This is a genomic window from Micrococcus sp. Alg238-R198, assembly GCF_900537135.1.
Taxonomy (GTDB): domain Bacteria; phylum Actinomycetota; class Actinomycetes; order Actinomycetales; family Micrococcaceae; genus Micrococcus; species Micrococcus luteus.
In genome coordinates this window covers 56,531-101,102 of record NZ_UNRH01000009.1, presented here as the reverse complement: position 1 = coordinate 101,102, position 44,572 = coordinate 56,531, and the positions used below count along the sequence as shown (strand labels likewise).

General features: G+C 71.1%; 45 protein-coding genes, 1 tRNA gene and 3 pseudogenes (1 of these 49 only partly in view). 23 read left to right on the top strand and 26 right to left on the bottom strand.

Annotated elements, in window-relative coordinates; translation table 11 throughout:
* On the top strand, nucleotides 1-491 hold a 491-nt coding region (locus tag G6R13_RS09535; protein ID WP_205521355.1), incomplete at its 5' end, for a transposase.
* 170 nt (nucleotides 492-661) lie between these two features.
* Here G6R13_RS09535 and G6R13_RS09530 read toward each other — a convergent pair.
* Both G6R13_RS09530 and G6R13_RS09525 read right to left on the bottom strand, forming a co-directional pair.
* Entirely contained in the window at nucleotides 662-1,882 is a 1,221-nt protein-coding gene (locus tag G6R13_RS09530; protein WP_205521354.1) for a hypothetical protein, read from the bottom strand.
* Between the two features lie 71 nt (nucleotides 1,883-1,953).
* Nucleotides 1,954-2,121 (bottom strand): type I restriction-modification system subunit M N-terminal domain-containing protein, encoded by a 168-nt coding sequence (locus G6R13_RS09525; protein ID WP_204327552.1) that lies wholly within the window; start codon nucleotides 2,119-2,121, stop codon nucleotides 1,954-1,956.
* A 259-nt stretch (nucleotides 2,122-2,380) separates the two neighbouring features.
* On the opposite strand from G6R13_RS09525, the gene G6R13_RS09520 reads away from it, so the two are divergent.
* Nucleotides 2,381-2,608 carry a helix-turn-helix domain-containing protein gene (locus G6R13_RS09520; RefSeq protein WP_233569917.1) on the top strand — a complete coding sequence of 76 codons (228 nt, stop codon included), beginning with the start codon at nucleotides 2,381-2,383 and terminating at the stop codon, nucleotides 2,606-2,608.
* A 90-nt stretch (nucleotides 2,609-2,698) separates the two neighbouring features.
* On the opposite strand, the gene G6R13_RS09515 is transcribed toward G6R13_RS09520, so the two are convergent.
* Nucleotides 2,699-3,556 (bottom strand): transporter substrate-binding domain-containing protein, encoded by an 858-nt coding sequence (locus G6R13_RS09515; protein ID WP_163721516.1) that lies wholly within the window; start codon nucleotides 3,554-3,556, stop codon nucleotides 2,699-2,701.
* Between the two features lie 159 nt (nucleotides 3,557-3,715).
* Here G6R13_RS09515 and G6R13_RS09510 point away from each other — a divergent pair, with 159 nt between their 5' ends.
* The gene (locus G6R13_RS09510) at nucleotides 3,716-4,543 is read left to right on the top strand and encodes a hypothetical protein (protein WP_163721514.1); all 828 of its coding nucleotides are present in this window, start codon (nucleotides 3,716-3,718) and stop codon (nucleotides 4,541-4,543) included.
* 8 nt (nucleotides 4,544-4,551) lie between these two features.
* Here G6R13_RS09510 and G6R13_RS09505 read toward each other — a convergent pair whose 3' ends face one another.
* Complete coding sequence (locus tag G6R13_RS09505; RefSeq protein ID WP_163721511.1) at nucleotides 4,552-4,827, bottom strand: DUF1540 domain-containing protein; 276 nt, start codon at nucleotides 4,825-4,827, stop codon at nucleotides 4,552-4,554.
* 327 nt (nucleotides 4,828-5,154) lie between these two features.
* Here G6R13_RS09505 and G6R13_RS09500 point away from each other — a divergent pair, with 327 nt between their 5' ends.
* Nucleotides 5,155-5,916: an OBAP family protein gene (locus G6R13_RS09500; RefSeq protein ID WP_163721510.1), complete on the top strand. Its 762-nt coding sequence runs from the start codon at nucleotides 5,155-5,157 to the stop codon at nucleotides 5,914-5,916.
* A 170-nt stretch (nucleotides 5,917-6,086) separates the two neighbouring features.
* Here G6R13_RS09500 and G6R13_RS09495 read toward each other — a convergent pair whose 3' ends face one another.
* The 5 genes from G6R13_RS09495 to G6R13_RS09475 all read right to left on the bottom strand — a co-directional run bounded on the left by G6R13_RS09495 (nucleotide 6,087) and on the right by G6R13_RS09475 (nucleotide 11,832).
* Nucleotides 6,087-7,268 (bottom strand): FAD/NAD(P)-binding oxidoreductase, encoded by a 1,182-nt coding sequence (locus G6R13_RS09495; protein ID WP_115260561.1) that lies wholly within the window; start codon nucleotides 7,266-7,268, stop codon nucleotides 6,087-6,089.
* 112 nt (nucleotides 7,269-7,380) lie between these two features.
* Nucleotides 7,381-8,334 (bottom strand): WcbI family polysaccharide biosynthesis putative acetyltransferase, encoded by a 954-nt coding sequence (locus tag G6R13_RS09490; RefSeq protein WP_163721508.1) that lies wholly within the window; start codon nucleotides 8,332-8,334, stop codon nucleotides 7,381-7,383.
* Between the two features lie 17 nt (nucleotides 8,335-8,351).
* Nucleotides 8,352-9,278 (bottom strand): hypothetical protein, encoded by a 927-nt coding sequence (locus tag G6R13_RS09485; RefSeq protein ID WP_163721506.1) that lies wholly within the window; start codon nucleotides 9,276-9,278, stop codon nucleotides 8,352-8,354.
* Nucleotides 9,279-9,343: 65 nt separating this feature from the next.
* Nucleotides 9,344-10,723 carry a glycosyltransferase gene (locus G6R13_RS09480; RefSeq protein ID WP_240335732.1) on the bottom strand — a complete coding sequence of 460 codons (1,380 nt, stop codon included), beginning with the start codon at nucleotides 10,721-10,723 and terminating at the stop codon, nucleotides 9,344-9,346.
* Nucleotides 10,720-11,832 carry a glycosyltransferase family 4 protein gene (locus G6R13_RS09475; protein ID WP_141843001.1) on the bottom strand — a complete coding sequence of 371 codons (1,113 nt, stop codon included), beginning with the start codon at nucleotides 11,830-11,832 and terminating at the stop codon, nucleotides 10,720-10,722. Before G6R13_RS09475 ends, G6R13_RS09480 begins: the two co-directional genes overlap by 4 nt.
* Before the next feature lie 166 nt (nucleotides 11,833-11,998).
* Here G6R13_RS09475 and G6R13_RS09470 point away from each other — a divergent pair, with 166 nt between their 5' ends.
* Nucleotides 11,999-14,005, top strand: coding sequence for a glycosyltransferase (locus G6R13_RS09470; protein WP_141843003.1), 2,007 nt, complete (start codon nucleotides 11,999-12,001; stop codon nucleotides 14,003-14,005).
* 28 nt (nucleotides 14,006-14,033) lie between these two features.
* On the opposite strand, the gene G6R13_RS09465 is transcribed toward G6R13_RS09470, so the two are convergent.
* The 4 genes from G6R13_RS09465 to G6R13_RS09450 form a co-directional block, all read right to left on the bottom strand.
* The gene (locus G6R13_RS09465; protein WP_036383224.1) at nucleotides 14,034-15,125 is read right to left on the bottom strand and encodes a glycosyl transferase; all 1,092 of its coding nucleotides are present in this window, start codon (nucleotides 15,123-15,125) and stop codon (nucleotides 14,034-14,036) included.
* Complete coding sequence (locus G6R13_RS09460; protein WP_036383226.1) at nucleotides 15,125-16,252, bottom strand: glycosyltransferase; 1,128 nt, start codon at nucleotides 16,250-16,252, stop codon at nucleotides 15,125-15,127. Before G6R13_RS09460 ends, G6R13_RS09465 begins: the two co-directional genes overlap by 1 nt.
* Before the next feature lie 244 nt (nucleotides 16,253-16,496).
* A tRNA-Ala gene (locus G6R13_RS09455) sits at nucleotides 16,497-16,569 on the bottom strand.
* Nucleotides 16,570-16,603: 34 nt separating this feature from the next.
* Nucleotides 16,604-17,014: a VanZ family protein gene (locus G6R13_RS09450; protein WP_163721502.1), complete on the bottom strand. Its 411-nt coding sequence runs from the start codon at nucleotides 17,012-17,014 to the stop codon at nucleotides 16,604-16,606.
* A 404-nt stretch (nucleotides 17,015-17,418) separates the two neighbouring features.
* On the opposite strand from G6R13_RS09450, the gene G6R13_RS12495 reads away from it, so the two are divergent.
* The 4 genes from G6R13_RS12495 to G6R13_RS09440 are packed head-to-tail and all read left to right on the top strand — an operon-like array spanning nucleotide 17,419 to nucleotide 19,190.
* Nucleotides 17,419-17,568, top strand: coding sequence for a hypothetical protein (locus tag G6R13_RS12495; RefSeq protein ID WP_346341361.1), 150 nt, complete (start codon nucleotides 17,419-17,421; stop codon nucleotides 17,566-17,568).
* Nucleotides 17,568-18,797 carry a sodium:proline symporter gene (locus tag G6R13_RS09445; RefSeq protein WP_346341360.1) on the top strand — a complete coding sequence of 410 codons (1,230 nt, stop codon included), beginning with the start codon at nucleotides 17,568-17,570 and terminating at the stop codon, nucleotides 18,795-18,797. The genes G6R13_RS12495 and G6R13_RS09445 overlap by 1 nt, the downstream gene beginning before the upstream one ends.
* Before the next feature lie 33 nt (nucleotides 18,798-18,830).
* Nucleotides 18,831-18,959, top strand: a complete 129-nt coding sequence (locus G6R13_RS12345) for a putative transporter small subunit (protein WP_036383231.1) — start codon at nucleotides 18,831-18,833, stop codon at nucleotides 18,957-18,959.
* Nucleotides 18,960-18,980: 21 nt separating this feature from the next.
* Nucleotides 18,981-19,190 (top strand): DUF2871 family protein, encoded by a 210-nt coding sequence (locus G6R13_RS09440; RefSeq protein ID WP_052007045.1) that lies wholly within the window; start codon nucleotides 18,981-18,983, stop codon nucleotides 19,188-19,190.
* A gap of 32 nt (nucleotides 19,191-19,222) precedes the next feature.
* Here G6R13_RS09440 and G6R13_RS09435 read toward each other — a convergent pair whose 3' ends face one another.
* Genes G6R13_RS09435 through G6R13_RS09425 form a run of 3 tightly spaced genes read right to left on the bottom strand, consistent with a single transcriptional unit; the run spans nucleotide 19,223 to nucleotide 22,415 of the window.
* Nucleotides 19,223-19,918 carry an LUD domain-containing protein gene (locus tag G6R13_RS09435; protein ID WP_036383235.1) on the bottom strand — a complete coding sequence of 232 codons (696 nt, stop codon included), beginning with the start codon at nucleotides 19,916-19,918 and terminating at the stop codon, nucleotides 19,223-19,225.
* A complete protein-coding gene (locus tag G6R13_RS09430) occupies nucleotides 19,915-21,555 on the bottom strand; it encodes a LutB/LldF family L-lactate oxidation iron-sulfur protein (RefSeq protein WP_036383237.1) in 1,641 nt (546 codons plus the stop codon). Before G6R13_RS09430 ends, G6R13_RS09435 begins: the two co-directional genes overlap by 4 nt.
* Nucleotides 21,552-22,415 carry a (Fe-S)-binding protein gene (locus G6R13_RS09425; RefSeq protein ID WP_163721500.1) on the bottom strand — a complete coding sequence of 288 codons (864 nt, stop codon included), beginning with the start codon at nucleotides 22,413-22,415 and terminating at the stop codon, nucleotides 21,552-21,554. The genes G6R13_RS09430 and G6R13_RS09425 overlap by 4 nt, the downstream gene beginning before the upstream one ends.
* Before the next feature lie 201 nt (nucleotides 22,416-22,616).
* Between G6R13_RS09425 and G6R13_RS09420 the strand changes: the two genes are divergently transcribed.
* Together G6R13_RS09420 and G6R13_RS09415 are read left to right on the top strand one after the other, a co-directional pair.
* Nucleotides 22,617-24,278 (top strand): L-lactate permease, encoded by a 1,662-nt coding sequence (locus tag G6R13_RS09420; RefSeq protein ID WP_036383244.1) that lies wholly within the window; start codon nucleotides 22,617-22,619, stop codon nucleotides 24,276-24,278.
* A gap of 79 nt (nucleotides 24,279-24,357) precedes the next feature.
* Complete coding sequence (locus tag G6R13_RS09415; RefSeq protein WP_163721498.1) at nucleotides 24,358-25,086, top strand: FCD domain-containing protein; 729 nt, start codon at nucleotides 24,358-24,360, stop codon at nucleotides 25,084-25,086.
* Between the two features lie 58 nt (nucleotides 25,087-25,144).
* On the opposite strand, the gene G6R13_RS09410 is transcribed toward G6R13_RS09415, so the two are convergent.
* Nucleotides 25,145-25,642, bottom strand: coding sequence for a DUF456 domain-containing protein (locus tag G6R13_RS09410; protein WP_036339666.1), 498 nt, complete (start codon nucleotides 25,640-25,642; stop codon nucleotides 25,145-25,147).
* A gap of 105 nt (nucleotides 25,643-25,747) precedes the next feature.
* Between G6R13_RS09410 and ald the strand changes: the two genes are divergently transcribed.
* On the top strand, nucleotides 25,748-26,890 hold the full coding sequence (gene ald / locus G6R13_RS09405) for an alanine dehydrogenase (protein ID WP_163721496.1): 1,143 nt from the start codon (nucleotides 25,748-25,750) through the stop codon (nucleotides 26,888-26,890).
* A gap of 36 nt (nucleotides 26,891-26,926) precedes the next feature.
* Here ald and pdxT read toward each other — a convergent pair whose 3' ends face one another.
* The 4 genes from pdxT to G6R13_RS09385 all read right to left on the bottom strand — a co-directional run bounded on the left by pdxT (nucleotide 26,927) and on the right by G6R13_RS09385 (nucleotide 29,998).
* Nucleotides 26,927-27,559: a pyridoxal 5'-phosphate synthase glutaminase subunit PdxT gene (pdxT, locus tag G6R13_RS09400; RefSeq protein WP_205521353.1), complete on the bottom strand. Its 633-nt coding sequence runs from the start codon at nucleotides 27,557-27,559 to the stop codon at nucleotides 26,927-26,929.
* Nucleotides 27,556-28,500, bottom strand: coding sequence for a pyridoxal 5'-phosphate synthase lyase subunit PdxS (pdxS, locus tag G6R13_RS09395; RefSeq protein ID WP_036313496.1), 945 nt, complete (start codon nucleotides 28,498-28,500; stop codon nucleotides 27,556-27,558). The genes pdxT and pdxS overlap by 4 nt, the downstream gene beginning before the upstream one ends.
* Before the next feature lie 115 nt (nucleotides 28,501-28,615).
* Nucleotides 28,616-29,101, bottom strand: a complete 486-nt coding sequence (locus G6R13_RS09390; protein WP_041102620.1) for a VTT domain-containing protein — start codon at nucleotides 29,099-29,101, stop codon at nucleotides 28,616-28,618.
* A 51-nt stretch (nucleotides 29,102-29,152) separates the two neighbouring features.
* On the bottom strand, nucleotides 29,153-29,998 hold the full coding sequence (locus G6R13_RS09385) for a CoA ester lyase (protein ID WP_163721494.1): 846 nt from the start codon (nucleotides 29,996-29,998) through the stop codon (nucleotides 29,153-29,155).
* A 127-nt stretch (nucleotides 29,999-30,125) separates the two neighbouring features.
* Between G6R13_RS09385 and G6R13_RS09380 the strand changes: the two genes are divergently transcribed.
* From G6R13_RS09380 to G6R13_RS09370, 3 genes are all read left to right on the top strand, one after another.
* Nucleotides 30,126-31,133 (top strand): IS481 family transposase, encoded by a 1,008-nt coding sequence (locus tag G6R13_RS09380; protein ID WP_163721492.1) that lies wholly within the window; start codon nucleotides 30,126-30,128, stop codon nucleotides 31,131-31,133.
* Nucleotides 31,134-31,994: 861 nt separating this feature from the next.
* Nucleotides 31,995-33,416, top strand: a complete 1,422-nt coding sequence (locus tag G6R13_RS09375) for a hemolysin family protein (RefSeq protein ID WP_036337238.1) — start codon at nucleotides 31,995-31,997, stop codon at nucleotides 33,414-33,416.
* Nucleotides 33,416-34,432, top strand: a complete 1,017-nt coding sequence (locus tag G6R13_RS09370) for a CNNM domain-containing protein (RefSeq protein ID WP_036337237.1) — start codon at nucleotides 33,416-33,418, stop codon at nucleotides 34,430-34,432. Before G6R13_RS09375 ends, G6R13_RS09370 begins: the two co-directional genes overlap by 1 nt.
* A 453-nt stretch (nucleotides 34,433-34,885) precedes the next feature.
* Here the strand turns inward: G6R13_RS09370 and G6R13_RS09365 are convergent, their stop codons facing one another.
* A complete protein-coding gene (locus tag G6R13_RS09365; RefSeq protein WP_036382791.1) occupies nucleotides 34,886-35,275 on the bottom strand; it encodes a heavy metal-responsive transcriptional regulator in 390 nt (129 codons plus the stop codon).
* Nucleotides 35,276-35,331: 56 nt separating this feature from the next.
* Between G6R13_RS09365 and merA the strand changes: the two genes are divergently transcribed.
* The gene (merA, locus tag G6R13_RS09360; RefSeq protein ID WP_049146770.1) at nucleotides 35,332-36,795 is read left to right on the top strand and encodes a mercury(II) reductase; all 1,464 of its coding nucleotides are present in this window, start codon (nucleotides 35,332-35,334) and stop codon (nucleotides 36,793-36,795) included.
* 271 nt (nucleotides 36,796-37,066) lie between these two features.
* Here merA and G6R13_RS12235 read toward each other — a convergent pair whose 3' ends face one another.
* The 3 genes from G6R13_RS12235 to G6R13_RS09350 all read right to left on the bottom strand — a co-directional run bounded on the left by G6R13_RS12235 (nucleotide 37,067) and on the right by G6R13_RS09350 (nucleotide 38,557).
* Nucleotides 37,067-37,207 carry a hypothetical protein gene (locus tag G6R13_RS12235; protein WP_165381393.1) on the bottom strand — a complete coding sequence of 47 codons (141 nt, stop codon included), beginning with the start codon at nucleotides 37,205-37,207 and terminating at the stop codon, nucleotides 37,067-37,069.
* A 64-nt stretch (nucleotides 37,208-37,271) separates the two neighbouring features.
* Nucleotides 37,272-38,183, bottom strand: coding sequence for a cation diffusion facilitator family transporter (locus tag G6R13_RS09355; protein WP_134416934.1), 912 nt, complete (start codon nucleotides 38,181-38,183; stop codon nucleotides 37,272-37,274).
* The gene (locus G6R13_RS09350) at nucleotides 38,183-38,557 is read right to left on the bottom strand and encodes a metalloregulator ArsR/SmtB family transcription factor (RefSeq protein ID WP_044659923.1); all 375 of its coding nucleotides are present in this window, start codon (nucleotides 38,555-38,557) and stop codon (nucleotides 38,183-38,185) included. The genes G6R13_RS09355 and G6R13_RS09350 overlap by 1 nt, the downstream gene beginning before the upstream one ends.
* A gap of 78 nt (nucleotides 38,558-38,635) precedes the next feature.
* Between G6R13_RS09350 and G6R13_RS09345 the strand changes: the two are divergent.
* A pseudogene (locus G6R13_RS09345) lies at nucleotides 38,636-38,770 on the top strand (ArsR family transcriptional regulator); the annotation flags it as partial.
* 44 nt (nucleotides 38,771-38,814) lie between these two features.
* Nucleotides 38,815-39,709, top strand: a protein-coding gene (locus G6R13_RS09340) for an IS5 family transposase (RefSeq protein ID WP_163721490.1) whose coding sequence is annotated in 2 segments (ribosomal slippage) — nucleotides 38,815-39,171 and nucleotides 39,173-39,709 — 894 coding nt in all. Because the reading frame shifts where the segments join, the coding sequence is not laid out codon by codon here.
* Here G6R13_RS09340 and G6R13_RS09335 read toward each other — a convergent pair.
* Nucleotides 39,707-40,657: pseudogene (locus G6R13_RS09335) on the bottom strand (MFS transporter); the annotation flags it as partial. The gene G6R13_RS09340 and the pseudogene G6R13_RS09335 sit on opposite strands and share 3 nt — an antisense overlap.
* A gap of 204 nt (nucleotides 40,658-40,861) precedes the next feature.
* On the opposite strand from G6R13_RS09335, the gene G6R13_RS09330 reads away from it, so the two are divergent.
* From G6R13_RS09330 to G6R13_RS09315, 5 genes and pseudogenes are all read left to right on the top strand, one after another.
* Nucleotides 40,862-41,428, top strand: coding sequence for a recombinase family protein (locus G6R13_RS09330; protein ID WP_060973479.1), 567 nt, complete (start codon nucleotides 40,862-40,864; stop codon nucleotides 41,426-41,428).
* Between the two features lie 212 nt (nucleotides 41,429-41,640).
* On the top strand, nucleotides 41,641-43,410 hold the full coding sequence (locus G6R13_RS09325; RefSeq protein ID WP_060973737.1) for an ATP-binding protein: 1,770 nt from the start codon (nucleotides 41,641-41,643) through the stop codon (nucleotides 43,408-43,410).
* Nucleotides 43,403-44,053: a UvrD-helicase domain-containing protein gene (locus tag G6R13_RS09320; protein WP_081097721.1), complete on the top strand. Its 651-nt coding sequence runs from the start codon at nucleotides 43,403-43,405 to the stop codon at nucleotides 44,051-44,053. The genes G6R13_RS09325 and G6R13_RS09320 overlap by 8 nt, the downstream gene beginning before the upstream one ends.
* Before the next feature lie 84 nt (nucleotides 44,054-44,137).
* A pseudogene (locus tag G6R13_RS12340) lies at nucleotides 44,138-44,438 on the top strand (transposase); the annotation flags it as partial.
* A gap of 116 nt (nucleotides 44,439-44,554) precedes the next feature.
* A protein-coding gene (locus G6R13_RS09315) for an IS256-like element ISMlu1 family transposase (protein WP_163721488.1) crosses the window boundary here: on the top strand, nucleotides 44,555-44,572 show its 5' end (the start). Its footprint extends 1,236 nt past the window's final position; 18 of the gene's 1,254 nt are visible here — the first part of the coding sequence; its start codon is at nucleotides 44,555-44,557; its stop codon lies beyond the right edge, outside the window.

Below are 44,572 nucleotides of genomic sequence, written 5' to 3'. Positions count from 1 at the left end.
GCCGCACCCATTACGCGGCGAACCTGATGGGCATCACCCCGAAGAACATGTGGCCGGCCGTGAAAGCCATGCTGCACTCGGTCTATGACCAGCCCGATGCGGCCAGCGTGCACGCGCAGTTCGACCGGCTCCTGGACTACGTGAGCGAGAAGCTGCCCACCGTGGCTGAGCACCTCGACGCCGCCCGGGCGGACATCCTGGCCTTCACCACGTTCCCGAAGGACGTCTGGACGCAGGTCTGGTCGAACAACCCGGCCGAGCGGCTCAACCGGGAGATCCGCCGTCGCACCGACGCGGTGGGCATCTTCCCCAACCGGGCGGCCATCGTCAGGCTAGTGGGTGCGGTGCTGGCCGAGCAGACCGATGAATGGGCCGAGGGTCGACGCTACCTCGGTCTCGAAGTCCTGGCCCGCTGCAGGCTCACCACCGTGACCAACACCGGAGACGAGGTGGACCCCGACACCGAACTCACCCTCGGCCTCAGCGCCTGACCCCCATGAAGGATCAGACCGCTACACCATCACGAGGGGCTTGACCGGTGCGCACGCGCGCGGTCTTCGGCGTTGGCGACGGCGAGCATCGGCTCCACCGGATCGCCTGAGGCGAGGGGCCGTCGTCGGGCCCGCCCGGTCGGGGCACTCCCGCGGCCCCCGTCTACCGATCAGTACTCGAGCTGCGCCATCCGGGACATCAAGGCGTTCTCGAGGTTGTGGGAGATCCCATGGATGTCGAGACCGTCCATGTCGATGAGATCGGCGGCGTCGAGGTGGATCACGCTCGTGTCCCGTGACGATCCGCCGGTGCTGGAGTAGCGCGTCACACAGATCTCCGCGCGAATCCTTTCGAGAATGGAGGCGCCGTCGTCATCCTCAGCCTCGCTGTCGATGGCCTGGAGTAGCTCGCCCCTCGTCAGACAGTCGCTCAGGTCCACCGCGATGCCGAACCACGCGCATGCGGTGACCTCCTGCTGACGCCACCAGTCATCGGGACGCTCCCCCTTGGGGTGGACTCTCATGACGCCTCCGCAGAAGTCGGGCGCGACGTCGTCCAGCTCCATGGCGTAGGGGAACCGGTGGAGGTTGAAGTACACCTCGGGGGCGTCCTGCCGGTCGGAAGCACTCAGGCACCACTGCGCGAGCTTGTCCTTCGCCAACTCTCGGAGCCACGAGAGGGGTGCGGAATAGGCGAGCGCTTCCTTCGGAACCCGGCGGCTCATGAGCAGCTCCTCCTGTGAGGGGGAGCAGGCAGGGACGAGCTCGTACGGGAGGTAGGTGACGGGGTGCTCGACACTCACCTCCACACCGTGCCGAGCCCGGGCCCCGAGCATGTTCAGCAGGAAGACCCCGACATGACGCCACGCTGCCGGCGGCAGGTCGAGATCCCGCAGCCGCACCAGCTCGTGGACATCACCGCCGGTCAAACCGTGGCTGCGCTTGCTGAAGTGGCTGACGGAGGCCTCCACGTACACCTTCGAGGCGAACTCATGCGACCCTCGCTCGAGCTGGGCGACGATCTCCCGTCGAGCCTCGTCGATGTCCTCCTCCTCGAAGACGGCGTAGGTCTCGGCGAGGGCGACGGCCCACACTTCCGACGGGTCGCCCTCGTCCTCGTCCCCCACGACGTAGTCGGCAATGCAGAAGGTCAGACCCGACGTCAGCTGGTGCGGCGTCCAGTCGAAGTCCTCGCTCGTCAGCACGAGGCGCGGGACGGCCGGCCGGCCCACTCGGTCATGCTGGGGCGTCATCAGGTCCTCGACCCACCTGGCCAGACGCGCCCGGGCGACGGCCCGAGCATCGTCCAGAGAGGCACGATCCATGGTGAACTCCGACTGCGCGGAAAACAGCTGACGTTGTTGCTGGAGATTCCACATGATTCTCCACACCCTTCTGATCTTCGGCCCATTTCACGCCGAGGGTGAGCATAGCCTGGCCCCGCCACGGGCGCCGAGAAGGGTCAGATGCGCAGAAGATTCCGACCCCGGTGCGGGGCCATGACCGCCTCCATGCGGCGCAGGATGGTGAGCGGAAGGACGAGCGTGCCGTACTGATTCGGCTTGAACACGCCCCGGAGCTGATCCGCGATCCCCCACACGAAGTTCGAGAGGTTCTGGGGAGAGGGCATGGTGGCGGAGCCTTTCGGAGCACGGCGGTGTGGCAGTCGGCCTCATTCTGGCACTGAAAAGTCGCACGCCTGATTCCTGAGAGCCGGGTTCCGAAGAATTCATCGGATGAGGAGGCCGGCACCTTTTCGACCGACCTCCGGAGGCTCGAATCCGAAGTCTTCTTCGGTTTCCCATGTCGACTCGTCACCGCAGCAGTCGAACGTCACCGATTCCGAAGAATCCTTCGGATTTCAGCTGCTCATCTGCCACGCTGGGGCCGTGGCCACCACACGCGCAGTCTCCTCCGCCGCGGCGCTGATGAAGATCAGCGACCGCGTCCGCGCCATGCGTAAAGAGCTCCTGCTGATCCAGCAGCAGCTCGCAGACCTGGCAGGAGTCTCGGATGCGACCGTCCGCCAGATCGAGCGCGGCACCGGCAAGAGCACCCTGAAGTCAGTGCTCTCCGTCATGGAGGTGCTCGGCCTCGAGCTCGAGGTCACCGGCTGACGACTCCCGCACTCGAGGACCTGAAGCGCGTCACCGCCACGGACGTCTACAAGGGCGGCGACCCAGCGGGGACGGGATCGCCCTTGCGGCTCAGTCCTCCAGGCTCAGCTCGACGTCCCCGACCCACGGCTCCGCGAATCCTTCGTACGTCCCGTCCTTGAGCGCGATGGCCAGCCACTGGTCCACGTAGTGCTTGAACACCTCGTCGCCCTGCGGGAGCATGTACCCCTTCTGGAAGTAGTCGAAGGGCTCGTCCGGGTTCGCGGCGCACAGCTCGGGGTACTCGTGGTCGATGTAGAGCACCTCGGAGCGGTCCGTGGTCATCACGTCCGCCTCGCCGGCCGCGAGAGCGTCGAACACCGTGAGGTTGTCGTGCGTCAGCAGCTCGCCCTGCGGGTAGTGCTCCCGGGCGAACTTCTCGTTGGTGCCGCCCTCGGGGAAGATCGACCGCACCCCCGGCTGGTTGATCTCCTCCACGGTGTCGTACTTCTCGACGTTCTCGCAGCGGGTGATCGGCGTCTTGCCGTCCTCCTGCGTCGGCACGGTGAAGTACACCTGCTCGGCGCGCTCCGGGTTCAGGGAGATGCCCCCGACGGCGACGTCGCACGCCCCCGACGTGTAGTCGTCCATGAGCGTCTTCCAGCTGGTCTTCACGAACTCCGGCTCCACGCCCATGGTCTCGGCGAGATCGCGGGCCATGTCCACGTCGATGCCCTTCCAGTCGCCGCTCTCGGTCTGCTCGGTGAAGGGCGGATAGTCACCGGTGGAGCAGACGCGCAACGTGCCGGCCTCCTTGATACGTGTGAGTGCGGAGTCGACGACGGTGGCGGTGGCAGGTTCCGATGAGCCGCCCGCATCCTGCGCCGTGCCGCAGGAGGTGAGGGTGAGCGCCAGGGCGACGCCGAAGGCCGCCGTCGTGAGTCGGTGGCGGGCAGGGCGGAAGGTCATGATCGGCTGACTCCCTCGACGACGGCATGTGAGGCCCATCACCGTAGTCCAGCCCCATGCGCCCCCACCACCCCGCGCGCGATAAATACACAACACTCGCCTTGCGTATCTCACTGAGGTGTGCCTTACTGGTTCTCGGACCCCGCCGGAAGGACCCCCATGGCCCACGCCTCCACGCACCCCGCCCATCCGCTGCCGCCCGTGGCGCCCCGTCGTCTGCTGCTGGCCCAGCGGCTGCTCCGCGGCGAGGGCTCCGTCGAGGTCACGGCCTTCCGCGCCGGCGAGACGCTCACGACGGCCGTCCACGGCGTGAGCGCGGACGGCCGCCTCGTGGTCGCCCACGTCCCCAACCTCCTCGGTTCGCTCGGCGCGTTTCACACGCCCGCGCCGCTGGACGTGCGCGTGGACGTCCTGCGCGACGCCCTGGACCTCACGGCCCCCACCCGCCTGGCGTCCGTGCATCTGCTCGGCACCCTGCGCTGGTGCCGGGACTCGGCCGAGGTAGCGGAGCTGGGGCTGCGAGGTCGCGCCGCGGACCTCGTGGCCGACGTCGGCCCGCGGGTGCGCGTGGGCGTCGTCGAGACCCAGCGGATCCTGTTGCACGACGTCGACGGCGTCGCCGTGTTCTGCCGCCACACCCTGCCGCTCACGTCGCGCGGACTGGTCGACCAGGCCGAGCTCGCAGACCTGGCGGACGACGTGCTGGGCACCGCCCCCGAGGTGCTCGCGGACCTGGCCGACGCCGTCGCCCTGGGCCTGCTGCCGGGCGAGAGCACCCCGTTGCAGGTCGACACCGAACCCCTGTCCGAGTCCCCCGCCCACGCCCTCGACGCGGACGAAGCCGGGGTGACCCTGCTGCGCGTCCGCGACGGCGAGACCACCGCGGTGCACGTGGCCCTGCCCGGTGCGGGTCGACTCGACCACAGCCCGCGGCACGCCTGGCGGCGACTGCTGGACGCGATCCCGGCGCGAGTCGCCCACCCCTGAGGGCGGCGTCAGTCGATCGTGTAGGTGGCGCAGGTGGCCACGTCCGTGACCTCGATGCCCTCGGCGGTGCAGGCGAGGTCGGCGTTGTACGTGCACTCGAGGCGGTGGCACGCACCGACGGTCGAGGTGCCCTCGGTCACCGGGCGGCGGACGTCCAGCTGGACGAAGGTGCCGCAGCCGGGCGTGCGGTCGGAGCCGGCGACGGTGATGGCCAGAGCGTTGCAGGACGTCTCGGCGTTGAAGGCGCAGGCACTGGCGGCGCAGGTGCGGACGGCGGTGGTCATGGAGTGATCCTCCCGGTTCGGGCCCGCCCCGGACTGGGACGGTGCTGCTGGAATCGAGATTACTCCGGCCTACGAATAACACAAGAGGGGTGAGCCTTAGTCGATAGACGATTAGCGCAAATGAATTTTGCGCATTGTCGCGTGCCGTATGGACCGACGTCGTGCCCGCCGGCCGCCCGGAATCTTCTGCATCTCTGGCCCTTCTGGCGACCACGCGCCCACTCAGAAGGGTCAGATGCGCAGACGATCCGCCGTCCCCGCCTCCTGAGCAGCCCCGGCAGCTCCACCACCCTGGCCGAGTCCGCCCCGCGCTCCTAGCGTGGGGCCATGAGCACCCATCGCCTGTCCTCCACCGCCCTCGCGTTCGCCACCGGACTGGGCACCGCGGCCGCTGTCACCGCAGCCCGCAAGATCGCCCTCATGGCCGCCGTCGGGAAGGGCCACCCGCTCAAGCACCGCCTCCTGGACGCGGCATCCGGCCTGGTCCAGCCGAAGTACCCCATGGGCGCGATGAGCACCTATCTCAACGGACTGCACTTCTACGCCGACGACCTCGGCCGACAGGTCGAAGCCAGCCACTTCTGCATCCACCTGCGCCACGACCTGCACCAGTGCGTGATCTTCGACCGCAACGCGCCGGACGCACGGCTGATCGGCATCGAGTACATCATCAGCGAGGAGCGGTTCCGCAGCCTCCCCGACGAGGAGCGACGCCTGTGGCACAGCCACCACTACGAGGTGAGCTCCGGCGCCCTCACGGCCCCCGGGGTGCCCGAGCTGGCCGAGCACAGTTACTTCGAAGACCTCATCCACACCTACGGGAAGACGTTCCACACCTGGCAGTACGACCGGGACGACTTCCCGTACGGCATCCCCCAGCTGATGATGGGCCTCACCGGCGACGGCCAGGTGGACGAGGCCCTCCTGCGTGCCCGGGACGAGCGCGTGGGCGTGGACACCGCGGCCAAGCGGCGCAACCGCGCGGACATCCCGGTCCCGGACGTGGTGCCGGGGGCGAACAGCTGGGAGCGCGGGCGGGTCGTGCAGACCACGCTCGAGGAGCGCCCGGTGCGGGGCCGCGACGACTGAGGCCGGCGTCGTCGGCAGGGCGCCGTTTCCCGAACGACAGCGGTGCGACACGCCGCCGTTTCCCGAACGAAAACGCTCGGCGGGCCGGCGCCGTCATCCGGATCGGGCGGGGGCGCCCCGCGAGGGACAGTACGTCCGCCGCACGGGTCGCGGCAGCGAGAACGCTGGGCTCAGACCTTGCCCTTGAGCAGTCGGTGCCAGTAGATCCGGGGCTGGCCGAACCGGTCGAAGGCCGCCGTGCTCTTCCGCGGCTTCGTCAGGTCCACGCCGGGGATCGACCGGTCCTCGGAGCCGTCGCGGACGTGCTCGTCCAGGACCAGCTCGTCCCGGCTGACCATCACGGGGATCACTGTGTAGCCGTCGTACTTCTGGAGCGGCTTCCCCGCGTCCGCGGCCTGGATGTTCTGGGTCAGGATCTTGACCTGCCGGCGCAGGGCTCCGCCGGAGGGCCGTGTGCCCAGGGCGGCGGCGTCGCCCAGCGCCCACACGTGCGGGTGCACGGGATGCCGCAGGGTCGCGGGATCCGCGGCCGCCAGGCCGGCCTCGCCGTCGTCCGCCAGGCCTGCCTCGGCGATGAACTCCGGGGCCCGCACCACGGGCGTGATGTACGCGGCCGCGACGTCGGTGATCCGCTCACCGGTGTTGAGCACCACCTCGCGGGCCTCGTGGTCCACGGCGTTCACCTCCGCGCCGGCGTGCACGTGGACACCGTACCTCGCCACGGCCTCGGCCAGAGCGGGGTCGATGGTCTGCCGGTCCAGGATCCGGCCGTACGGGGTCACCAGGTGGACATCTACGTCCGGCAGGATCCCCTTGCGCTCCCACGCCGCGCAGGCCAGGAACAGCGCCTTGAGCACGGTGCCGCCGCACGAGGAGGGCTCAGCCGGCACATTCGCCACCACACGGTCCCCCGCGGCCACACGCGACAGCAGGGCCCGGGCGGCGTCCACGTGCTCGGGCACGTGCGCACTCGCCGCCCATCCGGCGGCGTAGGCCTCACGCAGCCCGTCGATCGCACCCCACCACGGGGTCAGCCCCGGGCAGAGCACGAGGTGGCGGAAGCCCACGGTCAGCCCGGTGGTCGTCACCGCGGTCCGTTCCTCGGCGTCCACGGCCACGACGTGGTCCGGGATCCATTCGACCCCGTCCGGGATGACGGCCCGCATCGGCCTTTCGAACCGGGCCATGTCCGCCTGCCCGCCCGCCGCGTAGTTCAGCATCGGCCGGTAGCGGTGCAGCTGGTGGCCGTCGGCGATGGCGACCCGACCCTGCCGCTTCCGCCGCAGTGCGGCGGCCAAGGACACGCCGGCGTTGCCGCCACCGACGATCAGGATGTCGTACTGCTCGGTCACGTGGTCCTCCGTGGGGTGACGGGGTCAAAGGAACGGTACGACCGCCCCCGCAGACGTGCTCCGCGGCAGACGGGACGTGCCGCCCATCCTCCACTGGGGGCCGGAGCTGGCGCTAGCCCGTAAGGCCCAGCAGCCGCAGCTGGTCGGCGTACTTGCGCATCCCGACCTCCACGGCCTGCGGGTTCTGTGCGTACCAGTCCAGGTGGGTCTGTCGCAGCTGCTCGGCCGGGACGGTCTGTCCGGCCACGGTCCAGTCCTCGGTCGGCTCGGCGTCGAGGTCGAGGGCCTCGACCACGGCCGCCTCGAGGGGCGCGCGCACCCCGCCGAGGAGCACGCGGGAGGCGGGCACGGGCTGGACGGCGACGTCGCCCGGCAGGTGCTCGGCCGCGCGCTCGGCCACGCGGGTCAGCAGCGTGTTGGTCGGGTGGTTCACGGTGTAGAAGCCGACGCCCCGCTCCGCCGCCACGAGGTCCGCCATGGACAGCGTCCCCTTCGCCTCCTCCCGCGCCCGCAGCGCCTGCACGGACGCGGCCGCGGCCTCGCGGATCGCCACCGGCGCCACCTCCCGACGACGGCCCGTCGCCGCCTCAGCCAGCACGCGCAGATCGTGGTACGGCACGACGGGCGGGTCCTCCCCCGGCCGCTCGGCCGCCCCGGGCGCGAACTTCCAGTTGCGGAGGGTGACCTGCCAGGGGAAGCGCGAGACGTCGTACACCACGGGGATCCGCACCACGGCGGCGTCCTCGGGCAGCCGGGCCACGAGCTGGTCCGTGCCGATGGGCATGCCCCGGTAGTCGTGCGGGATCGGCTGGGTGACGAGCGCCTTCACGCGGGGCAGCAGCCGCTCCAGGTGCTCGACCTCGTCCGGCTGGACCTCGAAGGCGGGCGGCACGCGGACGCTCACCAGGTCCGCCCCGTGCAGCGGTGTGCCGGGCTCCCCGCCGAGGAGCCGCCGATACGACTCGCCCTGGCAGTTGCCCCACACCAGCAGCAGGTCGCCCTCGGGCAGGTCCTCGAGCCCGTAGAAGTGCCCGTAGTGCCGACGTCGTCCCTCGTCTTCGTGCACGCCTGCGTCCTCTCTCCTCAGCCGTCCTCGCGACGGATCCAGTCGACGCCCGTCTTCCCGAACCACCAGGCCAGGAACGCGCAGAGCGCCGCGATGCCCATGCCCACGGTGGCGTCCGAGCCGCGCCCGTCCCCCAGGTACTCCATGATCACCGAGATGCTCGCCACGAAGAACAGTGCGGCACCCAGCGCGATCCCCACCATGGCCGTGCCCGCGAGCTTCCACCCCACGCCGCCCTTGCGCGCGGCCGGTGCCGCGGACGCCGGGACGGGTGCCGGCGCCGGCGGCGCCCACCGGTGCGCGCCCGCCGGCGACACGGACGGCTCCGTGCCGTGGCGCCGGCGCAGGGACTCCGGGATGATCGGCTCGTCCGGGGTGGGCGGGGCTGCCTCGCTCCACAGCCGGCGCACGGTGCCCCACCCGCTCTGACGCGCGAGCGCCAGCACCACCTCGGCGGTCCGCACGGCCTCGGACCCGGCGCCGGCCGGGTGTCCGCCGTCGGGGATGCCGAGGGCCTGGGCCGCGGTCGCGATCCGGGGCGGGGCGACGTCCGGGCGGAGACGGCCCACCAGGGCCAGCGCGTCGCGCCACTCGTGCTCCTGCGGCGTCCCGCCGGTCGCACGGGTGGCCGCCTCGTAGGCGCCCCGGTCCCGGTCCGCCCCGGACGCCACGAACGGCAGGTGCTCCCCCAGCAGGTCGAGCTGGGCGGCCACCTCGGGCCACTCCGGCGCGTCGGCGACGGCGGCCTCGTCCACCCCGTGCAGCTGAGTGTGCAGGCGGGAGAACGACGTCGGCCCGGTCGGCGGGCGCACGGGCCACCGTTCGGCGGCGACGATCTCGCCGCCGCGCACGAGGGCCATGTCCACGGCGCACACGGACGCCGGGTCGGCCCCCGCGGTGTGGATCTCCACGGCCACGAAGTCCAGCTCGTCCAGCTCGTTCATCGGTCCTCCCGTGTTCCGTCCTGTCCGCGATTGTGCCAGCCCCGCCCCGCAGGGCACCGGCCCACTCAGCCCCAGCCGCCCCACCACGCCTCGAGGTCCGGCACGGCGGCCACGGGCGCCCAGTCCAGTCGAGAGGCGGGCACCCGCCACACCCGCACCGTCCCGCCCCGCCGGCGCCGCCACCGCGCCCGCGCGCACGTCAGCACGGCGAGCACGTCGCGCTCGGCCCGCTCGCCCGGCTCGCCCAGCACCTCCACGCGCTCGACGCCGGCCCGTTCCAGGCGCAGCAGCCACGCCGCGACGGCGTCCGCGTCAGGCCGGGCTCCGGCCGCGGCGGGCCGCAGCGGCACGCGCACGTCCACGGACCAGTCGGGCACCGACCGCACGGCGTCGAGGTCGCCGCGCGCCGGCGTCGGCGGCAGGTCCTCGGCCGCCGCCGCGCCGCCGTCGGGCTCGCCCAGCAGCCGCACGCGGGGGTCGCCGAGCGCCCGCGCCGCCGCCTCGTCGAGGCCGCCCACGACGCCGACCCGCGCCCCCGGTGCCGCGCGCAGCACGGCGTCCACCGCCACCACGGCCGCCGCCGCGCCGTCTGTGCCCTCCGGCACACGCACGCGCGCCTCGACCCGCAGCGGGCCGGCCAGGGAGAGGCCGTGACCGCGGGCCGTCGTCGCGGGGATGCGGGAGGCCAGCACGAGCGCCTCGCGGGCCTTCACCCGGTCGGCCTCGGCGGCGTCGCCGCGTCCGCCGAAGTCGGCGCCGGCCTGCCACGCCACCGCGTCCGGCGCGTGGCGCAGGGCCGCCCCCACGCGCCACAGCCGGTGCGCCAGCTCCCAGTCCTCCCCGCCGTAGCCCACGAAGGCGGGGTCGAAGCCGCCGGCGTCCTCGTAGACCTCGCGCGCCACCGTGAGCACGGCCGAGATGACGTACCGGTAGCCGGTGGAGTCGGCGCGGCGCAGGTCGTCCGTGGCGCGGTACCCCTCGCGCAGCCAGGCCGGCTCGGCCAGGCGGGCGTCCGCGGGCACCTCGTCCCCGGGTCGCCAGCCCTCCGCCCAGGCCCGCTCCAGCCAGGCCTCGGCCAGGTGCCGCCGCCGGCCCACCACCGCGGCGTCCCGGGGCGCCTCGGCCACCGCCGCCACGGCCGCGGCGAGGTACCCCGGCTCGGGGAGCATGTCCCCGTCGAGGAAGGCGAGCACGTCGCCGTCGGCCGCCTCCGCCCCGAGCGCCCGGGCCGCCGAGGCGCGGAACCCGCGGTCCTGCTGGCGCACGGTCACCACGTCGAACGGCAGGCCCGGGTCCACCCGGGGCGGGACGGGCGAGCCGTCGTCGGCCACCACGAGCTGCAGCCCGCCGGTCGGGCCGCGCTGGGCCGCGAGCGCGGCCATGAGCCGGTCGAGGTCCGCCTGGGCCCGGTAGTAGGGCACCACCACGGAGACGGCGGCGCTCACGTCCACCTGTGCACGCGGCGGAGCACGTCGAAGAGCATCCGCGCGCAGTCCTCGGCCCCGGGCGAGAGGTCCACGGCGGGGTCGAGCCACGTGCGCTCGGGGTCCTCGACCGCCTCGGCGATCGCCTCGGCCATCGCGAAGGCCGGCGACCCGTTCGGGTGCACGAGCCGCAGGGTGCCCGGGCGCAGGCGCTCCATCTCCTCCGTGTAGCGGCCGGCGGAGGCGATGGGCCGCCGCCCCACCGAGGTCCACGCCGCCAGGGACCCGGACGCGGACACGTTGCGGTGCGCCGCGAACGGGATGCCCGCCGAGAGCAGGGCCGCGTCCGCGAACTCGTCCGGCACGAACCCGGTGACGCGGAACTCCAGGCCGCGCGCCTCGGCGTCGCGGGTCAGCTCCGCCACGAGGCCGTCATGCCCGATGCTGACGGGTCCGAGCGCCGTCAGCCGGCGCGGCGCCCCGGAGTCCGGGCCCCACTGGCGGTGCAGCTCGGTGAGGGCCTCCAGGGCGAGGGCGTGCCCCTTGCCCGGGTAGACGAAGCCGAAGAGCACGAGGTCCTGGTCGAGGCCGGCCATGTTCTCCGGCACCACCGGTTCGGCATGGGCGGCCGCGGCCCGGCGGTCCTCCACGGGCAGCGGGACCACGTCCGCGGCCACGTCCACGAGGTCCGCCAGCAGCGCCCGTTCGTGCTGGGAGGAGACCACGACGCCGGCCACCGCCTGGGCGAGCCGCGCGTACGCCTCGCCGCGGCGGCGGTAGCGGCCGTCGCCCTCGGCGGGCTGCGGGATGTCGTGCAGGGTGAGCGTGGTGCCCGCGGGCAGGACGTCGACGAGCAGGTCCGCGGCGGCGGTCGCGGTGGGGCCGAACAGTGCGTCCGTGACGTCCAGGTGCACGGCGGCGCCCAGCGCCCGCGCCTCCTCCAGCAGGGGCACGAGGCCCCGGAACGCCGCGACGTCCTCCGCCCTGAACAGCTCCACCTCGGCGCCCACCCTCCGGAGGGCGGCGGCGATCTGCCGGCCATGGCGCACCACGCCGTGCTCCGGCGCGCCCACGGTCACGTACAGCACACGCCCCTGCGGCTGCGAGTCCACGTCCACGATCCCCTTCACCTGCGGCGGCGCTCCTCGACGCGGCGGCGCGCCGGAACGGACAGGATGCCGCTGCTCCGATTCTCCGATCCTGCCCTGACAGACTAGATTCCGCGACCCCCGACCCGGGACGGGGACACGCCGCCCGCGCGGCATCGCATCCCCCAAGGTCAGGAGGCCCTCCCCCGTGAGCATCACCGTCCAGCACGTGCCCGCGCAGCACCCGTACACCCGCGCGATCCGCCCCCTCGACCCGGGCGCCGCGCCGGACGTGGAGTTCCTGCCGGACCCGCCGGTGCCGGGCGCGCCCGCGCACCAGTGGTGGCCGCCCCGGGCCCTGCACGCGGAGTGGCTGGCCGAGCACCGCCCGGACGTGCTGCACGTGCACTTCGGCTTCGAGCACTTCAGCCCCGCCCAGCTGGCCGCCGCCCTGGACGCGCAGCACGCGCACGGGGGCGCCGTCGTCGTGACCGTGCACGACCTCGAGAACCCGCACCTGACGGACCAGGGCCCCCACCGGGACCGCCTGGCCGTGCTGCTGGGCCGCGCGGACGCCGTGCTCACGCTCACCCCCGGCGCCGCGGCGACCCTCGCCCGCGACTACGGCGTGCGCGCCCTCGTGGTCCCCCACCCGCACATCGTCCCGCTCGAGGACCTCGTGGCGCAGGGCGACGACGACGCCCCCGGCGCGGAGCCCGGCCTGCTGCCCCCCGACGCGTCCGACGACGGCGACGGCGCGGCCGCCCCCGCCCGCCTGCTGGTGCACGCCAAGGACCTGCGGGCCCAGGTGGCCCCGGTGGCGCTGCTGCCGGTGCTCGCCGCGGCCGTCGCGACGCTGGCCGACCGCGGCCTCGACGCGCGGGTGACCGTGGAGGTCCAGGACACCGTGCAGGACGAGGACGCCCTGGCCGCGCTGCGCGCGGGCTGCGCCCACCACGGCTTCGAGCTGTGGCAGCACGACCGGTTCGACGACCCCGCCCTGCACGCGCTGCTGCGCGACGTGGACGTGTCCGTGCTGCCGTACCGCATCGGCACCCACTCGGGCTGGGTCGAGATGTGCCGGGACCTGGGGGTGCCGGTCGCCGTCGCGGACATCGGGCACATCGCGGACCAGTCCGGCGCCTGGTTGACCCCCGACTCGCTCGCCGCGTTCGACCCGGAGGATCCCGACTCCCTCGCCGACGCGCTCGAGACGCTGGTGCGCGCCCGCGCGCGCACGGCCCCCGCCGATCCCGCCGCCCGGGCCCGGCAGCGCCGTCGCGTGGCGGCCGCCCACGTGGCGGTCTACCGCGAGGCCCTCGCCCGGGCGCGCGGGGCGCTGCCGGGCGTGTCCGTGCTGGTCATCACGGGGCACCGGGACGAGCACCTGGCCCGCGCGATCGCCGGGCTGGAGCGCTCTCACCGCCGCCCGGACCAGGTCGTTGTGGTGTTCATGGGCCAGCCGGACGGGCGCGTCCCGGCCACGGACCTGCCCGTCACCGTGGGGCACGTGGCCGCCGAGGCCGGCCTGCCGCTGGCGCAGGCCCGCAACCGCGCGGCCGAGCTCGCCACCGGCGAGATCCTCGTCTTCCTCGACGTGGACTGCATCCCGGCGGCCGAGACCGTCGGCGTGCTGGCCACCGAGGTCGCGGCCCACCCCGGGTCCGTGGTGATGGGCCGGCCCCGCTACCTGCGGCCGGGCTGGACCCGCGACGTCGGGGAGGCGGACCTGACCTCGCACCGCGCCGACGCCCTGCTGCGCCGCCTCTCCGTGCCCCACCGGGCGCGCGCGCACCTGACCGCCGGGCCCTCGGACGAGTGGCACCTCGTGTGGACGCTGATCCTGGCGCTGCGGCGCGCGGACCTGGCCCGCATCGGCGGTTTCGACGCGGGCTTCACCGGCTACGGCGCCGAGGACACGGACCTGGCCTTCCGCGCCCGCGCCGCCGGCCTGACGCTGCGGTTCAGCCCCGCCGAGGCGTTCCACCAGCACCACGGCGTGATGACCCCGCCGCTGCACCACCTCGAGGACATCCTGGTCAACGCCCGCCGCTTCCGGCAGGTGCACGGCCGATGGGCCATGGAGGGGTGGCTGCGCGCGTTCGCGGACGCGGGGCTGATCGCGTGGGACCCCGCCGGCGAGCGGCTCGAGCTGCTGCGTCACCCCACGGAGGCGGAGCTGACGGCCGCCCGCCGCGACGACGCCGCGTACTGAGGGGCGAGGCGCCGGGGGCGATCGGGGCTCAGCCCAGGGCGCCCTCGATCGCCGCCTCCCAGCGCCGCCGGTACTCGTCCGGCGCCACGAGCAGCAGGCCCGCGAGCCGGTCGGCGGCGGCCGGGTCCGCGAGGGCGCCGCACACCGCGCCGGCCCAGTCGGCGTCCGGGTCCTCCCACGCGCACCACGGCACGCCCGCGGCCCGGTGGATCTCGCGGACGAACACGCGCTGCTCGTCGAACGGCCGCGGCTCGGGGGCGAGCACCACGGGGCGGCCGGAGCGGGCGGCGTCCACCACGGCGTTGTGCCCGGCCGAGACCACCACGACGTCGGCGTCCGCGGCCCGGCGGGCCGGCGCCTGGACCCAGCCGTGCAGCGTCACGGTGGCGGGCATCGCCTCCGCCGCGAGCCCGCCCGGCGCCTCCGGCTCGCCCACCCCGGCGATCGGGCCGTACACCTCCCACGTCGCCTCCGGCACGGCGGACGCCGCCCGGGCCAGGTCCGCGGCCCGCACCCCGCCGCCGCCCGTCCCGGCGATCACGGCGACGCGCGGGGCGACGCCGGCGGACGACGTCGTCGTGGCGCGGGTGCCGAGCCGGCCGGTGACGTCCGCGACCCCGAGGTAGGTGACCCGGCCGACGTGGGCGGCGCGCCAGGCGGGGACCTCGAGCTCGGCGGCGTAGTGGGCGAAGAGGCCGTCGGCCTCGGCGTAGACGAGGGCGTGCGCGGGGTCGGTGCGCTCGCCGTGCATGCGGCGGTGCAGCACGGGCCAGCCCGCCAGGCGCAGGAACAGGGCGGCCTCCACGGACACGTCCACCACGCACACGTCCGGGTCCACCCGCCGCGCCGCCGCGTGGAGGGCGTCGAAGCGCGCCCGGATCTCGGGCCCCACAGGGGACCAGTGCAGGGGCGAGCGGGCCGGCTGCTCGTGGCCGGGCACGAGGTCCGAGGGCAGCGGGATGACGGGGACGTCCGCGGGCAGCAGTTCGGCCGCCCGCGGGTGGGCGGTCACGACCGTCACGTCGAACGCCCCGGTCGACGCCAGGCCGGCGGCGTGCCGCAGGTGCCCCGCCCCGTGCTGGTGGGCGTAGTAGAGGACCCGTCTGCGGGCCGGGCCCATCAGAGGGACTCCAAGTCTGCCGCCTCGGCGGACGGGCGCGGGGCCTCCTGGGGGTCGCACCCGTACGCGTCCTCGGCGGCGGCGAGATCGCGGGCGTCCTCGGCGGCCTGCTCGAGCAGGTCCACGTAGCCCTCCACCATGGTCTCCGCGCTGAACCGGCAGGCCCACGCACGCACGCGTCCCCGGTCCTTGCGGCGGGCGTGGCGGATGGAGACCGCGAGCTCCTGCGCCGTGTGGTGCACGGCCAGCGCGCCGGCCTGCGGGGCGACGATCTCCCCCATCGCGCCGCTGAGCAGCGCGGCCACCGGCACGCCGAGCGCCATGGCCTCGACCACGGCGAGCCCGAACGGCTCGGCCCACAGGGGCGTGGCCAGGAAGACCTCGCCCGTGGCGAGCATGTGCGGCAGCGCGTGATGGTCGAGGTGGCCGTGGTAGACGGTGTCCGGGCCGAGCCGCGGCACGACCTCCCGGGCGTGGTACTCCTCGTCCGAGATCGGCCCGGCGAAGTGCAGCTCCATGCCCGCGATCCGGGCGGCGTCGATCGCCACGTGCAGGCCCTTCTCCGCCGTGATCCGGCCCGACCACACGGCGCGGCCGCGCACGGGGACGGCGTCGGAGACCCACTGGTGCAGCTCGATCCCGTTGGACACCACGTCCACCCGCGGCAGCCGGTGCTGCCAGGCCAGCGCGTTCGACGCGGACACCGAGGCCCACCGATGGTGGTCGGGGGCCGTCCAGCCCGGGGCGTCGACGACGGCCAGCACCTCCGCCAGCGTGGCCGGCGTGTGCAGGACGGTGACCATGGGGCGGGCGCGCAGCAGCTCGAGCGGCGCCGGGGAGAGGGAGTTGTTCAGGACGGCGTCGGAGTCGTCGTCGAGGATCAGCGCGCAGGCCCGGCGGGCGGCCGCCTCGCGCACGCGGGTGCCCGCGCGGCCCGGGCCGGCGCCCTCCGCGGGCAGCACGGCGACGACGTCGCCCGGCAGCCGGGTGCCCTCCCGCGCGTAGACGGTGACGTCGTGGCCCCGGCGCACGAGGTGCTCCACGGTCATGGCCGTGTGCATCTCCAGCCCGCCCTCGTAGGGCGAACGGATGGGGTGGAGCATGTGGGTGAGCACGCTGATGCGCATCGGCGTCCCCTTCCCGGCCCGGGCCGGGCCGAACGGCCCCGTGCGGGGCGGCAGAAGCGCGACTGACCTGCGGTGACACGACCGCATCACGTCCGCGCTGACGTACCCCGGCACTGTAGACACCCGGGGGGTCCCCCCGAAAGCGCCGGGCCCCCTCCCGGGTGAGGGCGGGGCAGGCGCGCACGTCCCCGTCACGAGAAAGTCCCGGCCCGCGACCTCGAGGATCGCGGACCGGGACGGTCCGTGGAGCTAAGGGGAATTGAACCCCTGACCTTTTCATTGCGAACGAAACGCTCTACCAACTGAGCTATAGCCCCAGGTCATGCCCTCCCGCGGGAGCGCACCGGACCATCATACGCCCGACGCCCCCGATCCTCCAATCCGGCCGCGCCACGCGGCGACCACGCCGAGCACCACACCCGCCAGATCCGCGACGACATCCACCGGGTCCCCCGTCCGCAGCGGCACCCACGCGTGCTGCACGAGCTCGCTCACCGGCGCGTGCACCGCGAACGGCAGCGCCCACCACGCGCTCCGCCCTCGCCCCACGGCGAGGAACGCGGGCAGCGCGAACACGGCCACGTGGATCGCCTTGTCCAGCCCCGGCACGGCGAACCCGGCCTCCGGCACCTGCTCGCCCGGCAGGTACAGCACCACCAGCTGCACCACGACGGCGACGGCCAGCGCCGCCGCCAGGGCGCGGCACCGTCGTCGGGAAGCGGGGGCGGAGGGGGCGGCCGGGGAACCGGAGGGAACGGTCATCCGCCCATTCTGTCCGGCTTCCGTGCCGGGCGCTCCTGATCCCGACCTCACTGAAAAGGCTCTATGTTTTTGCCATTTCTGCGCCGACCATGTGATGCTCAACCCATCCAGGCGGGCTCGTCCCGCCGGGATGCCGGTGTTGACAGCGCCGCCCAGGGCCGAGGGACCGCGATGGCTTGAGCAGAGAGCTCGCCGATCATGGACTCGGGACCCGGCGGGATGCCCTCCACCTCCCCGGCCCCCTGGCCGCGACGTGATCGGTACGCCACCTTCCGCCCTGCGGAGCCGTGCCCCGGCCGGACCGCGCCGGGAGACCGGGACGTCCGTCGTCACTCGTGCGAAAGGCAGTTCGATGCCGCCCTCCCAGGATGCAGCGTCCCTGACCCAAGCTCGGCGTGATCGGGGTGATCCTGCTCGTCGTGCTGTTCTACGCCGGGACAATGATCATGCCCGTGGCCATCTCCAAGAAGAGGGAGAACGCCGACGCCTCCGTGACCGCCGGCTACAGTACGGCGTCTCCGGCCCCCTCCACTAGGGCCTCTGGGGCGCCCTGATGATCCTGTTCATCTACCCGTTCGGCCGCCACATCCGCGCGGTCGCTCCGCGCGCCCACACCCTCGCCGAGGTCATGTACGCCCGGCACGGCCGCTCGTCGCAGCTCATGCTGGCCGGCTCCAACGTGCTCGGCGCGACCGTCATCATCACCCCCGCCGTGTTCTTCGCCGCCGGCGGCCCGGACATGTTCCAGGCCGGCGTCGAGGCTGGCCACGTCACGGCCCAGCAGCAGAGCTTCTTCTCCTCTGAGGCGTTCATGAACCCGAGTGCGCCGTACATCGCCGCCGTGCTGGCCTACGCGATCGGCAACCAGACCATCGCCCAGCGCCTCTTCGCCGTGCGTGAGGACCTCATCAAGCCCACCTTCGTCACGGCCACCCTCGGCTACGGCGGCACCGTGATCGGCGTCGGCATGCTCGGCGTCATGGCGCTCTACCTGGGCGTCGAGCCGCTCGACGGCGACGTCAACAACCTCCTGCCGCAGATGGTCGCCGACCACCTGCCGCTGGCGCTCGTGGCCCTGGCGTTCCTGATGATCATCGGCTCGCTGTCCTCCACCGCCGACTCGGACCTGTCCGCCCTCTCCTCGATCGTGATGACGGACGTCTACGGCCAGTCGGTCGGCCGCCAGAACGCCGACCCGAAGACCATGCTGCTGATCGGCCGCATCACCATGATCGTGGCGACGGCGGCGGCCCTGTACTTCGCCACCGCCAAGTTCGACATCCTCGACCTGCTGGTCTTCGTGGGCGCCCTGTGGGGCTGCCTCGTGTTCCCCGTGATCGCGTCCTTCTACTGGGGCAGGATCACCAACGTCGCGTTCACGGCGTCCGTGCTCGCCGCGCTGGCCGTGTTCCTGCCTGTGCGCTTCGAGTGGATCCCGCTCGAGGGAGCCTGGGCGTTCGTGGTGGAGACCCTCGCGATCCTCGGCGTGGGCGTCGTGCTGGGCATCATGTGCTTCGACTTCTTCGGCCTGCGTCCGGCGGTCGTGGTCGGCGCGATCGCCTCGGTCGTGATGCTGTTCCTCGGCTACGGCTTCCTGCGGGACTACGCCACCCTCACGGGCTCGCTCGTGGCCTTCGCCGTGTCCTTCCTCGTCTGCTGGGGGTTGTCCGTCCGCTCCGGCCGGGACTTCGACTTCGACCGGATCGCGCACGTGACCGGCGACTTCGACCCCGCGACCGACGACCTGCCGCAGGTCGAACGCGCCTCGGCCCCCGCGTCCTGATCCCCCGTCCCCCGACTCGCAAGGAGCATCCGCATGACCGTCGGTCTGACCCTGTACGTCCTGATGTGGCCCGTCCTCGTGCTGGCCGTCCTCGTCTCGATCGCCCGCGGCTTCGTCGCCGACTGGGCCGCGGCCCGCCGCGAGGGCCGCTCGATCATCTGAGGCATCCGCCGGGGGCGGCCCGTGACCCTGGCGGTCCTCGCCCTCGACGCGGTCGTCCGCCTGACCCCCGCCGAGACCTCGGCAGCCATCCCGGGCATCGCCGGGCTCGGCCACATGCTCATGACCGCCGGTCTCGCGCTGCTGTTCGTCGCCCTGTACGGCGGCGTACGGGAGCGTCAGGACCGCCTCGAGACGGGCCGCGCCGGCGGCGCCGTCGTCGAAGGGGCCTGACCCGCTCGATCCCCTGCCCGACCGCGCCCGCGTCAGCCAGCGCGGTCGAGCAGGATCACGTCCAGGCGACGCGGCCCGTGCACGCCTTCGACGCGCTCGAGCTCGATGTCGCTCGTGGCCGAGGGCCCGGAGATCATGGTGATCGGCGCCGTCGCCTCCACGCGGGCCAGCGCCTCCGGGAAGAGCTCCACCACGGAGTCCAGCGGCACGATGCACACGTGGTGGTCCGGGACCAGGGTGATCGCCCGGCGGCCCTCGTCCGGGCGGCCGCTGAGGAAGATCGTCCCGGTCTCCGCGCAGGAGACCGTCGAGGACGTCACCACCGCGTCCACCTCGTTCAGCGCGTCCACGCTGAGGGGCTCGCGCTCGCCGTCGTGGGCGCCGCGGACCGCGGCCCGCTCCCCCGTGTGGCCCACCGCGGGCTCCGTGATGCGCTCCCGGCCGGCCCCGCGCGAGTCCGCGGGGAGCCAGTCGGGCTCCAGGCCGGCCGGCACCACGTACCGGGCGTCCGGGCCGAGCAGCTCGGCGATGGCCGCGGCCACCGTCTCCTCGGTCTCATCCCGCACGGAGGCCCGGTAGTCGATCAGCCGATCGCGCAGCATCTCCACCACCTCGGCCCGGTCCCGGGAGGAGGTCCGCCGGTAGGTGCGCTGCACCGGGTCCGCGACCGGGCCGTCCGCCGTCGCCTCGCGGATGCGCCGCAGGATCTCGGCCTTCGCCTCGCTCATCGTCCGTCCTCCTCGACGTGCTCGTCCTCCTGGCGGTCCAGCCCCGCGACGCCGTCCAGGGCGGTCCGGTGCTCGGTCTCATCCTTGTGGCGGGCCCACCAGTTGCGGAAGGACTCCCGCGGGGGCGCCGGCACGTCACGCTCGTCGGTCCACCCGCCGGCGATGCCCGGCAGCCAGCCGAGCACCCGGTCCGGCCCGGCCGCGACCCGGCCCAGCCCCAGGCCCCGCTCGGCCAGCGACATGCGCCGACCCGAGGACATCACCACGGAGGCGCCCTTCATCGCCACGTCCATCTGCGAGGGCGTGACGGACTCCACCGCCGTCTTGGCGCGGGCCAGGGGGCCGCCGGCGGCGTCCTCCTCCGTGCGCAGCGCCTTCCGGGCGGCGTGGGTGGCCTGCACGTCCTCGTCCCGGAGGTGGATGAGGATCGAGGGGATGTCGATGGCCACGGGGCACACGTCGTAGCAGGCGCCGCACAGCGTGGAGGCGTAGGGCAGGGTGCCGTTCTCCCCCGCGTCCACACCGGTGAGCTGCGGGGAGAGGATCGCGCCGATCGGGCCCGGGTAGACCGAGCCGTAGGCGTGGCCGCCGGTCTGCTCGTACACGGGGCACACGTTCATGCACGCCGAGCAGCGGATGCAGTGCAGCGCAGAACGGCCCTTCGGGTCGGACAGCACCGCGGAGCGGCCGTTGTCCAGCAGGACCAGGTGGAACTCCTGGGGACCGTCGCCCTCGGTGACGCCCGTCCACATGGAGGTGTACGGGTTCATCCGCTCGCCCGTGGACGAGCGCGGCAGCAGCTGCAGGAACACCTCGAGGTCCTCGAAGGTGGGCACGAGCTTCTCGATGCCCATCACGGTGATCAGCGTCTCCGGCAGGGTCAGGCACATGCGGCCGTTGCCCTCCGACTCGACGACGGCCAGCGTGCCCGTCTCGGCGACGCCGAAGTTCGCCCCGGAGATCGCCACCTTCGTGCTCAGGAACTTCTCGCGCAGGTGTCGGCGTGCGGCCTCGGCCAGGTCGGCCGGCTCGGAGGTGAGGCTCTCGTCCGTCTCCGGCATCTCCCGGAGGAAGATGTCCCGGATCTCCCGGCGGTTGCGGTGGATCGCCGGGACGAGGATGTGGCTGGGCCGGTCGTGGCCGAGCTGGACGATGAGCTCGGCCAGGTCCGTCTCGACGGCGGCCACACCGGCATGCTCGAGCGCGGCGTCCAGGCCGATCTCCTGGGTGGCCATGGACTTGACCTTGATCACCTCGTCCACGCCCTTGGCGGTGACGAGCTCCGTGATGATGCGGTTGGCCTCGGACGCGTCCCGGGCCCAGTGCACGACGCCGCCGCGCGCGGTGACCTCGGACTCGAGCCGCTCGAGGAGCGCGGGCAGGTCCGCCATGACGGACTGCTTCAGCGCGGAGCCGGCGGCGCGCAGCTCCTGCCAGTCCGGCAGCTCCTCGACGACGCCGGCACGCTTGGCACGGATGGTGTGGGTGGCCCGGCGGATGTTGGCGCGCATCTGGCCGTTCTTCAGCTGCTCGCGGGCAGACTCGGGGAACGGGGTGTTCAGCAGGATCTCGCCCTCGCCGTGGACGGGGCGGACGGTGGGCATTCCCAGGCGCACGCGGGTGGGTGCGGTGCTCATCGGCGGGCCTCCTGAACACGGGCGGAGGGTCCGCGGCGGGCGCCGGCGGACGCGGGGATGGACAGTTCGACGGGGCCGTCAACGTCGAGCGGGTTCTCCCGGGTGGCCGCGAGGATCTCGGCGAGGTGCACGGTGCGCAGCGGGCGGCCGTCCTGACCGCGCGCCTCTCGACGGTGCATGGCCCCGTCCAGGTGGAGCAGGCAGGAGGCGTCGCCGCCCGTGCAGAGGGAGGCGCCGGACGCGGTGACCTTCTCAATCTTCTCCTCCGCGATGGCGGCGGAGACATCCGGGTTCTTCAGGGCGAAGGTGCCGCCGAAGCCGCAGCACTCCTCGGCGTCCGGCAGGGGGCGCAGGTCGATGTCCGCCACGGTGCGCAGCAAGTCCTCCTGGCGCGAGCCCAGGCGCAGCAGGCGCATGCCGTGGCAGGAGGGGTGGTAGGTCACGGTGTGCGGGAACCAGGAGCCGAGCTGGGCTCCGGCGTCCGTCACGCCGAGGACGTCCGTGAGCAGCTGGGACAGCTCGAGGGTGCGGGAGGCGACGACCTCGGCGTCGCGGGCCAGACCCTCGTCCCCGCAGGAGCGGGCGACGTCCGGCTGCTGGTGGCCGAGCGAGGCCACGCAGGAGCCGGAGGGGGCGACGGCGAGGTCGTAGTCGGCCTCCATGAAGGTGCGGACATGGTTGCGCACCACGGGCAGGGCGTCCTCCACGTACCCGCTGTTGACGTGCATCTGCGAGCAGCAGCCCTGGCCAGGCGGGAAGACCACCTCATGCCCGAGTCTTTCGAGGATGCGGACGGTGGCGAGGGCCACCTTGGGGTACATCGCGTCCACGATGCACGTGGCGAACAGGGCGATTCTCATGCCGGTCTCCGTTCCGGACGGGGCGCCTGGGGCGCCGTGCGGTGCGGCAGCACACGGGTGCCGTAGTGGTCAGACCATATCATGCCAGCCGCTTGCGAGGTGACCGCCCTCACAGTATGCTCCTTGGTCTGACCACAGTGGTCCGACCATCACCGGCCCGACCGGATCCCGCCCAGTCCCCTCGCCCACCGGGAGACCCCCGTGCACACCTTCACCCCCACCCCCGATGCCGCCGGCAGCGTCGCGCTCTCCGCCGCGCTCGGCGTCCTGCCCCTGCTGACGTTCTTCGCCACCCTCCTCGGTCTGCGCCTCAAGGCCTGGCAGTCGGGGCTCGCCGCGCTCGTGGTGGCCCTGCTCGTGGCCGTGCTGGGCTTCCACATGCCGGCCCACCTGGCGGCGCTGGCCGCCGCCCAGGGAGCGACCTTCGGCCTGTTCCCGATCGTCTGGATCGTCGTGATGGCGCTGTGGTTCTACCAGGTCACCGTGCTCTCCGGGCGATTCGACGACATGCGCGCGATCTTCGACTCGCTCGGCGGCGGAGACATCCGCATCCAGGCCGTGCTCATCGCGTTCTGCTTCGGCGGCCTGCTCGAGGCCCTCGCCGGCTTCGGCGCCCCCGTGGCCATCACGGCCACCATGGTGCTCGGCCTGGGCGTGCCCCCGCTGCGGGCGGCCACCGCCGTGCTGCTGGCGAACACCGCGCCCGTGGCCTTCGGCGCCGTGGGCACCCCCATCACCACCGCCGGCACGCTCACCGGCATCCCCGCCACGCACATCGGCGCGATCGTCGGCCACCAGGCCCCGTTCGTGGCCGTGATCGTGCCGTTCCTGCTCGTGTTCATCATCGACGGGCTGCGCGGCGTGCGGCAGACGTGGCCGGCGCTGATCGTGATCGGCGCGAGCTTCGCCGTCGCCATCTGGCTGGCCTCGACCTACTTCTCCTACGAGCTCACCGACGTCGTGGCCTCCCTGGTCTCCCTCGCCGCCGCCGTCCTGCTGCTGCGCTTCTGGCGGCCGCGCGGCGCCGAGGAGGCCCGCCAGCGCCTCGACGCCCCCGCCCGCTCGGCGGCGCAGGACCTCACCCCCGGCCGGATCTTCATGGCCGTGCTGCCCTACATCGTGGTCGTGGCCGTGTTCGCCCTGGCCAAGCTGGCCCCCCCGATCACCGCGGCCCTGAACTCCGTCACCGCGAAGATCCCGTGGCCCGGGCTCGACGGGCACCTCGTCGACGCCTCCGGCGCGCCCCTGGCGAGCACCGTGTACAAGTTCGAGTGGCTGGCCTCCCCCGGCACGCTGCTGCTGATCGCCGGCCTGATCATGGCCGTGGTCTACTCCCGGTTCGACCACGACGGCCGGTTCCCGCTCTCGGTGGGGAACGCGATCGCCGAGATCGGCCGCTGCTTCGCCCGCATGCGCTGGTCCGCCCTGACGATCGTGATCGTGCTCTCGCTGGCCTACGTCATGAACTTCTCGGGCCAGACGGTCGCCATGGGCACGTGGGTGGCCGGCCTGGGCACGGCCTTCGTGTTCCTGTCCCCCGTGCTCGGCTGGCTCGGCACCGCCGTGACCGGCTCGGACACCTCCGCTAACGCGCTGTTCTCCACCCTGCAGCAGACCGCCGCCACGAACATCGGCGCCGATCCGGCCCTGCTGGTGGCCGCCAACACCTCCGGCGGCGTCGTGGGCAAGATGATCTCCCCGCAGTCCCTGGCGATCGCCGCGACGGCGGTCGGCATGGAGGGCCGGGAGTCCGAGATCCTGCGCCGCGTGGTGGTGTGGTCGCTCTTGCTCCTGCTGGCGGTGTGCACGCTCGTGTACCTGCAGTCCAACGTGCTGGCATGGATGCTGCCGGCGGCGGGCTGACCACCTGCACCACCCGAGCGGGGCGGTGTCCGTCGGTAGGATGGACGGTCGCCGCCCCGCCCCCTCGGAAGGTCTGTCCATGACCGCTGGCCCCGCCTACACCGTCGTGCTCGACTGGCTCGAGGCCGAGCTGCGCTCCGGCGCCGTGGTCGTGGGGGACAAGCTGCCCGGCGAACGCACCCTGGCCGAGCGCTTCGGCATCTCCCGGGCGTCGGTGCGGGAGGCCACCCGGATGCTCGAGGCCATGGGCCTGATCCGTGCCAGCGCCGGCTCCGGGCCGAACTCGGGGGCCGTCGTCGTCTCCGAGCCGTCCGCGGCGCTGGGCTGGGCGCTGCGCCTGCACATCGCCACCCGGGCCCTGCCGATGGCCGACGTCGTCGCCGCGCGCGTGCTCCTCGAGACCGATGCGGCGCAGGCGGCCGCCGCCACCTCCGGCGACCCCGAGAGCGTCGCCGTCCTGGCCGAGGTGGAAACCCTGCTGGACCGGATGGACGACCCCGCGCTGCCGGAAGAGGACTTCCACCTGCTCGACACCGAGTTCCACGTGCGGCTGGCCACCCTGGGCGGGAACGTCGTGACGGCGATGATGCTGGACTCCCTGCGCCAGGCGACCATCGGCTACGTGACCGAGACCGTGGCCGGGCTGTCCGACTGGCCCGCCGTCCGCGCCGGCCTGCAGGCCGACCATCGGCGGATCCTCGCCGCCTCCGCCGCCGGGGACGGCCGGGCGGCCGCGCAGGAGCTGCGGGAGCACGTCCTCGGCTTCGCCGCCCTCGCTCAGACCGGCAGGGTGCCCGCCGGCGGCTGAGCCGGCGAAGGGTCCGACGAGCACGCGGGGGTCCCGCCGGACGGACGGCTCCGGCGGTTCAGGCGGTGACGCCGTGCACCAGGGCGCCCACGCCCACGGCGGTCAGCGAGCCCAACGCACAGCAGAACTCCACGAGCATGCCCATGCCCATGGCCGTGAGCGCGCCGATCGAGCTGCTCAGGGCGGCCCGGGCGTCCCGGGTGCGGGCCCACTGGGAGGCGAACAGGCCGACGGCGAAGCCGAGGAACAGACCCACCACCGGGATCACGAAGAACCCGACGGCGGCGCCGGCCACCCCCCACAGGATCGGGCCGCGGGTGACGCGTTCACGTCGCAGCCGTCGGCCGGTCAGCACCGCGGACGCGCTCAGCCCCGCCACGGCGAGACCGGCCGCGATGACGCCGAACGTCCAGGACGCGGGGGAACCCAGCAGCGCGGCCCACCCGAGAGCCGTCACGAGGTTGAGCAGCGAGCCGGGCAGGACGGGGTACACGGTGCCCACCAGCCCCACCAGGAGCAGGAGCACGGCCACGAGGGAGATCAGCGCGGGAGTCACCGCACCAGTATGACGGGACGGGCACCGCGGTGACGGCGGCACCGGCGATCGCGCAGCGGCCCCCGCGCCCTCGCCGGAACAGGCCGGATCGGCTAGATTCGCCGCATGTTGGTCGCTGTGCCCACCGAAGTGAAGAACAACGAGTTCCGTGTCGCCCTGACGCAGGGCGGGGTCCAGGAGCTGGTGCGCGCGGGCCACCAGGTCCTCGTGCAGTCGGGGGCCGGCGTCGGCTCCGGCGCCTCGGACCAGGACTACCGCGACGCCGGCGCCGAACTGGTCGACGACGTCGACGAACTCTGGCGGCGCGCGGAGCTGGTCCTCAAGGTCAAGGAGCCCCAGCCGGAGGAGTACGACCGCCTGCGCCGCGGCCAGGTCCTCTTCACCTACCTGCACCTGGCCGCCTCCCCCGCGTGCACGCGGGCGATCCTGGACGCCGGCACGACCGCGATCGCCTACGAGACGGTCACCCGCGGTCGCTCCCTGCCGCTGCTGGCCCCCATGAGCCAGGTGGCCGGCCGCCTGGCCCCCGCCGCGGGCGCCTACCACCTCCTCCAGCCGCAGGGCGGCTCGGGCGTGCTGATGGGCGGCGTGCCCGGCACCCGCCGCGCCCGGGTGGCCGTGATCGGCGGAGGTGTGGCCGGCGAGGCGGCGGCCGTGATCGCCGCGGGCATGGGCGCGGACGTGACCGTCCTGGACATCTCCCTCGAGCGGCTCGCGCAGCTGGACGCCGTCCACCAGGGCCGGATCCGCACGCTGGCCTCGTCCCACCTGAACATCGGCGAGACCGTGGCGGACGCGGACCTCGTGATCGGCTCCGTGCTGATCCCCGGCGCCGCGGCCCCGAAGCTGGTGACCGCCGAGATGGTGGAGTCCATGCGGCCCGGCTCGGTGCTGGTGGACATCGCGATCGACCAGGGCGGCTGCTTCGAGAACTCGCGGGCCACCACCCACCAGGATCCGACGTACCTCGTGGGGGACAAGATCTACTACTGCGTCTCCAACATGCCCGGCGCCGTGCCGCAGACCTCCACCTCGGCCCTGACCAACGCGACGCTGCCCTACATCAAGCGCATCGCCGACCTCGGATGGCGCGCCGCGCTGGCCGCGGACGAGGGCTTCGCCGGGGGCCTCAACGCGCACGACGGCGTCCTCACCCTGCCCTCCGTCGCCACGGCCGTGGCCGACGAGCTCGGACTGGACCCCCAGAAGGACGTCCGCGTCACCTCCGAGGTCCTCGCGGAGGCCTGAGCCCCGCGCCCGTCGCGCGCCGGGCCGACCGGCCGCTCAGAGACCCGCGAGGAACGCCCGGTGGAAGGACCAGTCGCCGGTCACCTCGGGGTGGAAGGCCGTGGCGAGCAGGTGGCCCTGCCGCACGGCCACGGGCAGCCGCGCGTCGCCGTCGAGCCCCGGGTCCGCCGCGGGCACGGACAGGCGCGACGTCGGCACGCTCGCCAGGACCTCGACGCCCTCCCCCGCCTGGAGGACGGCGGGGGCGCGGATGAACACGGCGTGCACCGGCTCCGCCGCGACCGCGGGGACGTCCAGGTCCTCCTCGAACGAGTCCACCTGCGCGCCGAAGGCGTTGCGCCGCACGGCCACGTCCAGCACGCCGAGCCCGCCCTGGTCCGGCGCCGGGTTGCGGATCTCGCGGGCCAGCATGATCAGCCCCGCGCACGTGCCGTAGGCGGGCAGCCCGTCGCGGAGGGCGGCGATGAGCGGGTCCTTGAGCCCCATGATCCGGGCGAGGCGGTCCATCACGGAGGACTCGCCGCCGGGCAGCACGATGCCGTCCAGACCCTCGAGGTCCGCGGGGCGGCGCACCGGGCGCGTGCGCGCGCCGAGGGCCTCGAGCACGTGCACGTGCTCCCGCACGTCGCCCTGGAGGGCGAACACGCCGACGGTCTTCTGTGGACTCACCAGCCGCGCTCGGCCAGGCGGTGCGGGGCGGGCAGGTCGCCCACGTTGATGCCCACCATGGCCTCGCCCAGGCCGCGGGAGGCCTCGGCGACCGCCATCGGGTCGTCGAACTGGGCGGTGGCCTTGACGATGGCGCGGGCGCGCTCGGCCGGGTTGCCGGACTTGAAGATGCCGGAGCCCACGAACACGCCGTCGGCGCCCATCTGCATCATCAGGGCCGCGTCGGCCGGGGTGGCCACACCGCCGGCGGTGAACATCACGACGGGCAGGGCGCCGGTCTCGGCGACCTCGCGCACCAGCTCGTACGGCGCCTGCAGCTCCTTCGCGGCCACGTACAGCTCATCCTGGGCCAGGCCCTGGAGCTGGGCGATCTCCTTGCGGATGGTGCGGATGTGCTTCACGGCCTCGGAGACGTCGCCGGTGCCGGCCTCGCCCTTGGACCGGATCATGGCCGCGCCCTCGGTGATGCGGCGCAGGGCCTCGCCGAGGTTGGTGGCGCCGCACACGAAGGGCACGTCGAAGTCCCACTTGTCGATGTGGTTCACGTAGTCCGCCGGGGAGAGCACCTCGGACTCGTCGATGAAGTCCACCTTGAGCGCCTGCAGCACCTGGGCCTCCACGAAGTGGCCGATGCGCGCCTTGGCCATCACGGGGATGGACACTGCCTCGACGATGCCGTCGATCAGGTCGGGGTCGGACATGCGGGCCACGCCGCCCTGGGCGCGGATGTCGGCCGGGACCCGCTCGAGCGCCATGACGGCCACGGCGCCGGCGTCCTCGGCGATGCGCGCCTGCTCCGCGTTGACGACGTCCATGATCACGCCACCCTTCATCATGTCCGCCAGGCCGCGCTTGACGCGGGTCGTGCCGGTGCCGCGGGCGCCGTCGTCGGCGGCGGAGGCGGTGGAGGCGGAGAAGCTGCGGGCGCGCTCGTCGCTCATGGTGGTCCTTCCGAAGGGGTGGCGGCCCCGGCCGCGGGGCGGCTGGCCGGGGCGAAGACGCGGTCAACTCTAGTCCCCCGGCGGCGAAGCCCGGCCCGCGTCACGGACGACGACGTCACCCGGCCCCGTGCCGGCGCAGCGTGCGGCGTCGGCGCCACACGACGAACGCGGCCACGGCCGCGAGGATCAGCACGAGGGCGAGGACGCCCCGGCCCTCTCCGAGCGCCGCGCCGATGACGGCCCAGACCACGGCCATCCCGACGGTCCCGTACACCACGCCCCACAGGAACGTGCCGAGCGCGGCCGCCGGCAGGAACCGGCGCCAGGGCATGCGGGCGACGCCGGCCGAGCCGATCACCGCCGTCTGGATGCCCACCGTGAGGTAGCAGAACGGGATGGCCCACACCCCGTGGCGCTGGATGAAGCGCTGGGCGCGGACATAGACGGGCCCCTCCATCACGCGGGCGAACCAGCGGGTCCGCTCGACGCCGGAGGCCAGCCCCCGCCCGAGCGAGAACACGATCAGGGTGCGCAGGATCGCCAGCATCCAGAAGAACCCGATGGACCACAGCAGCGGCAGCCCGTCGATCCACGCCATCATGGGCGGAGCCACCCGTCGGTGCGGGGACTCATGCGCGCGCCCCGGCCGTGCTCACGCGTTCCAGAGCCCGTACGAGTCCGCGAGGTCCGCGATCTTCTGGGCGCGCAGCACGCGGGGCAGGTACGAACCGTCGCCGACGGCGGTGCCCTGCGCGTGCTTCTCGAGCAGGTCGCGGGCCCACGCGAGCTCGTCCTCGGACGGGGACATCGCCCGGTTGACCCAGTCCACCTGATCCCGGTTCAGGACGAGGCGGCCGGTCATGCCCATCGAGGCGGTGACGGCGCTGGAGTCGACGACCGCGTCCTCACCGTCCGTGTTGCCGGGCGGTCCGTCGATCGCCCCGGGCAGACCGCCCACGCGGGAGGCGATCACCATGCGGGAGCGGGCGTAGGCCATGGCCAGCGGGTCCTCACCGACGCCGACGTCCTTGCGGAAGTCGTTCACGCCGAAGGCGAGGCGGAACGTGCCCGGCGCCTTGGCCACGGCCGTGGCGTTCTCGATGCCCAGGGCGGACTCCAGCAGGGCGATCACCGGGGTGCCGGCGCGCAGACGCATCGCGGTGAACGTGACCTGCTCCGGCTCCTCGGTCTCGGCCAGCACGACGCCGCGCACGCCGTCGAGGCCCGCGAGCGCCTCGAGGTCCCGCTGCCAGTGGTCCGTGGAGGTCGCGGAGATGCGCACCCACGCCGTCATGCCGCCGGAGAGGGCGTCCACGACGTGCTGGCGGGCCGCGTCCTTCTGCTCCTCCGGCACGGCGGCCTCGAGGTCGAAGATGACGGAGTCGGCCTCGGAGGCCAGGGCGGGGGCGAACGCGTCGGGGGTGGCCGCGTTGACCAGCAGCCAGGAGCGGCTGAGCTTGGCGGGCAGGGCGGCGGCGCGACGGTTCCTCACGGGCATGGCCTCCAGCCTAGCTGTTGTGGGTCATGAGGTTCTTGACATGGGTACCGGGCTGAGATGAGACGAGTGGGCCTCTCCCGCAGGATGGAAGTTCCTACACCACCGACCTGCCCGAGAAGACCCACTCATGACTCACGCTAACGCACCCCTGACCCCGACCGGCCGTCTCAGGATGGTCCACCGCCACCTGCACGACGGGATCCCGCAGGCACACGTGGCCGCCGAGTTCCGGGTGAGCCGGCCCACGGTGGCCACTTGGGTCGCCCGCTACCGCGCCCAGGGAGAAGCCGGCCTTCAGGACCTGCCCAGCCGGCCGCACCGTTCACCTGCCCAGCTCGATCCGGTCCTGGTCGCCCAGATCCACGCCCTGCGGCGGGAGCGCAAGTGGTCCGCACGGCGCATCCATCACCACCTCGTCTCCGAGGGCCACCAGCTGTGCTTGCGCACCGTGGGACGGTGGCTGCACCGACTCGGGATCTCCCGCCTACGGGACCTGACCCCGGCCGGAGAAGACCTGCGCCAACGACCCCAGAAGATCACCGCGAGAGGGCCGGGGCACATGGTGCACCTGGATGTGAAGAAGATCGGGAAGATCCCAGACGGGGGCGGCTGGCGCACCCACGGACGTGAAAGTGAAGCAGGCCGTGCTTCCAAGCGCGGGCCTGGCCGGCGGGTCGGCTACACCTACCTGCACTCGGCGATCGACGGGTACACCCGCCTGGCCTACACCGARGCGTTGGAGGACGAGCGGGCGGCCACGACCGTGAGCTTCTACTGCCGGGCGCGGGCGTTCTTCGCCGCCCACGGCATCACCGTGGACCGGGTGATCACGGACAACGGGAACAACTATCGGGCTGCGGACTTCACCGCSAAGGTGGTCTCGCTCGGGGGCCGGCACCACCGGATCCGCCCCTACACCCCGCGCCATAACGGGAAGGTCGAACGGTACAACCGGCTGATGGTCGATGAGGTCCTCTACGCCCGCCCGTATACCTCAGAGACAGCTCGGCGTGAGGCGCTGGCCGTGTGGGTGAACCACTACAACTACCATCGGCCTCATACCTCCTGCGGGAACGCCCCGCCGGCCTCGTTGGCCCCGGCCCGAGTCAACAACGTCATGACCTCCTACACCTAGCGACCCGACCAGTCCAGCCCGGACCGCAGTCGGTCATTGTGACGGACGGGACGGCGGGGTCTTCGCCACGCGCTGCACCTGGATGCATCCTTCTTCCACGAGAGTCAGATTCCAGGGGAACCGTCTTGCAGGCCGAGACGCCCACATCACTGTCGGAGTTCTGAAAAGCCCCCCGCTGCATCAACAATCCATGTCGCTTTTTACGCAGAATAAATTACCCTCTCTTCAATTTCTGCGATTTTCCCAAGTGAGGATGATGGGATGAACCAAGGTCTGGTCAAGTGGTTGACGACCGATCGCGCGGCTTCCTCGAAAAGCGTCCGAATCAACAACGGATGGAAACGCTCGGATGGAGATCCACACCACCGCGGGTCGTCGGCATACCCCAGTGGTCGATGGGCCTGACCAAGCGGGCAAACTATTCAGGCGATGTGAGTCAATAACATTTGATAAACGCCGAGTAGATTTGGCGGACATTTCTCATGCAACTTTAAGTCTATGCGCCCGAGGATTAATTAAAAGCCAGGTAAGGTATCTTCTGGCTGACATCGAACCTGTGCGCCATCTCGGCCGTTGAGATACCCATCTCAGCAATCGCCTTCGATTGCCTCGCACGGGTACACCCGATGGGACATCGTGGCGGGCAGAGGCGGGATGCCGGCTGCGAGGCCACACCCCCATCTTGCCCTGAGACCGATTACCGGTGGTAGCGTACCGCCATTATTCATTCGACCCCTTATGGAGCCCCTGAATACATGAGCGACGGCCCAGCCGCCTGCCCTGGTGACAGTCCGAGCGTCACCCCCACCCCACCCCGCAGCTGGCGGGGTCGCCTGCACCTCGTGGGGAGGTGACTCAGGCATGGATCCAGTCCTGACACTGATCCTCGGATCCCTCATCATCCTGGCGATCATCGCCGCCAACGGCTTCTTCGTGGCCCAGGAATTCGCGTACATGTCTGTAGACCGCGTCCGCCTGCAGACCGCCGCCAAGGCCGGCGACCGCGCCGCCGCCCGCGCACTGCAGGTCACTCGCCGCACCTCCTTCATGCTCTCCGGCGCGCAGCTGGGGATCACGGTCACAGGCCTCATGGTGGGCTACGTGGCAGAGCCGATGGTGGGTGCGGCCCTGACCGAGTTGCTCGGCGGCACCGCACTGCCTTCTGAAGTGGTCATCGCCATCTCCACGCTGGGCGTACTGGTGGTGGCCACCCTGGTGCAGATGATCATCGGCGAGCTGTACCCCAAGAATTTGGCCATCGCCAACCCCGAGCCCCTGGCCCGCGCTCTGGCCCGGCCCACACAGATCTACCTCGGCCTGTTCGGCTGGCTCATCTGGGTCTTCGACAAGGCGGCCGAGGTGCTGCTCAAGCTCCTGCGCATCGAGCCAGTGCACGACGTCGACAGCACCGCCTCCGCCGAGGACCTGGACCGCATTGCCCTGGACTCCAGAGCTTCCGGATCCTTGCCCGCGGAGGTCTCCGTCCTGATCGACCGGGTGCTGGACTTCCCAGACCAGGACGTGCAGCACGCGATGGTGCCCCGCTCGCGTGTGGACGAGGTTCAGCCCCAGACCTCCCTGGCTCAGGTGCGCGACCTGATGGCCACCGGCCACACCCGCTACCCGGTGATCTCGAACGAACACGAACCGCTCGGGGTAGTCCACCTCACCGACCTGCTCGGTGAGACCCGGATGGCCCCGGACACCCCCGTGTCCGCCCTGATGCGCCCTGCACTGGTGCTGCCCACGATGATGTCCCTGCCCGACGCAGCCCGGGAGCTCGACGGCTCAGGGCAGCAGATGGCGTGCATCGTGGACGAGTTCGGCGGCTTCGTCGGCGTGCTCACAGTGGAAGACCTCGCGGAGGAGCTCGTGGGCGAGCTCACGGACGAGCACGACCTGCACCCCCAGGAGGAGATCACCGCCACAGGCCTGCACTCCTGGGTCCTGAGCGCAGAGGCCCACCTGGACGAGCTCGAGCGCCTCGTCGGGCACCCCCTGCCCGTGACCGAGGCCGAGTCCGCCGCCGGTCTGACCATCGACGCTCTGGGCCGTCTGCCCCGGGAAGGCGAGGTCATCACGATCGACCTGCCCGAGGACCCACGAGACTTCGGGGCTGAGGAGGTCTACGACCGCCACCTGCAGGTCGAGGTCCTCTCCATCCAACGCAGGGTCCCGGCTCGACTGCGGATCCACCTCATCGAGGTGCCCCGCTCTGACACCGCCGGCAGCCATGCCGCCCACGAGGCCCAGCCCGACGCCACCACGGACGAGGAGCGATGATGCACGGTCCACTGATCGTCATGCTCGTGACCACAGCGCTGATCGTGCTCAGCGCGATCTTCGTCATCATGGAGTTCTCCCTGCTGGGCGCCCGCCGGCACCGGCTAGAGGCCGAGGCAGGACGCAGCCGCGCCGCGCGGGCCGCTCTCAAGGGAGTCGACGAGCTGACCCTCATGCTCGCCGCAGCCCAGTTGGGCATCACCTTGTGCACCTTCGCCCTGGGGGCGATCACCAAGCCGGCCGTCGACGCATGGCTCGGCCCCGTCCTGGAGGACTGGGGCATCCCCGCAGCGGCAGCCGGAACCGCCTCCTTCGTCCTGTCCTTGCTGGCCGTGACCTTCCTTCACCTGGTCATCGGGGAGATGGCCCCCAAGTCCTGGGCCATTGCCCACCCCGAGACCGCAGCCAAAGCCGTGGCCGTGCCCGCACGCGCCTTCGTCTGGACCGTTCGCCCCCTGCTGCTGCTGGCCAACCGGCTGGCCAACCGCCTGGTGACCCTCAGCGGCGTCACCCCCGTGGACCAAGCCGCCGTGGGCGGCTACGACGCAGCGGCCATTCGTCAGCTGGTTGAGCACTCCGCCGCCGCCGGCACCCTGGACCGGCAGAACCATGAAGCCTTGGCCGGTGCCCTGGACCTTCAGACCCTCACTCTCGGGGACCTCCTCCCCCAGGGTCAGCACCCGGTCAAGGTCGCCCCCGACGCCGACGTCGAGGCGGTCCAGAATGCCGCTGCGTGCTCAGGGCACTTGCGTATCCTGGTCCAGCCGGACCATACCCCTGAGAGCGTTCCGGGCGTCGTCCACGTGCGGGACACCCTCACGATGGAGCCTTCTGCGCCAATCCAGCCGCTTATCCAGCAGGCTCTGACGCTGCCCTCCACCACACCGTTGCACGAAGCACTTGCCTCCATGCGCCGCAACAGCCGCCAGCTGGCCGCAGTAACCCAGGACAACCGGTTCACTGGGGTCGTCACCCTCACCGACGTCTTGCGCGGAGTGTTGCCCCGCGCGGCTTGAGTCCACACCTCGGCAACACCACCGCGGGGGCCGCTGAAACGGCCCCCGCGGTGGTGTGGACAAAGAATCAGAATCGGCACAGTGGCCTCGCCCCCCATTCCGGCCTCAATGGGCTCAGTCATGCTCCGACTCACGGGCGTGTAACGGCTAAATCGGTCGTTTGTGGCGGCTGCTCGGTGTGCCGCCCGGTGTCATGTGTGGCTTGCGCCGCTATATGGCGGGGTTCTGTCGGAGCTCAGTGGCGGCCTCCAAGCACGCGGGCAAGAGGGCGCTGCGAGTGAGGCTCACGTTCCGCAAGCCGATCCTTCACCGGGACAGCGGCCGACGGCAGGCCGGAGGAATAGGCGTCGCGATAGGGTGCACCCCGCGCAACAGAACCGTTGCGAAAGGTCTAACACCCCAACGCAACAGAGTGGGCCGCCATGCGCTGCCACGGGCCCGTGAACTTCGGTGTCACAGGTAGCGGCAGACATCCTCGGGGGAGCACGTGGCCGGGTCGCCGGCGGCGGCGTCCTCGCGCAGGTCGGCGATCGTGGTGCGTAGCTGCGCGAGCTCGGCGAGTTGCCGGTCGATCACATCAAGGCGGGTGTCGAGCAGGTCGGTGACGTGCCGGCAGGGGGCCTGCCCCCGGTCGCGGATGTCCAGCACCTGACCGATCTGGGCCAGGGTCAGCCCGGCCGCTTGCCCCCGGCGGATGAAGTCCAGCCGGTCGAGCACCTCGGCGCCGTAGTCCCGGTAGCCCGCCGGGGTGCGGTCCGCGGCGGGTAGCAGCCCGACCTCCTCGTAGTACCGCAGGGTCTTGCTCGTCGTGCCCGACGCCCGAGCCACCTCACCGATCCGCATGCCACTCATTCTCCCCCTTGACCTTCCAGTGCACTGGAAGGTCGATCCTGAGGGCGATGAAGGAGGAGTTCATGACGGCAACGGCTAACAGCAGGTCGTATGACCTGGCAATGATCGGGTTCGGTGGGGCGGCGTTCGCGGCCGCGATCCGCGCCACCAACCTCGGCAGACGGGTGGTGATGATCGAGCGTGGCACCGTCGGCGGTACCTGCGTGAACACCGGGTGCGTGCCCTCCAAGGCCTTGCTCGCGACCGCCGAGGCCCGCCACGTCACACTCGACGCCTCCCGGTTCCCCGGCCTGCCGCTCCCCGAAGTCCGGCCGGTCGACATGCCCGCCTTGATCGCCGGCAAGGATCGGCTCGTCGGGTCACTGCGTGGCGAGAAGTACCTGGACCTGGCCACCGAGTACGGATGGGATCTCCACCCCGGGGACGCCACGTTCGTCGGCACACCCAGCGAGCCGGCACTGCGCGTCACCGGCCCTGACGGCACGGTGGAGACGGTCCGGGCCGCGCACTACCTCATCGCCACCGGCTCCAGGCCCTGGGCGCCGCCGGTCCCCGGCCTGCAGGAGGCCGGTTACCTGACCTCGACCACCGCGATGGAACTGGACCACGTCCCGGAGTCGCTGCTGGTCATCGGCGGCGGCTACGTCGCGATGGAGCAGGCCCAGCTCTTCGCTCGGCTCGGCGTCCGGGTCACCATGCTGGTCCGCTCACGGCTGGCGTCCCAGGAAGAACCCGAGGCGTCCACCGCCCTGGATGAGATCTTCACGGACGAAGGCATCCAGATCATCCGCGGCGCGGTGCCCAGCGCGGTCCGCCGCGACCCGGCCACCGGCGAGGTCACGGTCACTGCCACCACCACTGACGGCTCACAGGAACTCCGGGCGGCCGAGGTACTCGTCGCCACCGGGCGCCGCCCGGTCACCGCCACGCTCGGTCTCGACACCGTCGACGTGCGCACCGGCGACCACGGCGAGGTGGTTGTCGACAGCCATCTGCGCAGCACCAACCCGCGCGTCTGGGCTGCCGGTGACGTCACCGCCCACCGTCAGTTCGTGTACGTCGCCGCGGCCCACGGCGCCCTCGTCGCCGACAACGCCCTCACCGGCGCCGGCCTCGAGGTCGACTACCGCCACCTGCCCCGGGTCGTGTTCACCAGCCCCGCCCTGGCCGCCGTCGGGATGACCGAACGGCAGGCCTCCGCTGCCGGGATCCGCTACGACAGCCGTGTCCTGTCACTCGCGCACGTCCCACGCGCGATCGTCAACCGCGACACCCGCGGGTTCATCAAGATGGTCACCGACGCCGACACCGGCCGCATCATCGGCATTACCGCCCTGGCCCAGGACGCCGGCGACCTCGCCGCCGCCGGGGTCTACATGCTCGAGGCCGGCATGACCACCAGCCAGGTCGCCAACCTCTGGAGCCCCTACCTGACCATGGCCGAAGGCCTCAAGCTCACCGCGCAGGCCTTCACCACCGACATCGCCAAGCTCTCCTGCTGCGCGGCGTGAACCTGCCCCGCACACAGGGACACCGATAGGGGACCGCCTCGCCCCGGGGCGCGAGACAAGAAAATGGGCGCCGATCAGCCCTACTTACTGGCACCCCTGCGTATCGGACCTGCAACCACCGGGGAGTTCAGTCGATGCAAGAACTCCCGTCCCAGGCCTATATCTGGACGTCTTCACGACCTCTACGTGCTCGACCCGACGAGGACAGCACTGGACGACGCGATGACCGCCTTGCGGCGCCGCCATGAGGCCGCGGTCCGTTTGGGCCGCGTCACCGCACCACCATGACCACGATCGTCACCACGTAAGCCGCGGCGACCAGACCGATCCCCAGCAGGGTGAGCACCACCCCGCGCCGGGCCGGCCGCTGGCCCTCGTCCGGCCCGGGGCCCTTGCCGTGCTTCGCGGCCATCGCGCGCTCCTAAGACGTTGCTCAAGCATGTGCGGCTCTCGCGAGCGGGCTTCCGTGCCGAGTGCTACCAGCTCAGGTCGTGACAGCCGTCGCTGCCGGCGCCCTCCACCTGCAAGGTGGCATGGGCGATACCGTAACGGTCGCGCAGCACCCGGCGCGCGCCGGCAAGCACGGCGCCGTGGTCCGCGCCCTGGTCAGCGACCAGGTGGGCCGTGGCCACGTTCATCCCCGACGTCAGGGTCCACAGGTGCAGGTCGTGGACCTCCTCCACCCCCTCGACCGCGTCCAGGTCACCGGCGACGTCCTCCGGGTCCACCCCTTCCGGGGCGTGCTGGCCCAGCACCGCGATCACCTGCCTGCCCAGAACCACCGCCCGGATGATGACGAAGACCGCGATGAGCGCCGCGACCACGACGTCCCAGATCGGCTGGCCGGTGAGAATGATCAGCACGCCGGCGACCATGACACCCACCGACCCGGCGGCGTCGGCGATCACCTCGTAGTAGGCGCCCTTGACGTTCAGGCTGTCCTTGGCCCCGCTGCGCAGCAGCAGCATGGAGATGATGTTGATCACCAGGCCGGCGAAGCCGACCGCGAGCATGGCGCCGGAGGCCACCTCCGGCGCGTCGCCCAGCCGGCTGATGGCCTCGACCACCACGTACACCCCGACCGCGAGCATCGCCAGCACCGCCAACGCCGAGGCGAACACCTCGGCCCGGTAGGAGCCATAGGTGCGTCGCCCCGTGGAGTCCGGCCGGCTCGCGATGCGCGTCGCCAGCAGCGCCGCACCCAGCACCACCACATCGGCAGCCATGTGCCCGGCATCCGACAGCAGCGCCAACGACCCCGACACCAGCCCCGCGACCAGCTCGATCAGGAAGAAGCCCGCCGTCAGGGCGAACGCCCCCGCCAGCCGCCGACGGTAGCGGCCACCGGCACGCCCGGTCGCCGGGGCATGGCTGTGTCCCGCCCCCATCAGCCCTGCCCCTCGTGGCGGGCGTGCTCACGGGAGACGTCCAGCAGCATCCGCACATGCCCGTCAGCGAGGCGGTAGTACACCATCCGCCCCTCCCGGCGGTTCTCGACCACCCCAGCGGTACGCAGCACCCGCAGCACCTGGGACACCGACGCCTCCGCGACATCGACCGACGCCGCCAGGTCACACACGCACAGCTCGCCGGCCTCCAGCAACGCATACAGCGCCCGGGCACGGCGCGGGTCCCCCAGGAGCTTGAACAGCCCGGCCAACCTGCCGGCCTCGCGCTCGTCGGGGATCCTCTCCCGGGTCAGCGCCACCTTCTCCGGATGGACGGCGGTGACCTGACACGAATCCAACGGCGTCACACTCATGCCACGACCATACACCTATGCAGATATCAGCAGCGGGAGCCACACACGAGAGGTCAGCAGGTTCTGTATGGTCAGCGCATGCTGACTATTGCTTCGCGGCTGGACGTGATGAACCGGCTGGGCCGGGCGATGGCCGACCCGACCCGCTCCCGCATCCTCATGACACTCCTCGAGGGCCCGAGCTACCCGGCGGTACTCGCCCGCGACCTAGGGCGTGTCTGAGAATAGATGCACGAGTCAGCTGAGACCCTGGGGACATGTCCCGGTTCCAGATGCTCTCCGACGCCCAATGGGAGTTGATCGCCCCGATGCTCCCGACCCGGACCGGCCGCGCCGGCAGGCCGTTCGCCGACGCCCGCACCATGGTGGAGGCGATCATCTACCGGTACCGGTGCGGAATCGCTTGGAGGGATCTGCCCGAGGTCTACGGGCCCTGGCAGACCGTGTGGACCTGGCATCGGCGCTTGGCTGAAGAGGGCACMTGGGACACGGTGCTGGCCACGCTGACCGCCGCCGCTGACGCCGAAGGCCTGATCGATTGGTCGGTCTCGGTGGACTCCACGATCGCCCGCGCCCACCAGCACGCGACGARCATCACCCGCCACACAGGGGGATGGATCGAACTACAAGAATCCGCGTGAGGAGCCGGCCGATCACGGCATCGGGCGCTCCCGTGGCGGGCTGAGCACGAAGATCCATCAGCTCGTCGATGGGACCGGRCTGCCGCTGGTCAGCCTGATCACCCCCGGCCAGGCAGGGGACTCCCCGATGCTGCTTCCTCTTCTGGCGCAGCTGCGCGTGACCCGGCCAGTAGGGCGGCCCCGGACCCGCCCCGAGGCCGTGCTGGGCGATAAGGCGTACTCCTCCCGGGCGATCCGCACCCACCTACGYGCCCGTGGGATCAAAGCGGTCATCCCCGAACCGGCCGACCAGCAGGGCCACCGCAGACGGCGCGGTGCCCGCGGCGGGCGCCCCGTCAGCCTCGACGYGGACGCCTACAAGGGCCGCAACGTCATCGAGCGTCAGTACGCTCACCTGAAGCAGTGGCGGGGTCTGGCGACCCGGTATGACAAGTACGCGATCATCTACAGGGCCGCTGTGGTCCTGAATGCTGTGATCGCATGGTCCAAACGATTGTCAGACATGCCCTAGCAGGCCTGCTTGCAGGGGGGTGAAGCCCTCGACGAGCTGGAAGCGCTGTGTGGTCGCGAGCTGGGCGCCAGCGATGGTGAACATCGCGAAGAAGGCTGCCAGAGAGCCGCCAGCGAAGGCGCGGTTGCGGAAGATGGAGAACTCGATGAGTGGTTCTTCCAATCGGCCCTGGCGTCGCACGAAGAGGACGAACCCGATGACTGCTGACGCCAGCGCCCCTGCGATCAGAACCCAGTTCTGTGGAATATGGGCCAGTTCCTTGATGACGAGCACGGTGCCCACCAGCCCGACCATCGCATAGAGGGATGAGACGAGATCCCACTTCTTCGACGGATCGGGATGGTTGTGCGGCGCGATGATTGCGGTCGCCACAAGTGCGATGGCAACAACGGGGACATTGATGAGGAAAACAGATCCCCACCAGAACCGTTCGAGAAGGGCGCCGCCGAGAATGGGTCCGAGCGCTGCCCCCGCGATCGACAGGCTCCCCCAGATGGCGATGGCGATGTTGCGCTCACGAGGATCGTCGAACGCGAGGCGGATCAGAGCAAGCGTGGCGGGCATCATCGCTGCGGCCCCCACAGCGAGGAGTGCCCTGGCGCCGATCAGGAAGGCAGGGTTGGGCGAGAATGCCGCTGCCAGTGATGCGGCACCGAAGATCCACAGGCCGACGACGAACATTCGGCGGTGGCCGATGCGATCGCCCAGTGTGCCTGCTCCCAAGAGGAGGCCAGCCATGACCAGGGGGTAGGCGTTGATGATCCACAGTGTCGAGGATCCGGACGCGCCGAGGTCTGCGGTCAACGTAGGCAAGGCGGTGTAGAGGATCGAATTGTCGAGGGTGATGAGTAGCAGGCCGGCCCCCACGGTCATGAGCAGCCACCACCGCCGCGGCGATGATCCAACGTCGTTCACTGTTGTACCCCTGTCCTCTGCCTGTAGTCGCATCAACGAAACTATACTAACAGGTTAGTAAAGTAAACGTCAACGCTCCGACAGAGGGATGCCTCACAATCCAGCTGGGTGTTCATTGCCCCATCCCGGCGTCAAGCCGGGTATACCCCTTTACACACCCTGCCCGGTCACGAGACCATCACGTCAGAGACGGTCCCAATCGGGCCCGTTGGACACAAGCGTCGGAGGGTCTTAAACGTGGTTGGACAGACTGTGGCCTACGTGCGGGTGAGCTCAGCGGAGCAGAACCTGGATCGTCAGCTCGAGGCGGTGGGGGAGCGCGACCGGATCTTCCAGGACAAGATCAGCGGCAGCTCGAGGGCCAAGCGCACGGGGTTGGCGGAGCTGATGGCCTACGTGCGGGAGGGGGACCTGGTGAAGGTCGCCTCGATGGATCGGCTCGGCCGGGACACGCGGGACCTGTACGCGATCGTGGACGAGCTCACCGGCAAGGGGTGTGCGGTGCAGTTCGTGTCCGAGCGGATCACCGTGGACAAGTCCGGCACCTCTCCGGTGGACGGGCTGATGCTGGGCATCCTGGCGGCGTTCGCTGAGTTCGAGCGCCGGCGGATCAAGGAGCGTCAGGCCGAAGGCATCGCCCTGGCCAAGGCCCGCGGCAAGTACGTGCAGGCCCCGAAGCTTTCGGACACCGACGTGGAGCAGGCGCGCGTGATGATCGACATGGGGATCCCGAAGGCCGAGGTGGCGCGCGCGTTCGGTGTGAGCCGGCAGACCCTATACACCTCGTTGCGCCGGCCAGCCTAAGACTGAGCCTTATCCTCGGCCGCCTACGTCTCCGGGGTTTCTGCGTCAGCACGCGGGTGGGGCCTTGTACGGGGATCGAGCGTCTTGGGCTGAGTGATGGCACGCGCGGCCGACGAGCGTTGTGTTCCGCGGTTGCCCCGGAGTGGTTCGGGACAACGGCGCGAGCATACTTGCTATCAGGGCCGTATCGGATCTAACAGCGAGGTGACCCCATGATGCTCCGCCGACTCCGGATTGAGCACTTCCGTGGCATTGAATCCGCGAACTGGGCGATCCACCAGCGATTGATCAGTTTGGTGGGAGCTGGCGACAGCACCAAGACCACATTGTTGGACGCGATCGGGCTGGTACTCAGCCCGAACTACAGCCCGCAGTTCACGGATGCCGATTTCTTCGACCTTGACCTAACCAAGAACATCGTCATCGAGGCAACGATCACGAACCTCCCGGACAATCTCGTCAAGGAGAGCCAGCTTGGCAAAGACCGCTCAGGCATCCTGCCGGGCGGCACTCTCGTCCACGACCCTGTCGAGGAGGCCGATGAGTGCCTCGTCGTCAGGCTGACCGTGACCCCAGAACTCGATCCGACGTGGGAGGTCGTGCGCCCCGACTCTGAAGACGCCCGCCCGATTTCCGCCAGCCAACGTCGCCAGCTCGGCTTCTTCCGCCTGGGTGAACGGGCCGACCTCCACCTTCGCTGGGCGCGCGGATCGGCCCTGTCTGGCCTGACCGATGGTAGCGATGGGGCTTCGTCTGTCGTTCTCGATGCCCACCGTGAAGCGCGGAGAGCAGTCTTCGACGCCCAGTCGAGCGCCCTACATGATGCAGCTTCCAAAGTTCAGCGGTCGGCCGGGAACTTCGGTGCAGGGAAATTTGATGAGCTGCGGCCTGGTCTCGAGCCAGGCTCGGCCACCTCCACACATTCGCTGATGCTTCATGACGGTGACGTGCCTCTGTCGAGCCTCGGGCTCGGCACGCGCCGGCTAACAAGCTTGTCGATCCAGGATCAGGCGATGGACGACGGCTCGATCATTGCCATCGACGAGGTCGAACACGGGCTCGAGCCGCACCGACTGGCGCAAGTCCTCCACCACCTCAAGAAGCGAACTGAAGGGGGCAACCTGCAAGTCATTATGACCACCCACTCTCCCATCGCGGTGAAGACGCTGAGCGCCGTCGATCTCGTCGTAGTCCGCGCGGATGGAACTGGCGTGACCACCTGCCAGCCGGTTCCTGAAGACCTCGACAACGTGCAGGGCACGTTCCGTATTGCCCCAGAGGCGCTCCTTGGCCGTCGCGTACTTGTCGGAGAGGGTGCGACCGAGGTGGGTTTCCTGCGCGGCCTGCTTCGTCACTGGGACGCCCAGCGGATCGCCGCTGAGCAGCCTGGTGCTGCTTCGCTTGGCGTCGTGTTGGTGAATGGAGGGGGAGGGACCCAGTCGACCAAGCGAGCCCAGCACTTCCAGCAGCTCGGCTACCCAGCCTGCCTGCTAGTGGATAATGACGACCGCGCTATTGACAAATCGGTGAGGCAGGCAATGGACTCCGGCGTAAGCGTATACCGCTGGGGTCCGGGCAATGCGATCGAAGATGAGATCATTCAGACTCTCGGCGCCAAGGGGCTGCAGGCACTCGTTGACCTAGCCGTAGAGATCAGGGGTGAGCATTCCATTCGAGCTAATGTCGGCGCAAGTCTGAACAACGATCAGCTGACTGGAACCGACTTCGCTTCATGGCAGGCACAGGCCGGTGTCAATGAAACCGAGATCCGCGGTGCCATCGCGGCCGCGGCGACTGCCAGGGATAAGGAGTGGTTCAAGCGCGAAGATAGAGGCGAAGAACTTGCCGAGGTCGTCATCAGGCACTGGGCTGATTTGGACAGCACCCACTTGATGAAGGTGATCGACGATCTGCAGACCTTCGCTTACGCCGCGGAATCCGAGCCGCCAGCGGAGTCTTCGGAGGGGTCCTTCGATGGTTGAGGACCCTCCCATCTCGAAAGCAGTCGAAGTTGTACTCAGGGCACTACCCTGTTCGGTGGCTCTTCCCGCCGGTGCTGGGAAGACCGAGCTGATCGCGGCCAGTGTGGCAAAAGCTACCCAGCAAGGCGGGACATGCCTCGTGTTGACGCATACGCATGCTGGTGTGGACGCCCTTCGCCGCCGCATGAAAAAGTTTGGCGTTGCCAGCGACCAAGTCGTCGTGCGCACAATCGATTCATGGTCGTATGACCTGATTGCCCACTTCCCGAGTCTCGCGGGGCTCGACGTGTCCGGTGGTCCCGACTGGAGCAAGTCTGCCGAATACCATCGCGCAGCGGCGCGGACAGCCACCAGCAGGGCAGTGGGGAAGATGCTCAAAGTCAGCTATACCCACCTGTTCATCGACGAGTATCAGGACTGTCTTGTCGATCAACACGAGCTGGTGCTCGCCCTGGCCATGACGGTCCCCACTGCGGTGTTCGGTGACCCACTACAGAGCCTGTTCAACTTCAGTAATAATCGAAGGGTTGTTGGTTCGAATCCAACCGGGGGAGCCGAGCAGAGGCCCCTGCACCGACCAGATCGGTGCGGGGGCTTCTTCGTGCCTGGAGGACGACGGAGCCTCGAATGTGTCTGGCAATGAATCCAGGGGCCAGCTGACGCCCTGGATCGCATCTCTCGTATCCAGGCGCTCTCCGACGCCCATGGGGAGCCGCCGACCACTTCGATGCACCCGGCCTGGCCCGGCCCGGCCCGGGCCAGCCGGCAGGGCCGGCCGTTCGCCGATGTCCGGGCGATGATCGAGGCGACCATCTACCCGCATCGGCACGAGATTCCGTAGCGGGATATGCCCGAGGTCTACGGGCCCTGGCAGACCGCGCTGACCTGGTGCTGGCGGATGGCAGCTGCGGGCACCTGGCATGAGGTGCTAGCAACATTGGCGGCCGCCAGCGACGCCCAGGGCCTCATCGATGGATCGGTCCGGACTGGACTCCGCGATCGCCCACGCTCATCAGCACGCCAGTAGTGCCCCATAGAGTGGTGTAGCGCACGGTGACTGGGCACGTCGTTCCGGATGTGGACGCGGCCACCGTGTGATCCTTCGAGTCAACCTTCCACAGAATCCTCGAACGGAGTCATCACGATGACCGCTCCTCATATT

Coding starts and splice junctions, on each gene's coding strand:
- G6R13_RS09350 (WP_044659923.1), bottom strand. CDS start 38,557: ATGAGTGTGACGCCGTTGGATTCGTGTCAGGTCACCGCCGTCCATCCG.
- G6R13_RS09375 (WP_036337238.1), top strand. CDS start 31,995: ATGGATCCAGTCCTGACACTGATCCTCGGATCCCTCATCATCCTGGCG.
- ald (WP_163721496.1), top strand. CDS start 25,748: ATGTTGGTCGCTGTGCCCACCGAAGTGAAGAACAACGAGTTCCGTGTC.
- pdxS (WP_036313496.1), bottom strand. CDS start 28,500: ATGAGCGACGAGCGCGCCCGCAGCTTCTCCGCCTCCACCGCCTCCGCC.
- G6R13_RS09385 (WP_163721494.1), bottom strand. CDS start 29,998: ATGCCCGTGAGGAACCGTCGCGCCGCCGCCCTGCCCGCCAAGCTCAGC.
- G6R13_RS12345 (WP_036383231.1), top strand. CDS start 18,831: ATGACCGTCGGTCTGACCCTGTACGTCCTGATGTGGCCCGTCCTCGTG.
- G6R13_RS09450 (WP_163721502.1), bottom strand. CDS start 17,014: ATGACCGTTCCCTCCGGTTCCCCGGCCGCCCCCTCCGCCCCCGCTTCC.
- G6R13_RS09465 (WP_036383224.1), bottom strand. CDS start 15,125: ATGGGCCCGGCCCGCAGACGGGTCCTCTACTACGCCCACCAGCACGGG.
- G6R13_RS09515 (WP_163721516.1), bottom strand. CDS start 3,556: ATGACCTTCCGCCCTGCCCGCCACCGACTCACGACGGCGGCCTTCGGC.
- G6R13_RS09430 (WP_036383237.1), bottom strand. CDS start 21,555: ATGAGCACCGCACCCACCCGCGTGCGCCTGGGAATGCCCACCGTCCGC.
- G6R13_RS09510 (WP_163721514.1), top strand. CDS start 3,716: ATGGCCCACGCCTCCACGCACCCCGCCCATCCGCTGCCGCCCGTGGCG.
- G6R13_RS09325 (WP_060973737.1), top strand. CDS start 41,641: ATGATGCTCCGCCGACTCCGGATTGAGCACTTCCGTGGCATTGAATCC.
- G6R13_RS09425 (WP_163721500.1), bottom strand. CDS start 22,415: ATGAGAATCGCCCTGTTCGCCACGTGCATCGTGGACGCGATGTACCCC.
- merA (WP_049146770.1), top strand. CDS start 35,332: ATGAAGGAGGAGTTCATGACGGCAACGGCTAACAGCAGGTCGTATGAC.
- G6R13_RS09435 (WP_036383235.1), bottom strand. CDS start 19,918: ATGAGCGAGGCGAAGGCCGAGATCCTGCGGCGCATCCGCGAGGCGACG.
- G6R13_RS09460 (WP_036383226.1), bottom strand. CDS start 16,252: ATGCGCATCAGCGTGCTCACCCACATGCTCCACCCCATCCGTTCGCCC.
- G6R13_RS09415 (WP_163721498.1), top strand. CDS start 24,358: ATGACCGCTGGCCCCGCCTACACCGTCGTGCTCGACTGGCTCGAGGCC.
- G6R13_RS09500 (WP_163721510.1), top strand. CDS start 5,155: ATGAGCACCCATCGCCTGTCCTCCACCGCCCTCGCGTTCGCCACCGGA.
- G6R13_RS12235 (WP_165381393.1), bottom strand. CDS start 37,207: ATGGCCGCGAAGCACGGCAAGGGCCCCGGGCCGGACGAGGGCCAGCGG.
- G6R13_RS09370 (WP_036337237.1), top strand. CDS start 33,416: ATGCACGGTCCACTGATCGTCATGCTCGTGACCACAGCGCTGATCGTG.
- G6R13_RS09525 (WP_204327552.1), bottom strand. CDS start 2,121: ATGCCCTCTCCCCAGAACCTCTCGAACTTCGTGTGGGGGATCGCGGAT.
- G6R13_RS09320 (WP_081097721.1), top strand. CDS start 43,403: ATGGTTGAGGACCCTCCCATCTCGAAAGCAGTCGAAGTTGTACTCAGG.
- G6R13_RS09505 (WP_163721511.1), bottom strand. CDS start 4,827: ATGACCACCGCCGTCCGCACCTGCGCCGCCAGTGCCTGCGCCTTCAAC.
- G6R13_RS09390 (WP_041102620.1), bottom strand. CDS start 29,101: ATGATGGCGTGGATCGACGGGCTGCCGCTGCTGTGGTCCATCGGGTTC.
- G6R13_RS09355 (WP_134416934.1), bottom strand. CDS start 38,183: ATGGGGGCGGGACACAGCCATGCCCCGGCGACCGGGCGTGCCGGTGGC.
- G6R13_RS09445 (WP_346341360.1), top strand. CDS start 17,568: ATGATCCTGTTCATCTACCCGTTCGGCCGCCACATCCGCGCGGTCGCT.
- G6R13_RS09365 (WP_036382791.1), bottom strand. CDS start 35,275: ATGCGGATCGGTGAGGTGGCTCGGGCGTCGGGCACGACGAGCAAGACC.
- G6R13_RS09485 (WP_163721506.1), bottom strand. CDS start 9,278: ATGAACGAGCTGGACGAGCTGGACTTCGTGGCCGTGGAGATCCACACC.